Source organism: Rhizobium vallis (genome assembly GCF_003985155.1).
In the GTDB taxonomy this organism is placed as follows: Bacteria; Pseudomonadota; Alphaproteobacteria; order Rhizobiales; family Rhizobiaceae; genus Rhizobium; species Rhizobium vallis.
Genome location: NZ_ML133687.1, coordinates 897,919 through 953,222 on the forward strand (window position 1 = coordinate 897,919; position 55,304 = coordinate 953,222).

The window sequence follows — 55,304 nt, forward strand, 5'->3', positions numbered from 1 at the left end:
ATTGATGTTCATCTGCCCCGGTCCCGGATGTGCTTGAAAAGGTAAGGGGCGCAATAAGCGCCCCTGATAGGAAAGTCAAAGTGGAAGCGGCTCAGCCGTTGCTGGCAAGCATGGAAATCTTGTTGCCCATGGACTCGCCGTTTTTGTCGAGCAGGCGGGTCGGATAGTCACCGGTGAAATAGTGGTCGGTGAACTGCGGACGGGCCGGATTGCGGTCCTCGCCGCCGACGGCGCGGTAGAGGCCGTTGATCGATAGGAACGCCAGCGAATCCGCGCCGATATATTTGGCCATGGCTTCGACATCGGCATACTGATTTGCGAGCAGCTTGTCGGCATCGGGCGTATCGATGCCGTAGAAGTCAGGGAAGAAGATCATTGGGCTGGCGACACGGATGTGTACTTCCTTGGCACCGGCCTCGCGGATCATCTGCACAATCTTGAGAGAGGTCGTGCCGCGCACGATGGAATCGTCGACCAGCACCACGCGTTTGCCTTCGATCATCGCCCGGTTGGCGGAGTGCTTCAACTTCACGCCGAAGGCGCGGATCTGCTGCGTCGGCTCGATGAAGGTGCGGCCGACATAGTGGTTGCGGATGATGCCGTACTCGAAGGGAATGCCGCTTTCCTGTGCGTAGCCGAGAGCCGCGGGCGTGCCGCCATCCGGCACCGGCACGACCACGTCGGCGTCGACGGGCGATTCCTTGGCAAGGTTCATGCCCATGCTCTTGCGCGTCGTATAGACGTTGCGGCCGCCGACGACCGAATCCGGCCGGGCGAAATAGACATATTCGAACAGGCAGAGGCGCTCCGGCTGCGGCTTGCTCGGCTTGCGCGCGTCGATGCTGATCGAGCCGTCGGGCTGGATTTCGCAGATGACGACTTCGCCGTTTTCCACATCGCGGATGAACTTGGCGCCGATGATATCGAGCGCGCAAGTTTCCGAGCAGAAGATCGGCTTGCCGTCGAGTTCGCCCATGACGAGCGGGCGGATGCCTGTGGGGTCACGCGCGGCAATCAGCTTGGTGCGCGTCATCGCGAGCATCGAATAGCCGCCTTCCATCTGGCGGATGGCGTCGATGAAGCGATCGGAGGTAGAAGCATGGCGGGAACGGGCGATGAGGTGGAGGACCACTTCGGTATCGGAGGTCGACTGACAGATGGCGCCGGTCGCGATGATCTGGCGGCGCAGCGTCAGGCCGTTGGTGAAGTTGCCGTTGTGGGCAATGGCGATGCCGCCTTCCTCAAGTTCGGCAAAGAGCGGCTGAACGTTGCGCATCGCCACTTCGCCTGTCGTCGAGTAGCGCGTATGGCCGATCGACATGCTGCCGGGCAGGCGGGCGAGGGTCATCGGATTGGTATAGTGGTCGCCGACAAGGCCCATATGGCGCTCTTGATAGAAGCGCTTACCGTCGAAGGAGACAATGCCCGCCGCTTCCTGCCCGCGATGCTGCAGGGCATGCAGGCCAAGCGCCGTCAGGGCCGCGGCATCAGGGTGTCCCAGAATTCCGAAAACACCGCATTCTTCATGCAGCGTATCTCCGTCGAGCGGATCGTCGGTCGGGATGGCATGGGACTGGTTCATTTCTGCGGGCCTCTGCTCTCACAAGAATGGATCGGCATTTCCAGAAATAACTGAAGCCCGGCAGAGCTGGAATGCCCGGCCGGACCCCTCATTTCACGTCCCGCTCAAATGGCAATTGCCTCAAGGCGGGTCAAGCTCTTGAACACTGTGTCAATTCGCCGGCTGCTGTGCAGGCGCAGTCGGTGCGTCTTCCGCCGGAGCCTGGTCGCCCGTCGGCGGATTGGTACCTTCAGCGCCCTGTGCCGGCGGCTGAAGCTTATCACGGATGCTCGCCGGTATCATCTGGGCAAATTGTTCCGGCAGAACCGATTTCAGCTTCACGACCATCGAATCCAGGAAGGGTTTCGACTTCGCGTTGTTGACCCAGGCGGGACGGTGGTCGACATCGACCAGCCAGTTCCAGAAGGCGACGGCAACGACCAGCAGCAGCACGCCGCGCGCTGCCCCGAACAGGAAGCCGAGCGTGCGATCGAGCGCGCCAACGCGGCTGTCGATGATGAAATCGGCGATCTTCATGGTGATGAAGGAGATGACGATGAGCGCGATCAGGAAGACGACCGCTGCCGAACCGACGATCGCGATGCGGTCGTCATCGGTGTATTTCTTCGCGTAGGGCAGCAGGTACGGATAGAGGTAATAGGCAGCCGCCGCCGAACCGCCCCAGCTTGCGATCGAGAGGATCTCGCGCGAGAAGCCGCGGACCATCGCCAGCACGGCGGAGAAGAGCACGACGCCGATGACAATACCGTCGAAAATCGTAATGGGCATGTAATTTCAACTCCAGGACTGCCGCTTGGCGGCCGTGTCGTGCCTTATCGTGTGCCTCCTATATCATCACCAATCTTGGCAATGAAAGGATCAAACCTCGTCTTCCACACGCAGCGCTCCCTTCGACCCGGCGATGCGCGCGACCAGATCCGGCAGGCTTTCGACCTCGCTCCAGCGTCCGCCTGAGCCCTTCGGCAGTTCGGCGGAGGCAGATGGAAGCAGCGCTGCCGAAAACCCCAGCTTCTCGGCTTCCTTGAGGCGCTGGGCGGTGTGCGCAACCGGCCGGATGGCGCCCGACAGGCTGACTTCGCCGAAATAGACGCAATCGGCAGGAAGGGCAATACCGGCAAGCGAGGAAACGAGCGCTGAAGCGACGGCGAGATCGGCCGCCGGTTCGGAGATGCGATAACCGCCGGCGATATTGAGATAGACGTCGTGCTGGCCGAGCCTGACGCCGCAATGGGCTTCCAGCACCGCCAGGATCATCGACAACCGGGCAGAATCCCAACCGACCACGGCGCGCCGCGGTGTGCCGAGCGAGGTCGGCGCCACCAGCGCCTGTACTTCGACGAGCACGGGACGCGTACCCTCCATGCCGGCAAAGACCGCGGCACCCGGCGATTTCTCGTTGCGCTCGCCGAGGAAGAGTTCCGAGGGGTTGGCGACTTCGCGCAAGCCCTTGTCGGACATTTCGAAGACGCCGATCTCGTCGGTCGGGCCGAAACGGTTCTTGACGGTGCGCAGGATGCGGTAGTGATGGCCGCGATCACCCTCGAAATAGAGCACGGCGTCGACCATGTGCTCGACGACGCGCGGGCCGGCAATCTGCCCGTCCTTGGTCACGTGGCCAACGAGAACCATGGCGGCGCCGGTCTGCTTGGCGAAACGGATCATCGACTGCACGCCGGTGCGCACTTGCGTCACCGTTCCCGGCGCGGATTCGGCAAGTTCGCTCCATAAGGTCTGAATGGAATCGATGATGACGAGGTCCGGCCGCTTGCCTTCAGCGAGCGTCGCCAGAATATCCTCGACATTGGTTTCGGCCGCCAGCATCACGTCGGTATCGGCCGCGGCAAGGCGCTGCGCCCGCAGCCGAACCTGGGCAACGGCTTCTTCGCCGGAGACGTAGATGATCTTATGGCCGCGCCGCGCAAGGGCGGCGGCAGCCTGCATCAGCAGCGTTGATTTGCCGATGCCGGGATCGCCGCCGATCAGCACTGCCGATCCACGCACGAAGCCGCCGCCGAGCGCCCGGTCGAGTTCCGACATGGCGGTGTGGATGCGCGGCGCCTCCTCGATTTCGCCCGACAGCGCCGTCAGCGCCACCGGCCGGCCCTTCTTCGGCGTCTTGCCTGGGCCGGAGCCGATCCCACCCATCGGGTCTTCCTCGACGATGGTGTTCCATTCGCCGCAGTTCTCGCATTTTCCGGCCCAGCGGTTATGAACCGTGCCGCAATTCTGGCAGATGAATTGTGTCCTCGCCTTCGCCATCAATTACTCTTTCAGTCCGGGTTCCCGAGGCAAGCAGATACCCCGCTTCATCGAATCATTGTCGTGCTTGAGATAATGGCTATCGCGACGGATCAAAACTAATGATTTCCCCATCAGCGCGCCCGTGCCTATCTTTTGCCTCTGCACATCCGGAACGGTGGAAGATGTTCGATTATTCGCTCGCGCACTGGCTTGCATTTCTGTCTGCGGCGGTTTTGCTTAACCTCTCGCCCGGCCCCGATATCGCGTTCATCCTCGGTCACACGATGAAAAGCGGAAAACGTGCCGGTTTTTCCGCACTGTTCGGCGTCTGGTCCGGCGCGTGCCTGCATGTGCTGATGGCGGCACTCGGCCTTTCCGCCGTGCTTGCCGCTTCTGCCGTCGCCTTCTCCACGGTCAAATGGATCGGCGCCGCCTATCTCGTCTGGCTCGGCATCCAGGCATTGCGCGCCAGCGGCGGGAATGGCCTGATAAAGGCTGCGGGTGAAGAAATGCCGGTCGTAAGGATCTACCGGCAAGGAATTCTGGTGTCGCTACTCAATCCGAAGGTGGCGATATTCTTCCTGGCCTTCCTGCCGCAATTCGTCGTCGAAAGAGCAGGGCCGGCATGGGGCCAGCTGATGCTGCATGGCGGGCTCATCATCGTTGTCGCCGCCTTCATCGAACCGCCGCTCGTCCTTCTCGGAGGGCGCCTTGCCGATGCACTCAGGCACAATCAAAAAGTCGGGTTATGGCTCGACCGCGGCCTCGGCGCGCTTTTCGTCGCGCTCGGTATCCGGCTTGCACTCAGCAGCCGCTGAGAAGCGCGCTTATTCCTCAGCGACATAGCGTCGCTCATGACGAAGCCCCATGCTGGTCAGGATCTCGTATCCGATCGTGCCCGCTGCCCGCGCCACGTCGTCCACGGGCACGTTCTTTCCGAACAGCTCGACATAATCCCCGGCGCGCACCGCATTCTCAGGCAGGTCGGTGATATCGAAAATCGTCAGGTCCATGGTGATCCGGCCCGCGATCGGCACTTTTTGCCCGGCGATGAAGCCTTGCCCGCCTTGCGGCACTGCCTGGCGCAGCGGCACGCCGCCGCTCGACTGGCTGCGCATGTAACCGTCGGCATACCCGGCAGAGGCGATCGCCAGCCGGCTCTCACGGCGAAGCTGCAGCGCCCGCCCGTAGCCGACCGTCTCGCCGGCCTGGACGGTGCGCACCTGGATGATGCGTGCTTCGGCGGTTGCGACCGGCCGCATCGGGTTCGCTAGGTCATTGACCGCCTCGCCGCCATAAAGCGCGATGCCGGGACGGGTCAGGTCGAAGTGATAATCCTCGCCGAGAAAGATGCCGGCCGAGGCGGCAAGACTTGCATCGATGCCTTCATAGGCGGCGCTAACCCTGCGGAATGATTCGAGCTGCCGCTTGTTCATCGTATGAGCAGGATCGTCGCCGCAGGCGAGGTGGCTCATGACGAGCACAGGCGCAAAACTCGCCGGCCGCGAGACGTCGTCGGCAAGCGCGATCGCATCGTTCATGCCGAGCCCCAGCCGGTTGAAGCCGGTATCGACATGCAGCGCGCAAGGGTAATCACCATAATCGGCAAGCACTGCCATCCAGAAGGCGAGCTGTTCGTCAGAGGAAATCACCGGCACCAGGTCGTTCTCGAAGAAGCGCCGCTCGGTGCCGGGCCATATGCCTGAGAGCACGAAGATACGCGCTTCGGGCGCGTAGAGGCGAAGTGTTACACCCTCGTCGACTGTCGCGACGAAGAAATCGCGGGCACCTGCCATATAAAGCGCTTCGCCGGCATCCTCGATTCCCATGCCGTAAGCATCCGCCTTGACGACTGCCGAGGCGCGCGCAGCACCGGAGCGGCGCGCCATGTCGCGCCAGTTCTCGGTCAGTGCCGTCAGGTCGACGGTCAGCCGCAGACCTGCGGAAGCGAAAAGGTCGTCGTCTTCGAAGGGGATGGGAAAATCTGTCATGAATCGCCATGCATAAAGAGAAGCCAAGTCACTTCAGACACTTTAGAGAGCATTATGGCAAAGAGAAAGTGCAGTACGTTCTTCCCCTTGGCGGTGATCACTTTTGTTCAAGACGCGAGCTGGCTGTCGCGCTAATCTGGACGGATGCAAAATGTTTCGCAAAAAGAAGCGGCGGAAGCCATGCCGCTTGCCAAGGTGGAATCGGCCCGCTTCTGGCGCGACAGCCGCTTCCTCGGCATGGAGTGCCTGAGCGCCAGCTTCCTGACGCATGAATATGCGCCACATGCCCACGACACATTCAGCATCGGCGCGATCGAAAGCGGCACCCAGATCGCCACGCTGGGCGGCAGGCGGGAGGAGACCGGCCCGGGCGACCTTTACCTGATCGATCCCGGCGTCATTCACGACGGCGCTCCCGGCGGTGAGGGCTATCGCTACCGCATGATCTATCCGGATACGCAGCTGTTCATCGACATTCTGGAGGATGTAACGGGCAAGGCCTTCCACGCGACGCCCTCTTTCTCCAAGGCGCTTCCGCGCGATCCGCAGCTCGCGAAAGCCTTTCATGCCGCGCACCGCGTGCTCGAAAGCGGTGCGGGCGCGCTGGAATCGGATGAAAACATGTTCTCGGTGCTTGCCGCGATTTTCGCGCGTTACGGCAGCACGATCGTCCTGCCGGTCGATACGCAGGAACGCAACGCCGTTGCCCGAGCCCGCGAATATCTCATCGAGAATTTTGCCAGCGATGTCGGCTTGGAGGAACTGGCGGGCGTGGCGAGGCTGAGCCGCGCGCATCTGATCCGTGCTTTCCGAAGAGAATATCACATCACGCCGCACGCCTTCCTGACGGACCGGCGAATCCAGATGGCCCGCCGGTTGTTGCGGGAAGGCCGCATGTCGGCCGATGTCGCCCTCGAATGCGGTTTTGCCGATCAGGCGCATTTCACCCGCCACTTCAAGGCACGCACCGGCGTCACCCCCGGCCAGTTCCGCAACGGCTGATCACTTTCGTTCAATACAGCCCTTGCAGGCTCGGCTACCTCTCAGCGATCTTGATGAGGAGGTTGCCATGTTGCAGCAAAGCCGGCCGGCCGGCGAATTTTTTGCCGGAATGCGCGCCATTTTTCCGCTGATCGTCGCCGTTTTCCCGATCGGCCTCGTCTTCGGTGCCGTCTCGGCCACGAAGGGGCTATCGGCTCTGGAAACGACGCTGATGAGTGCGCTTGTCTTTGCCGGCGGCTCGCAGTTCGTGGCGATGGATATCTGGACGCATCCGACAAGCTGGATCGGCATCGGCTTTGCCGCATTGCTCGTCAATATCCGCCACGTGCTGATGAGCGCCTCGATCGGCACGAAGATGCAGTCCTTTTCCTGCATCAAACGCTATGTCGCTATGCTGTTCCTTGCCGACGAGCTCTGGGCGATGGCGGAATTTCGTGCCGGCAGCACACGGCTCACACCCGCTTGGTATGCCGGCATCGTCGCGCCTTTCTATCTCACCTGGGTCGGATCGTCGCTCGCCGGTGCGCTGCTCGGCGCCTTTCTTGGCGATCCCTCGCTGATCGGGCTCGATTTCGCTTTTCCGGCCGTCTTCGTCGTGCTGGTCATGGGTTTCTGGAAAGGCCCGGAAACCGGCGCCGTGCTTGCCGCAAGCGCAATTGCGGCCGTCGCGGTTCACCACTTCGTACCTGGGGTCTGGTATATCGCTGCTGGCGCACTGGCCGGGCTGGCGACGGCGCTCTGGAAAGTCAGGACGAAGGAGCAGGCGGCATGACGCTTGATATCAATACCCTGCTCGCCATCCTCGCGATGACCGTTGCAACGGTTTTCACCCGCATCAGCGGCCTCGCGCTGATCCGCTATATCGACATGGACGAGCGCCGCAGAACGGCGATCGAGGCCATTCCGCCGGCCGTGCTAATGGCCGTCATTGCGCCCACCGCTTTTGCGACCGGCTGGGCCGAGGCGCTGGCATGTGCGGCAACGGCGGTGGCCGCACGCCACTTGCCGATGCTGGCCAGCATCGTCGTCGGCGTTGCAACGGTGGCTTTGCTCCGGGCCGCGGGCCTCTGACGGAAGTTGACGCGGAAGCCCGCGTCAATGTTCCTCATACTGCGTAAAGGAGGGATCGGCGAGATCGGCAAACCGCGTGAATTCCGCCTGGAAGGCGAGCTTCACCGTGCCTGTCGGTCCGTGGCGCTGCTTGGCGATGATGACGTCCGCCGTGCCCTTCACTTTGTCGAACAGCGCTTCCCATTCCGGATATTTCGGATCGTGAGGATCGCGCGGCTCCTGGTTCTTGATGTAATATTCCTCGCGGAACACGAAGAGCACGACGTCGGCGTCCTGTTCGATCGAACCGGATTCGCGAAGGTCGGAAAGCTGCGGCCGCTTGTCGTCACGGCTTTCGACCTGACGCGACAGCTGCGACAGTGCGATGATCGGAACGTTGAGCTCCTTGCCTAGCGCCTTCAGGCCGGTGGTGATCTGGGTGATTTCCTGGACGCGGTTGTCGCTTGACTTGCCTGAGCCGGTCATCAGCTGCACGTAGTCGACGACAAGCACGTCGAGGCCGCGCTGGCGCTTGAGGCGGCGCGCGCGTGCCGAAAGCTGGGCGATCGAGATGCCGCCCGTCTGGTCGATATAAAGCGGTACCTTCTGCATCATCATCGAGCAGGCGACGAGCTTTTCGAAATCGGCATCGTTGATGTCACCGCGGCGGATCTTCGAGGAGGAGACTTCCGTCTGCTCGGAGATGATACGGGTCGCGAGCTGTTCGGACGACATTTCGAGTGAGTAGAAGCCGACGACGCCGCCGTTCTTCGCCTTCATGCTGCCGTCAGACTGGACTTCGCCTTCATAGGCGGCGGCGATATTATAGGCGATGTTTGTGGCAAGCGAGGTCTTGCCCATGCCGGGGCGTCCTGCCAGCACGATCAAGTCCGAACGCTGCAACCCGCCCATCTTGGAATCCAGCGAATGGATGCCGGTGGAGATGCCGGAAAGGCCGCCGTCACGTTCCTTGGCGACGGCTGCCATGTCGATCGCCAGTGCGACGGCATCGTTGAAGGACTGGAAGCCGCCGTCGTAACGGCCGTTTTCAGCGAGTTCGAAGAGGCGACGTTCAGTATCCTCGATCTGCGACTGCGGCGGCATGTCGAGCGGCGCGTCATAAGCGATGTTGACGACATCCTCGCCGATTGTGATTAGCGCGCGGCGCAGCGCCAGGTCGTAGATCGCCCGGCCGTAATCCTCGGCATTGATGACGGTGACGGCATTGCTGACGAGGCTCGCCAGATATTGCGAAACGGTCATGTCGCCGACCTTCTCGTCGGCCTTCAGGAAGGTCTTGATCGTCACCGGATTGGCGATCTTGCCCATGCGGATGATATCGCCGGCGACCTCGAAGATCTTCCGATGCAGCGGTTCGTAGAGATGGATGGGCTTCAGGAAGTCCGACACCCGGTAATAGGCGTCGTTGTTCATGAGGATGGCACCCAGAAGCGCCTGCTCGGCTTCGATATTGTTGGGTGCTTCGCGATAGTGCTGCTCCGACGGAGCAACGGCTGCAATCTTTCGAGCGGCGTCGTTCATTATCATCCGTTCTGTCTTTTTCCAAATCCGGATTTGCAATTCCGGATGGAGAAAATCAAGGGCCTGTGAAAGCAGCGACGGTTCGCTTTGCCTAAATCCTGAACGCTGTGCCCATTGTTCGACTTCTCCACAGTCCAAAGCGAGACAAAGGAGAAATACCCGGAGTGTCACCCACAGGACACGGTACGGAGCCGACTCAGCTCATTCGTTCCGGAGTAGATCATGTTACCGCGATGACATCGGGCACGCAGCAAAAACATCCGGACAATCCCCCGTTAAAAGGTGACCCGTTCGCTGCATGAACACCGGGCGGAAAAAGAAAAAGCCCGGCGCGATGGCCGGGCTTTCCTGTCGCGGATGACTCCAGCGAGAATTATGCTTCGTCTTCGTCGATGCCGTCGGCTTCCGGATCGAAGAAATCTTCCGGACGCAGTGCGTCTTCGTCGACGCCGTAGATCGCGTCGACCGAGGTGAGCTCTTCGCCCTTGGCCTGGCGCTCTGCTTCTTCGGCGGAACGGGCAACGTTCAGCTCGACGTTGATTTCGACTTCGGCATGCAGCTGCAGCTCGACCTTGTGCAGGCCGATCGACTTGATCGGCGTGTTGAGGTGAACCTGGTTGCGGCCGATGTTGAAGCCTTCGGCGGCCAGAATCTCGACGACGTCACGGGCAGCGACCGAGCCGTAGAGCTGGCCGGTTTCGCCGGCGGAACGCACGACGATGAAGGACTTGCCGTCGAGAACGTCGGCGACCTTCTGGGCTTCCGACTTGCGCTCGAGGTTGCGGGCTTCGAGCGTCGCGCGCTCGGCTTCGAAGCGGGTCTTGTTGGCGGCGTTGGCGCGCAGCGCCTTGCCGAGCGGCAGCAGGTAGTTACGGGCAAAGCCGTCGCGAACCTTTACGGTTTCGCCCATCTGGCCGAGCTTGGAGATGCGTTCGAGAAGGATGACTTCCATTTTCTTTTCCTTTCTTGTGTCTCAGATTTTCGTATCGGATTGTTTGGGGGCATCAGCATCTTTCGTCGGGGTCAGCGCGATCGCCTTGCGCGTATCGCTGAGCCCCAGGACGAGGATGAGGAGAACTGGCAAGAGCATGAGCATCGAGGCCAGGTAGCAGAGGATAAGGGCCGGTATGCGCCAATCCTTCCCGCGCGTGCGGAAATGCAGCGAGGCGAAGCCGGAGAGCATGAAACCGGCGCCGAAGGTGCCGATCACGGTGGCGCCGACCAGTGCCGGAACGCCGCCGAAGAAGCAGGCGGCGAGCCCGGCCAGAAAGATGAAGATCGAATTGCGGTTCATGCGCAGCGACGAAGGAATATCCTCGCGCGGGCGCAGGCCCCGGCCGGATGCTGCGACGATGCGCACGGCGAAATAATAGGCGGCAAACAGCATGCTGACCCACATGCCGCCCTGCACGGCGGGCAGCATCAGCAGGATCAGCGACTTGGTCTGCGCGGTCGCCGCCGGATCGGGCATGAATTCCGGCTGCTGCTGTTTGACCGAGGCGATCAGCAGATCGACGATCGGGTCGGTGATCTCCGGCCCGTAGCCGATGATGACACCGATGACGATGACCGCGATCGTCACGAGACCACAGAGATGCAGCAGGATATCGGAGAGCGGATACCAGGCAAGCAGATGGTCGGGACCGCCGAGTTCGGAGGCGGGACGCGCGAGATTGGCGAGATGGCTGAGCCAGCCGGCCGGCAGCAGCGTCACCAGCGTCATGATCAGCGCGAAGGAGGGCGAGATCAAGATCGCACCCAGCGTCGCGGCGGTGACGACGGCCGAAACCGCGGCGGCATTGCCCCATCCGAGTCCGACGATCAGGATCGGCAGGGCCGAAGCCGTATAGAGAAGCGCGCTGAAAAACGACGGCTGCACGCTCGCGCCCAGCACCAGCAGGGCGGCGGTCAATCCGGCGAGTGCGCCGATCAGCAGCGTTCTAAGGTTCGGTCGTTTCAAGGTCGCTGTCCTGCTTCATCAAGCAGTTAGAGGATGTTGCTGAATCGAATTCAGAAACGTCTCAACATGGGTTTTAAGAGTTCCGATCCACGCCCATCGCGGAAGGGAGAAGGGAAGGCACGAATGCCTTCCCTCAAGTCTGGTCTCGTCCGCCGATTAGGCGACGACGTAGGGCAGCAGGCCGAGGAAACGGGCGCGCTTGATCGCCTGGGCGAGTTCGCGCTGCTTCTTCTGGGAAACGGCCGTGATGCGAGACGGAACGATCTTGCCGCGCTCGGAAATGTAGCGCTGCAGCAGACGTACGTCCTTGTAGTCGATCCGCGGTGCGTTTGCGCCGGAGAACGGGCAGGTCTTGCGGCGGCGATGGAACGGGCGGCGGACCGGAGCGGAGGAAGTTTCAGCCATATCTCAGATCTCCCTTATACACGGTCTTCGCGCGGACGGCGCGGACGGTCTTCACGGTCGCCGAAGCCGCCTTCGCGCGGCGGACGCGGGCCGCGGTCGCCGAAGTCGCGGCGCGGGCCGCGGTCGCCACCTTCGCGCGGGCCGCGGTCGTCGCGGTCGCGCTTCTGCATCATGGCAGACGGGCCTTCTTCATGCTTCTCGACGGCGATCGTCATGTAGCGAAGAACGTCTTCGCTGATGCGCATCTGGCGTTCCATTTCCTGGATCGCAGCAGCCGGTGCATCGATGTCCATCAGGGCGTAGTGTGCCTTGCGGTTCTTCTTGATGCGGTAGGTGAGGGACTTGAGGCCCCAGTTCTCGATACGCCCGACCTTACCGCCGTTAGCTTCGATCACACCCTTGTACTGTTCTACGAGGGCATCGACCTGCTGAGCGGAAATATCCTGCCGGGCAAGGAATACATGTTCATAAAGAGCCATGACAGCTTTGCCTTTCTTGCGTTTGGTTCAACCCGATATTCGGCGGCTAAGCCTCAACGACTGCTCCTGATTGGGTTGACCCAGGCAAGAAAAGCGTTTCCGAGACGGTCGAGAGCGGAGACACGGGAGGCTGGAACGCTTCCGTTCCGAACGATTTCCGAGAGGAAACCGGCCCTCCGTTCAGCCACCAGCCAGAAGACCGGGTTAACGAACAGCGCGGCTTATACGGATTTTTGCGCGAAAGGCAAGTGCAATCGGACTTTCGAGCCCGACGCAGGCCGACGGCCGGCATCGGGCAGGTGCAAAGGGAGTGTGATCAAAGCGGAAGCGGATACTGCCGATGGACCTTGGCGACCTCAGCCAGGACCTCATCCGAAAGCGTCAGGTCGGCCGCGCCGATATCGACCTTCAGCTGCTCCATCGAGGTCGCGCCAATGATCACTGACGCCATGAAGGGCCGCGACAGGCAGAAGGCGAGCGCCATCGCCGCTGGGGCGAGGCCATATCTGGCTGCGATCTCCAGATAGGCTTTGGTGGCCGGCTCCTGCAGCGGCTGCAGGCGCCCGCCGATGTCGTGGTTGATCGAACCGCGCGACCCCTTCGGCCTGACGCCATCGACATATTTACCAGTCAGGATGCCGCCGGCGAGCGGCGAATAGGCAAGCAGTCCGACATCCTCGTGATGCGAGAGCTCGGCAAGGTCGAGGTCGAAGTGGCGGTAGAGCAGATTGTATTCGTTCTGGACGCTGGCAACGCGTGGCAAACCCGTCTGTTCGGAGAGCGTCAGATATTTCTGGATGCCCCAGGTGGTTTCGTTGGAAAGGCCGATCGCGCGGATCTTGCCTTCCTTCACCAGCGCGCCGAGTGTTTCCAGGATGTCGAGCATGTTGGCGACGGCTTTGTCGCGATCCTGGGTGAAGGGGTTGTAGCTCCAGTTCTGGCGGAAGTGAAAATGGCCGCGGTTCGGCCAGTGGACCTGATAGAGGTCGACATAATCCGTCTTTAGCCGCGTCAGGCTGGCCTCCAGCGCCAGGCGGATGTTCTTTGCGTCAGCCCCTTCGCCGCCGCGCAGATAATCACGGCCGCGGCCGGCGACCTTGGTGGCGAGCACGATATCCCCACGCTTGCCTGATTTGTTGAACCAACTGCCGATATAGTCTTCGGTCCAGCCCTGCGTTTCGGCCGAAACCGGCGTGGTGGGATAAATTTCGGCGGTATCGAAGAAATTGACGCCCTTTTCGACGGCGTAATCCATCTGCGCATGGGCGTCGGTTTCGCTATTCTGCGAACCCCAGGTCATGGTGCCAAGGCAGATTTCTGAAACGGAAATTTCGGTGCGGCCTAGTCGGTTATACTTCATAAATTCAATCCGTGATGAAGAATGTGGGAGGTGAAGGGCAGTCGCCTGCCCGGGGCGGCTTCGTCATTCCGGTGTATTATAAGGCATGACCAGATTGGTCCCGCCAGTATCGAGGAAGCCCCAGTAAGACCCGTTCGCATGGCGCAAACGATCCGGCTTGAAGGGGACAGGGTTGCCGTTGTGCCAGGTGCTTTCAAGCTCCGGGCGGAGGATATCGGCCCAGAAGTCGACGCTGAGAAATGCGTGATAGACGCCGGTATAGACCAGGGCTTCCCGGCTTGTCTCAGGCGCGTCCGTCGCTTCAGGAAGATAGCGGAAATGCTCAGGAATAAGCCTCGTTACGGGTAGCCCGAAGAAAGACGCTTCATCGAGGGTTCCCGAACTCAGGCCGACGACATGCTGGAGGGTTTCGTCGCATAGAAGCGCGTACATATCGATATTGCTGCCGACGCGTGCGATATCATGACGATCGAGAAGCGCCACCAGCGACGGGCCTATGTGAGGTGAGAAAGGATGCGGGCGAAAGGCGATGGAACCTGCCTTGGCAAGCGCCGCTATGCTATCCTCGTAATCCTGCAATGTAACAATGCGCCCGTCATCGATGAGCGAGGCGTCGAAGGGGGTCTGGCCGACGATCAGCGTGTTGTAGGATGGCCCTTTTTCTCCGAAAGCGCTCCGCCGGATCGCCGTTGCCCTGTGCAATCCGACATGGAAATCCACCTCTTGGCTCGATAGGGCGTATGAACTTATCGCTGCGGATATCTCGCTCCGGTTGGATGAAAAGCCGAAGAAAATATCATCGAGAAAACGCAGGGGATGCCAGCGCAGGTCAACAAACGGTATGTCCAGCCGGCTGAGGATTTTCTGCAGCAGAGGGGCGATCTCGAAACCGATCACCAATGCATTTTCGACATGGGGAAGGAAGAAAGCGCAAAGCTCGTCCGTCGCGTCGGCATGGAAAATCGCCGCCCAGCCCGCCCCGTTGGCTTCCAGCCTGCACATATCATAGACCGCTTTGCCGTCGAATGATGAAGTGTCGTCCCATTCCAATATGCTGACCGGCAGACGGGTCGCCGCTGATACCTGCGGCTTCAGCAGTGCAGCGAAGAAAGCGGTGTTGGTCGCGAACCCCTTGCGTGATGTTTCCTTTCCCGTGACGCGCAACAGGTCCGAGGTTACGAGGATACGCTTGGGTTTCATTTGACTTTCAAGCTCTTTGTGCTAACCCGAGCGCCGAAATTTCGGCCTGCGGGCGTGCGCCTTCATGCGGAGGCGCACCATAGCAAGGCATTTAAATATTTCCAGATGGCCGAAACGATAATCGCTTTTGAAAGACCACCGGAAAGCCGTCGCCCACGGGGATGACGAATGACAGCGATGGAGTTGATATGAGCATAGCTTTCACGTTTCCCGGTCAGGGCAGTCAGGCCGTCGGCATGGGCAAGGATCTCGCCGAGAATTTCGCGGAAGCTCGCGCGGTTTTCGAAGAGGTTGACGAGGCACTCGGTGAAAAGCTCTCGGATGTCATGTTCAACGGTCCCGAGGACACGCTGACCCTGACGGCAAACGCTCAGCCGGCGCTGATGGCCGTCTCGCTCGCCGTTATCCGCGTTCTTGAGGCCAAGGGACTGGATCTGAAGTCCAAGGTCGCCTATGTCGCCGGCCATTCGCTCGGCGAATATTCCGCACTTTGCGCCGCCGGCACCTTTTCGCTCGCCGATACCGCGCGGCTGCTGCGCATTCGCGGCAATGCCATGCAGGCGGCCGTTCCCGTCGGCGTCGGCGCCATGGCCGCGATCATCGGCCTCGAACATGCCGATGTCGTCGCCGTCTGCGAGGAGGCGGCCACCACAGGCGCCTGCCAGATCGCCAACGACAATGGCGGTGGCCAGATCGTGATTTCAGGCGAGAAGGCGGCCGTCGAAAAGGCTGCCGGTCTTGCGACCGACAAGGGCGCCAAGCGCGCCATTCTGCTGCCGGTTTCCGCTCCCTTCCATTCCAAGCTGATGGCCCCTGCCGCCGACGCGATGCGCGAGGCGCTGGCCGGCGTAAAGAAGGCCGATCCGGTCGTGCCTGTCATCGCCAACGTCCGTGCGGCCCCGGTCACCAATGCCGAGGAGATCGCTGCGCTTCTCGTCGAGCAGGTCACCGGTCAGGTCCGCTGGCGTGAGACGGTGGAATGGTTTGCCGGAAATGGCGTTGCGACGCTTTATGAACTCGGCTCCGGCAAGGTCCTGACCGGCCTAGCCCGCCGCATCGACAAGACAATCAACGGCATCTCCGTCAACGGTCCGGCGGATATCGACGCGGCCATCGCCGCCCTCATGGCTTGATTGACATCACCAGACAATAAGGAACGTTTCCATGTTCGATCTTTCCGGCCGCAAGGCACTCGTGACAGGCGCATCGGGCGGCATCGGCGAGGAAATCGCCCGCCTTCTCCATAAGCAGGGCGCCATCGTCGGCCTGCACGGCACTCGCGTCGAGAAGCTGGAAGCGCTGGCGGCCGAACTTGGCGAGCGCGTGAAGATCTTCCCGGCGAACCTCTCCGACCGTGATGAGGTCAAGGCTCTCGGCCAGAAGGCCGAAGCCGATCTCGAAGGCGTCGACATCCTCGTCAACAATGCTGGCATCACCAAGGACGGCCTCTTCGTGCGCATGAGCGACGAGGACTGGGACGCCGTCCTCGAAGTGAACCTGACGGCGACCTTCCGCCTGACGCGCGAGTTGACGCATCCGATGATGCGCCGCCGCTATGGCCGCATCATCAACATCACCTCCGTCGTCGGCGTCACCGGCAATCCGGGTCAGGCCAATTATTGCGCTTCCAAAGCCGGCATGATCGGCTTCACGAAGTCGCTTGCGCAGGAGATCGCCACCCGCAACGTGACGGTCAATTGCGTGGCGCCGGGTTTCATCGAAAGCGCCATGACCGGCAAGCTGAACGACAAGCAGAAGGAAGCGATCATGGGGGCGATCCCGATGAGGCGCATGGGCACGGGCGGCGAGGTCGCTTCGGCCGTCGCCTATCTTGCGTCCTCCGAGGCTGCCTATATGACCGGCCAGACGCTGCACGTAAACGGTGGCATGGCGATGATCTGAAACGACAAACTGTTGGCATGGGAATAATTTCCGTCAATAGCATGTTGAGCAATCACGAACCGTTGATTTTCTGGCTTTGCGGCAGACATAAAGCATGTTAAGCGGGCCATGACTGTGAACAGTCATCCCGAGAAAGCAGACGGACCGGCGGGCTTTTCGCAAGCCTGGGACATCTCTGAAGCCGGGTAAACGAGTTTGCCGAGGATGTCTGAAAACATCGCAGGCTGAAACAGGGTAGGGGTGCCGTAGCGGCATTCTGATCAGGACATAAGGTCGAGGAAACCGACATGAGCGATATCGCAGAACGCGTAAAGAAAATTGTTATTGATCATCTTGGCGTCGATGCCGACAAGGTCGTCGAGAGCGCCAGCTTTATCGACGATCTGGGCGCTGACTCGCTCGACACGGTCGAACTTGTCATGGCTTTCGAAGAAGAATTCGGCGTTGAAATTCCTGACGACGCTGCCGACTCGATCCTGACGGTCGGCGATGCAGTGAAGTTTATTGAGAAGGCCCAGGCCTGATCCAATGCATTTGAGAAAGGGCGGGCCTAGAGTCCGCCCTTTTCTTATTGGCATATTTCTCCATAGAACATAAGAGACGGGGGAAAGCACGCGATGAGACGTGTCGTCATCACCGGTACCGGCATGGTATCACCCTTGGGATGCGGAACAGAGGTGACGTGGTCCCGGTTGCTTGCCGGCCAGAACGGCGCTCGTCTGGTCACCGAATTCGAGGTTGACGACCTTCCCGCCAAGATCGCCTGCCGTATCCCCATCGGCGACGGTGCCGAGGGCACTTTCAACGTCGATGATTGGATGGAGCCGAAGGAGCAGCGCAAGGTCGACCCCTTCATCATCTACGGAATGGCCGCCGCCGACATGGCCCTTGCCGATGCCGGCTGGCATCCCGAAACCGATGAGGACCAGATCGCCACCGGCGTACTGATCGGCTCCGGCATCGGCGGCATCGAAGGCATCGTCGAGGCAGGGTACACCCTGCGCGACAAGGGCCCGCGCCGCATCTCCCCCTTCTTCATTCCCGGCCGCCTGATCAACCTCGTTTCCGGCCAGGTCTCGATCCGCCACAAGTTGCGCGGACCCAATCATTCGGTCGTCACCGCCTGTTCGACGGGCGCGCATGCGATCGGCGATGCCGCGCGGCTGATCGCGCTTGGTGACGCCGACGTCATGGTCGCCGGCGGTACGGAATCCCCGGTCAGCCGCATTTCGCTGGCAGGCTTTGCTGCTTGCAAGGCGCTGTCGACCCAGCACAACGACGACCCGCAGAAGGCTTCACGCCCCTATGACCGCGACCGCGACGGCTTCGTCATGGGCGAGGGTGCCGGCATCGTCGTGCTCGAGGAGCTCGAACATGCCAAGGCGCGCGGCGCCAGGATCTATGCCGAAATCGTCGGCTACGGCCTGTCGGGCGATGCCTATCACATCACTGCGCCGTCCGAAGACGGCGAAGGCGCCGGCCGCTGCATGGCGATGGCGCTGAAGCGCGCCGGGCTGACGCCGGCCGATATCGACTACATCAATGCCCACGGCACCTCGACCATGGCCGACACGATCGAACTCGGCGCCGTCGAGCGGTTGGTCGGCAACGCGGCGTCGAAAATCTCCATGTCCTCGACCAAATCGGCGACGGGTCACCTTCTCGGCGCCGCCGGCGCCATCGAGGCGATCTTCGCCACGCTCGCCATCCGCGACAACATCGCGCCGCCGACGCTCAATCTCGACAATCCCGAACGCGAGACGGCGATCGATCTTGTTCCGCACAAGGCTCGTGAACGAGAAATCAATGTGGCGCTGTCCAACTCGTTCGGATTCGGCGGCACGAACGCATCGCTCGTGCTGCGCCGCTACGCGTAACAGAACCCTGCACGCGGCGTAACAGAACCTGTATGCGGCATGGCAGGGCAGGCGTGCGAAAGCGCGGTGGGCGACCGGCGTTATTGAACGGCGGCAGACCTGCTTTTGCCGCATTGCTTCGCGAAATAGCGAAGTGAGGGCCAAGTTTTAGAGGATTGCCGGTGAGCGATACGACGAACCAGAGCAACGATGCGCAAGGGCAGAAGGGACCGATCATCCCGAAGTCGCCGAGCGAGGCCCTGCGTCCGGAGCGCGTTCCGGAGCCGCCGAAGCGGTCCAAGAAGGCCCGCAGCCAGGTCATTCTCTTCCTGAACTTCATCATGACGATGGCGGTCGCGGTCTGCATCGTCGCCATCATCGCCTTCTACTACGCCACATCGACCTATAAGAGCCCGGGTCCGCTGCAGACCAATACCAATTTCATCGTTCGCAATGGCGCTGGCCTGGCGGAGATCGCCTCGAATCTCGAGCGCAACGCCATCATCAGCGATGGCCGCATCTTCCGCTACCTCACGGCGACGCATCTTTCGGCTGGCGAGAGCCTGAAGGCCGGCGAATACGAGATCAAGGCGAGAGCCTCCATGAACGACATCATGGAGCTTCTGAAGTCGGGCAAATCAATTCTCTACTCCGTTTCCTTTCCCGAGGGACTGACTGTCCGCCAGATGTTCAACCGCATGCTCGAGGATCCGGTCCTGGAAGGCGATCTGCCGGCTGCACTCCCGGCCGAGGGCAGCCTGCGCCCCGATACCTACAAATTCTCGCGCGGCACCAAGCGCTCCGAGATCATCGAGCAGATGGCTGCGGCACAGCAGAAACTCGTCGATCAGATCTGGGACAAGCGCGACTCCTCGCTGCCACTGCGATCCAAGGAAGATTTCGTCGCACTTGCCTCGATCGTCGAAAAGGAAACCGGCGTTGCCGATGAGCGCGCCCATGTCGCCTCCGTCTTCCTCAACCGGCTCGGCAAAGGCATGCGCCTGCAGTCCGACCCGACGATTATCTACGGTCTCTTCGGCGGCGACGGCAAACCGGCCGACCGGCCAATCTACCAGTCCGACCTGAAGCGGGATACGCCTTACAACACCTACGTCATCAAGGGCCTGCCGCCGACGCCGATCGCCAATCCCGGCAAGGATGCGCTGGAAGCGGTCGCCAATCCCTGGAAGACGCAGGATCTCTATTTCGTCGCCGACGGCACGGGTGGCCATGTTTTCGCCGCCACGCTCGAGGAGCACAACGCCAACGTCAAGCGCTGGCGCAAGCTCGAGGCGGACAAGGGCTCGGATCCGAACATCGCGGTCGACGGCCAGCCTGAAGAACAGCCGGCGGATAATGGCGCGACTGCCGTGCCGCCGAAGAAAAAGAAGATCAACTGATATATTGCGGGAGGCTCGCATGGCTTTGCAGTCCATGACCGGTTTTGCACGGCGCGAGGGAACGAGTGGCCGCTGGCGCTGGGCATGGGAATTGCGATCGGTCAACGGCAAGGGTCTCGATCTGCGCCTACGCCTGCCGCCAGGCCTCGAACGCATGGAGGCGGAGGTCCGCCGCCTTGCGGGCGAAAGCTTCAGCCGCGGCAACCTGCAGGCATCGCTCTCCGTCACCGCCGATGAGAACCGCTTCGAAGCGGTGCTGAACAGGCAGGCGCTCGCCGCAGTGCTTGCCATGCGCGAGCAATTGGACGGGGTGATCGATCCGGCGCCGTTGAAGCTCGATACGCTGCTTCTGGTGCGCGGCATCGTGGAATTTCGCGAAGGCGAGGATAGCGAAGAGGCGCTCGCCGGGCGTGATGCTGATATCGCCGTCGGTCTGCTGGCCGCCCTTTCCGATCTCAAGGCGATGCGCGAACAGGAGGGGGCAGCACTTTCCCGCATTCTTCTCGATCATGTCACGACGATCGAAGGGCTGACGCGGACGATCGACATCGATCCTTCACGTTCCCTGCAGGAGATCGCCGCGCGTCTTGCCGCACAAGTCGCCTTGCTGATGGACGGCATGGCCGCGCTCGACCGCGACAGGCTGCACGCCGAAGCCGCGCTGCTGGCGACCAAGGCGGATCTGCGCGAGGAAATCGATCGTCTGAAGGCGCATATCGCCGCAGCGCGTGATCTCTTGGTGAAAGGTGGTCCAGCCGGCCGCCGGTTGGACTTCCTTGCACAGGAATTTAACCGCGAATCGAATACCATCTGCTCGAAGTCGAATGCCTCCGCGGTCACTGCCGCCGGCATCGAGTTGAAAGTCGTCATCGACCAGTTCCGCGAGCAGGTCCAGAATTTGGAGTAGGACATGAAACCGGCGAAAACTTCGCCCGTGCAGATCGCCCGCCGCGGTCTGATGCTTGTCATTTCGTCGCCGTCAGGCGCCGGCAAGTCCACCATCGCACGCACGCTTCTGGAGACCGACAAGCATATCGGCCTTTCCGTCAGCGTCACCACGCGCCAGCGCCGCCCGAGCGAGGTCGAAGCTGTGCACTACCACTTCAAGAGTGTGCGCGAGTTCGAGCGGCTGCGCGATAGCGACGCGCTGCTCGAATGGGCCGAGGTGCATGGCAATTTCTACGGCACGCCGCGCGAGCCGGTCGAGCAGGCCATGGCCGAGGGCCGCGACATGCTCTTCGATATCGATTGGCAGGGCGCCCAGCAACTGCAGGAGAAGATGTCGGCCGATGTGGTCTCGATCTTCGTGCTGCCGCCGACCATGACCGAGCTCCAGTCGCGGCTTCATCGCCGTGCCGAGGATTCCGAAGAGGTCATCCAGACGCGTCTCGCCAACAGCCGCGCCGAGATCGCCCACTGGCGCGAATACGACTATGTCATCGTAAACGACGATCTCAACACTGCCTTCGACGCGGTTCAGTCGATCGTCAAGGCCGAACGCCTGCGGCGCGACCGCCGCCATGGCATGTTCGATTTCGTCCGCGAACTGCTGGAAGAGACGCCGAACCTTTAAAGGCTGTTTGCGAGAAGGCAGAATTCCTCGACCGACAGGGTCTCCGCCCGGCGCGCCGGATCAATCCCGGCTTTGACGAGCAGGTTTTCGCCGCCGAGCGGCTTCAGGCTCTGGCGCAGCATCTTGCGACGCTGGCCAAAGGCGGCCTGCGTTACCCTCTCCAGATTGGCGACAGAGCAGGGGATGGGATTTTCGCGAGGTGTTAAATGCACGACCGTGGAGGTCACCTTCGGCGGCGGCGTAAACGCTTGCGGCGGCACGTCGAAGGCCATGCGTGCCTGCGTCCGCCAGCCGCACAGTACGCCGAGACGGCCATAGTGGTCGTCGTTTTCGCCAGCGACGATACGCTCGCCGACTTCCTTCTGGAACATCAGCGTCAGCGACTGCCAGAACGGTGGCCAGGCCTTCGGCAGAAGCCAGTTGACCAGCAGCTGCGTGCCGACATTGTAGGGCAGGTTGGCGATGATCTTGACCGGGCCTTCCGGCGCCAGTGCCTCGAAATCGGTCTTTAGCGCATCGCCTTCGATTACTTCCAATCGGCCCGGATAGTGATCGGCGATTTCGGCTAGCGCCGGCAGGCAGCGCGTATCCCGCTCGATGGCGATGACCTTCCTGGCGCCGAGCGCCAGGATTGCACGCGTCAACCCGCCGGGGCCGGGGCCGACCTCGATGACGGTCGCCTCTTCGAGCGATCCGGCCGTGCGGGCGATCTTCTGCGTGAGGTTGAGGTCGAGCAGGAAGTTCTGGCCGAGCGCCTTGCGCGCGTCGAGGCCGTGACGTTGGATGACGTCGCGAAGCGGTGGCAGGCCATCGAGTGCTGCCATCAGCGGCGGCTTTCCATGCTGCGGCCGAGCTGGGCTGCAAGCTTCAGCGCCGCAACGAGGCTCTGCTCGCGCGCCAGTCCCTTGCCGGCAATGCCGAAAGCGGTGCCGTGATCCGGCGAGGTGCGCACGAAGGGAAGCCCAAGCGTGACGTTGACGCTATCGTCGAAACCGAGGGTCTTGGCCGGGATCAGCGCCTGATCGTGATACATGCAGATGGCGACGTCATAGCGCGCCCGCGCCTCGTCATGAAACATCGTGTCGGCGGGCAGGGGGCCGATCGCATCGATGCCCTCGTCGCGCAGGCGCTCGATCGCCGGGCGGATGATGGCCTCATCCTCCTTGCCCATGGCCCCGCCTTCGCCGGCATGCGGGTTGAGGCCGGCAACGGCGAGCCGCGGCGCCTCGATGCCGAAACGGCGCCTCAGGTCTTCGTGGGCGATCCGGCAGGTTTCCATGATCAGTCCGCCCGTCAGCGCCTGCGGCACATCCCGGACGGGAATGTGGATGGTGACCGGGATGGCCCTGAGCTTCGGGCCCGCCAGCATCATCACAGGCGTAACTGGCTTGCCGGTCGCCCTGGTGGCGAGATCGGCGAGAAATTCAGTATGGCCGGGAAAGCGGAAACCGGCATCGTAGAGCACGGCCTTGGAGATCGGATTGGTAACGACCGCGAGCACCTCGCCGCCGATCACCAGCGACACGGCTCGTTCGATCGCCGCGATCGTGCCTTTCGCCGTCGCCTCGTGCGGCTCGCCGGCCACCACCTCGATGCCTGCGGGCACCGGCATGACGGGCAGGGCGTCCGCAAACAAGCCGGCCGCCTCGCTGGCTCTGTCCGTTTCGCGGATCGAAACAGCGAGATTGAGCTGGCGGGCTCTCAACGCCAGCACATTGGGATCACCGATCAGGAAGAAAGGCGGCAGCCCGAGTTCGCGCCGCCGCAGCCAGGCCATCAAGGTAATATCCGGCCCGATGCCGGCGGGGTCGCCCTGGCTCAGTGCAAGCGGTCGCAAAAAGGGTATCGCCATTGTCGGTCAGCGGTAGGCGATCTGCGCCTTCTTGCGCAGTTCATCCAGGTATTTCTTGGCGTTTTCGTTTTCCGGCTTTGCTTCCTTGTCGCCCTTGGACTTGTCGAGATCCTCTTGGCGGAAGACCATCTCCGCGGCCTGATCGTCGGAAACCTGGCGCTGACTGCAGATTGCCAGATATTCGACACCCTTGTCGGTGACGCGGGTACCTGTCGTGTTGCCCTTGGCCTGCTCGACCAGTGGCTTCCAATCCTGCGGGATCTCAGGGGCGAGCATGCGGCCGAGATCGCGCACGGAAACATCGCGCATCGTCGCGGCAAAAACCTTCGCCTGGTCGCAGCCTGGGAATTTCGAACGCGACGCCTCGGCCTCGCTCTTGCGCTTGCCGGTGATGGCGGCGCGCTTGGCTTCAGGAACGACGAAAATGATCTGCTGCAGCATATATTCCGTCGTCACCGGCTTTTCTTTGTTGTTCTGCATCATGCGTGAGACCAGATCGTAGTTCGACATATGCGACGCCGAACCGTAGCGCGCGTTGACGAGACGCGGCCAGCTCATCTGCACGGCGATGAAAGCTTTGAAATGATCGACGCCGACGCCGGCGCGATCGAGGATCTGCGACATTTGCTCGACGGAAAGTTTATTGCCGCTCGAAAAGCGCGCGAAAGACGCATCGACGTCCTGCTGCGAAACCGACATACGGACCCGAGCGATTTCCTGCCGCTTGAGCGTCTCGTCGATCAACTGCTCCTCCGCAGTCTTGGCGTCGGCCTTCGTATGCTGCAGGCGCAAGAAGGCCTGGCGCTTGGCGACATCGCCGCTGGTGATGGCGGTGCCGTTCACCACGGCTTTGACTTCGCTTACCGCAAACGCCGGACCGGCAAAGCCTGCAAGCAGGCTCAGCACTGCTCCGGCGATGAAGGTTCTTACGGCTTTCTTCGCGTCAATCATCTGTTGACCTCCCGATGGCGCCGCGAGACGGGTTCGCGGCGTTCTTACCACAGTGCGAGACACGCGGAATTCGCTTCCATCATGGCGCGAAACCCCTATGCCTCAGATATCGACTGGCAGCAATGTCCTGCACAGGCATACGGCGAAAGAATGACCTGAGACATCTTTCGCCGTCCGCTATTCGAGGCTGTCGGAGCCGATCTTGATGTCGCCGAGCGTGCGGAATGTCAGCCGCGCGCCGATCGTCCAGTCGCTTGCCGACTCGTTGCTGGGGTCCCTGGTGTCGGTATAGGCGATCGTAAAGATCGTGCATTCGTCATCATAGGAGAGGCCGATCGTCCGGCGGCTGATGACATCATTGTTCAAATCCCAGGCGATGCCGCCAAAGATAGACCAGTAATCCTTGAACTTGACGCTGCTGTTGGTCTGGATCTCGTCGTTGTCTTTGTCGAAGCCATATGCCGGCTGGGCGCTGACGTGAGTGTAGGTCAGTTGCGTGGCAAAGGTGTCGTTGCTGTAGGCCGTGGTCAGGTCGCCGCGACGGAAATCGAAATCCTTTTCGTCGAGGCGGTAGGAGTACGTCGTTGAAACGCCGAAAGGTGTCTCGATGCCACCGAGGCCGACATAGTCGGAGCGCGCGGTTTCGAGGCCCGAATCCGCACCGACATTGACGAGGTCGTCGGTCGCGAACGAGTTCTGGCCGGCGATCTGATACGACTGGCCGAAGATGCCGTGCAGCTTGTAGCCGCTGTCGAACGTGCCCGTATACTGGATGCCGATATTGGCGCGCGTGCCGCCTTCGACACGGTCGTAGCCCGAGAATTTGTCGCGGTCGAACAGCGAGGTGGCGTCGAAGACGAAGCTCTGCGCATCCTCGTTCGGGAGCCTGCCGGCAAGCTGCTCGTCCGGACGGGCGTAGATCTGCGCGATCGGCTCGAGAATATGGGTGCTGTTATCCGTTGTCATCAGGATCGGATAACGCATCTCCAGCCCGGCCGTGAACATCGAGCGGGTTGCGGAATTGTTGTCGTCGTAGCCGCCGGTGTATCCGGTAGGGTTGTCCATGTTCAGCGCGAAGGCATCGCCGCGCGCGGCCAGAAGCGGCGTGATGACAAGGCCAGTCGGTGTGACGTAGGTGCGCTTCCACTGCAGTTCGGCCGTCAGGCGCGACGTCTGCCCCCTTAGGCCGCGGAAACGGTCGAAGCCGTCAACGGTATAGAAGTCGTCGTGGGTGCGCGAAATGTTCGTAAGGTTGACGTCCGCCGAAACTTCGCCGCCGGCAAGTGGCTGCGGCGCCACATAGTGATAGTCGAGCGAGGGATAGACGATCGCCTGCTGCTTTTCGGCCGTGTTCTTTCGGTCGGCATCCTGGATGTCGAAATAGAACGCCCGCATGTCGAAATAATTGCGCTTCCCGAGGCCTGTCAGGTAGATCTGGTTGGTGCGATCCGTGGCACTCAGGCCGCGGAGTTTGTAGGTTTTCGAGAAATTATTGTCGCTCTGCATCATGACGTCCCAGCCGAACGTCCAGCGCGGATTGATGCGGAATTCGGCCTTCGAAGCCACCATGCCGCGCTGCCCGGCTTCGGCATCGCTGGTGCCGGAGGTGAAATTATCGGGCTTGGCCTGGTCTATGCCGGCGACGCGCAGGATATGCGTGCCGTTTTCGAAGCGTTGACGGAATTCACCTTCTACGAGAAAGCCCTGCGCGGTGTAGCCGGTGGCGGTGACCGTCGCATCCATGCTCGGCGAGATCACGTAATAATATGGAACGGAAAGACCGAAGCCGAGATTCTGCGACAGGCTCATCGTCGGGAAGAGAAAGCCTGACTTGCGTTTCACCGTGTTATCGGGAACCTCGATGAACGGCAAGAAAGCAATCGGATGGCCGAGCAGCTCGAAGCGAGCCCGTTCCAGACGAATCGTGTGAGTCACGCCGTTCTGAATCACCCGCTTGGCCTTGACTTGCCAGAAGGGCGCCCGCTTCGGATCCTCAGCGCAGGGAAGGCAGGCCGTGTAGACGCCCTTGTTGAGGATCATCATCGTGCCGCCGACGCGCTCGCCGCTTTCGGCTGCGATACGCGTATTGTCGGATGTCTCGATGCGCAACGCGTTCAAAAACCCGTCGGCGAAGTTGTCAGTCACGTCTAGGTTGTCGGCATAGATCCGGTTGCCGTCGGGGCTGACCAGCTCGATATTGCCGATGGCCATCATCCGGCCCGTCTTCTGGTTGTACTCGACCTTCTGCGCGACCATCTTGTAGCCGCCATAGTTGATCTGCACGCCGCCGACCGCCGACACCAGCTGGGAGTCACGATTATAGAGGAGTTCGTTGGCGGAAAGCATAAGCTTGGCGCCTTCGGGAATCTTCTTTTCGATGTTTTGTTCAGGGGCAGTGGCCTGGCCGTAGGAAGCCGGGACGCTGCCGAAATAGGAACATAGAGTCGCGCCGACAAGCAGGGCAACCAACTGTTTACTAAAATACTTGCGGTCGCCTGCCGCCACTAGCCGTCCTCCTGATGAAGCAGAATAGTCGCGCCCAACGCCAACGCGACGACCACCGGTATCCACGTCGCCACGAAGGGAGGCACGACTCCACTGCTTCCGAATGCTTTTACAAGCACGGTGATGACATAAAGCATGAAGCCCGAGAGGATTCCACCCAGAATCACGGAGCGGGATTGGTTGAACCGGCTAAATTTTAGGGACACTGTTGCAGCAATGAGAGTCATGGCCACCAGCAGCAACGGCTGGGACAACAGGGAGTTGAATTGCGTCTCCAGTGCCTTGGTTGAGATACCGAAGGATTTGGCTGCCGCAATGCGGTTGGAAAGATCAAAGAAACCAATTGTTTCCGGCGCCGTCAGCCGCTCCTGGACGAAATCCTGTTTCAGATTGGTGCGAAGTTGAACCGAAGCTTTACGCACGGGGATTTCGCCAGGCTTGCGCTCGACGACGTTGTTAAGTTGCCAGTAACCATCTTCCAATTTTGCAGTGGAAGCGTCCTGTCTCAGAATGACTTGGCCGCCTGAATCGAAATGGATCAGCACGGCGTCGACCAGCTTGGTTCCGTTCTCCTGGACCATCTGGGCGCCGATGATGACATCGTCCCGGCCGCTGATCTGGCGCAGCCACGGAATCTGAGGCGCCTTGCGCAGGACGGCATTTTCGCCGCGCCAGTCGGATTCGACGAGCAGCGCCTGGCGCTGTCCCCAGGCGGCAAGCGGATTGAGCGCCGTCATGGTGAGCACGCCGAGCGCCAGCGAGCCGGCGATGAAGGGGAACATGAACTGCCAGACCGAAACGCCGGCTGCGCGTGTGACGACAAGTTCGTATTTGCGATTGAGCCCGATCAGCACCGTTATGCCGACGAAGAGCGCGACGAAGGGTATTGTCTGCTGCAGGATGAGCGGCAGGCGCACGGCAGTCATCAGGACGCCGCCGCCGATCGTGTAGCCGGGCAGGCCGGACATGCGGCCGGCCGTCTCGCTGAAATCGAGGAGGAAGGCAATCGCCGAGACGCCAATCAGGAACCAGCCTGTCGTCACCAGGTAGCGGCGAAAGAAATAACGCGACAATGTCCCGAACATCATTAGGCAGTGCCCCCGTCAGTCCCGCTGGTGGCGGAAAGCAGTCTTTCCTGAGTGCGTCTCCAGAAAGATGACATCCGATCCCTGAGGAACGAAGGCATGACCAGACGTTTGTGCAGGCCGAGGAAGACGATTGAGACGACGCTGCTTACGATCGGAATTGCGTAAAGCACGGCTATATATTCGGGGTCTGTATCGATCTGATTGGCCGCGTAGAAGGCCGCCCAGCGCAGAGCGAACGCATAGGCGAGCGCGCTGACCATCGGGTGCAGCCGCGCCTCCCGGTGCGAGCGCGCGTCACCGGCGATCGCCAGCGAGAACAGCGCAAAGACGACAGGCAGGATCCAGTCCGTCAGCCGGCGATGCAGTTCTGCACGGTAGCTCTGCGGCCGGATCGTATAGTCCTTGTCGTTCGGATCGGGATTGAACAGGAACCACAGGTCGCGGTCGCTGGCTTTCAGCGTCGCCTGACCACGATTCTCCGTCATGTCCGAGAGGTCGAAGGAATAGGAATCGAAATTGATGACCGAGACATTGCCGTCAGGCGTTTTGCGGTGCACCTCGCCATCATGCATGATCAAGGTCGTGCCTGTGTCGTCGACCGCACCTTCCTTCGCATAATAGATCAGCTCATAGTTCGGATCGCGCTCGTCGGCGACGAACAGCCCCTTCAGCATGCGCCCGGCCATCCGCTGCGAGATCTGCACATAGAGGCCTTCATCAAGCTTGCGGAAGTTCTTCTCTTCGATCACCGAAGAAAGGAGGTCGGCATAGGTTTCGGCGATCATCTGCCGCACGACGGTCTTCGCGCGCGGCTCGACGACATTGTCGACGAAGAAGGAAAAAACGCTGATGGCGGCGGCAAGCAGCAGGATCGGACGGACCAGAATGCTGCGTCGTGCCCCAGCCGCGTCGATGACGGTCAGCTCGGAATCGTTGTTCATCGTCGTCAGCGTCTGGGTGATCGCGATAACGAGGGCAAAGGGCAGAACGACGGGAATGATCGACGGCAGGATCATCGTCGCGAGCTGGGCGAACGTGCCGATCGACTGGCCGCTGTCGGTGACGAGGTTGATACGCTGCAGAACCTGCGTCGTCCATATGATCGCCAGCACGGGCAGGAGCGCCACGAGAAACATCTGGCCGACGCGCCGCAATATGTATGTCTCGAGTAGTTTCATGCCGGCCCTTGAAAGCACCTGCACGCCCAAACGGCTTGCAGGAAAATCCCTCTACGCTCTTTGTCGCGCTTTTGCGACAAGCTGGTGTCAAAAATTCATTCAAATTTCAGAATTTTTTTGGCTCTGTTGCGACTCAGTTAACGCCAGCAGCGCGGCGAAGATGACAAGTGAGGAAAGCCACCCGAGTACGACGTCGGAAAGATAGTGCGCGCCGAAGGATAGCCGCATTGCCGGCGTGAGGATCGAGATGGCGGCCACGGGCGGAAACAGCGCATAGCGCAGCGATTTCGGAATGAAGAGTAGAAGGCAGAAGAGCCAGCCCGCGCTCGCTGCCTCGCCGGAGACGAAAGAGCAGTTCGAAACGCATTTGCCGGCAAGCGATCCTGCCTCGGCGAAATGCAGCGCGCCGCCGAAAATATCCGTCTGCACCGGCCGCGGCCGGCCCCAATGTTCCTTCAGGATGACATTGACCAGCAGCACCGGCCCGATCAGCAGCGTTCCCAAGGCGACCTTGAGCTTGCGGGCGCGCTCGGCGTTGAAGGTCGCGCCGTGCTGCTGGTAGCATTCGATGAGTTTCCACGCCATCCAGATCGCCACGATATAGGGAAGACGAAAGAAGGCGGTGCGCAACAGGTCGAAGATATCAGAGTCGCGATAGGGAAAGCCGCCGCAGATGCTGCCGGCGGCGGAGGTCGCATCGCAATTGGCGGCCACGAAAAAAAGCTGGGAAAAATAGATATCTATTCCGGGGAAAGCTCGGAACACAGCAAGCAAGGCCCACCATGTCCAGAACAGCCACATGAATGCACCGAAAGTCGTTTTCGGCAGGTGGATTGCCGGACCCCGCCATCGATTTTTCGAAAAAATTGTCAACGCGAATATCTACGAAACTGACGAAAACATGAGGGCCTTGATGGCCGCCGGCGACCATAACAATTGTCGCAAGCCATTGACAGACCCGCCAAACGCGAAATTATCCGCGGGGGACGGATTTCAAAGAATCCCAGCGGAGAAGACATGTCAGCAAAGTTCGAAATTTCATTCGCAAAGTCGGCAAAGCTCAATGGCGGCCTGGCGATTCTGTTGAAGACGGCCGATGCAGAGAGTGCGGCGGGCGTCGAAGTGGTCGACCCGGCAGGCGTGGTTGCGAAAGCTGCGAAGATCGCCCGATTCTCCGCGAAATCCATGGCCGCGCTCGATATCGTCGCCCCGGAAGGCTCGCCCGTCGAGCGCATCGTCGCCGTCGGGCTCGGCAAGGCGGCCGAACTCACCCCCCATGACTGGCTGAAGGCCGGCGGTGTTGCGGCATCGAAGATCAAGAACACCGACAAGGCTGCCGTCTTTATCGAGGTGCCGGGGCTGGAGGTGAGCGCGCGGGCGGCGGCCGATTTTGCGCTCGGCATGCTGCTGCGCGCCTACAGCTTCGACACCTACAAGACGAAGAAGAACGACGAGGAAGACAAGCCGGCAAAATCCGTCAAGGTGACGGTCGTTACCGCCGATCCTGGCGCCGCCAAGAAGGCGTTTTCCGAGTCCGAAGCGATCGCCGGCGGCGTCAATCTTGCCCGTGATCTCGTCAACGAACCGCCGAACGTGCTCGGCCCCGTCGAGTTCGCCGCCAAGGCGAAGGACTTGGAAAAGCTCGGAATCGAAGTGGAAATCCTGACCGAGCGGGAGATGCGTCGTCTCGGCATGGGCGCCCTTCTCGGCGTCGCCCAAGGCTCCGTGCGCCCGCCGCGGCTGGCGGTCATGCAGTGGAAGGGCGGCAAGGGCAAGGATCGCCCCATCGCCTTCATCGGCAAGGGCGTTGTCTTCGATACCGGCGGCATTTCGATCAAGCCGGCGGCCGGCATGGAAGACATGAAGGGCGATATGGGCGGTGCTGCAGCCGTCATCGGTCTCATGCATCTGCTCGCCTCCCGCAAGGCTGCCGTGAACGCCATCGGGATCATCGGCCTTGTTGAAAACATGCCCGACGGTAACGCCCAGCGCCCGGGTGATATCGTCACGTCGATGTCCGGCCAGACGATCGAGGTGATCAATACCGATGCCGAGGGCCGCCTCGTGCTCTGCGACGCCCTCTGGTACTGCAACGACCGCTTCAAGCCGCAATTCATGGTCAATCTCGCCACGCTGACCGGCGCGATCGTCGTGGCGCTCGGCAATGTGCATGCCGGCCTGTTCTCCAACGACGATCAGCTCTCTGCTCAACTGACGGCGGCCGGTCTCGCGACCAACGAAAAGCTCTGGCGCATGCCGCTCGGCAAGGACTACGACAAGCTGATTGACAGCAAGTTCGCCGACATGAAGAACACCGGCGGCCGGCAGGCCGGCTCGATCACGGCGGCGCATTTCCTCAAGCGTTTCGTGCAAGACACGCCCTGGGCGCATCTCGATATCGCCGGCACGGCAATGGGCTCGCCACAGGACGAGATCAACCAGTCCTGGGGTTCCGGTTTCGGCGTGCGCTTGCTCGACGAGCTCGTTCGCGCACACTATGAATCCTGATGACCGAGGTTCTCTTCTATCATCTGACCGAAACCAGGCTGGAGGACGCGCTGCCGCCGCTCATCGACAAAAGCGCCGAGCGCGGCTGGCGCGTCGCCGTTCAGACGCGGGAGCCGGCGCGGCGTGATGCGCTCGATACGCATCTTTGGACGTTCCGTGAGGAAAGTTTTCTGCCGCACGGCACCGATGAAGGTGATTTCGCCGAAAGCCAGCCGGTGCTTTTGACGGTGACGCCGGATAATGGCAACGCAGCGACCGTGCGTTTCATCGTCGATGGCGCCGAACCGCCGCCGGCCGGCGCCTATGAGCGAATCGTCTTCATGTTCGACGGTCACGACCAGGAGCAACTGGAAGCAGCCCGTGCGCATTGGAAGAGGCTGAAAGGCGAGGGGCACAACCTCACCTACTGGCAGCAGACACCGGAAGGGCGATGGGAAAAGAAGGCCTGACATCGATTGTCAGGCCAATCCGGCCTCGGCCAGAACCTTGTCGATGAAATCCTTTTTTGCGCCGGTATAGGCCGCGCGGCTCTCGGCAAATTTCTGCGCAAGGTCGATCTTCAGTTCTTCATAGGCGAAGGCGAGGGCGGGATCGTTTTGCAGCCTGTCACGGAAGAAAATGTTCCGCCTCCAGTTGAAGCCCTGATACTCGACCACATGGGCGAGATGCGTGCGCGTCTCGCCCGTGATGCCACGGCCGAAGAGGTGGTCGTCCGGCACGATATCCGCGCCGGCATAATCATAGCCGATCTTTTCCATCGGGACGATACAGGCAAGCCCATCCTCGAGCCGCGGGACGCCCACGAGGATGTCGATGATCGGCTTTGCCTTGATGCCTGGAATGGCGGTGCTGCCGAAATGCTGGATATCGAGCGCCAGAGGGCCAAGCGCGTTGCGGACCCTGGTCTCCTCCAGCAGATACGCCTCGCGCCATTTCGCATTGGGGTCAGAAAGCCTGACCGTCAGATGCCGGACGCCCAATCCAAACGCTTCATCCTGCTCCTGATGCATGGAGGCGGCCTTCAAGTGTTAGACCACTACTTTAGCATTTAGCCGGAGCCATGGCATCTGCCGGCGGAGGCCAATCAGTCGTGGAACGCTTCGACGAATTTCCGCTTGCCGAGCATGAAGGCGTCGGCGACGTGGCGCAGCGGCGCGAGATCGACATCGGATGTGCCGGCCTTGATGATCTCGGCAAAGCGCCGGTAAAGCGAGGGATATTCCTGCTCCGGCTCGGCGAATGTCAGCGTGCCGTTGATGGAAAGCTTGGCGCCGCCTTCGGAGAGAACCATCTGGCCGGCCGCCGTTTCCGCAACGATATCCCAGCTCTGCTTGCCGGTCTGGCGCCAGTCGAATTCGGCATGCACAGGCAGGCCGCCGGCATCGCGGAAGTGAATGTCGGCAGCGATTGGCGCATCGCGATTCTCAGGAAATTCGAGCACGGCCTCGGTGATGAAGGCCGGCCGCGGCAGGATGTGGGTGACGATCGACAGCGCATTGATGCCGGGATCGAAAACGCCGAGGCCGCCGGCCTGCCAGATCCATTCCTGGTTCGGATGCCAGTGGCGGACATCTTCCTTCCAGATCACATGCACGCTGTTGATCGTCGTTGCGGCAAGAAAGGCCTTGGCGGCTTCGACAGCCGGCGCATAGCGCGAATGCCAGCTGGCAAAAAGCGATGCACCCTGCTTTGCCGCAAGCGCCTCGAGATCGGCAACTTCGCTGAGCGTCGCGCCGGGCGGCTTTTCGAGGAAGACGTGCTTGCCGGCAACGAGCGCCTTATAGGCCGCCTCGTAGCGATATTGCGGCGGCATGCAAAGCGAAACGGCATCGATCGACGGCTCGGCGTCGAGCATGGCATCGATGGTCGTATAGCTCTTGACGCCTTCGACCGTGCCGTGGCGGCTTGCCGTAGCGACAAGCTCGAAATCCGGGTTCTTGGCGATGGAGGGAAGGTGCTGGTCGCGGACGATCTTGCCGACGCCGACGATGGCGAGGTTGATAGGGGACATGGTGTTTCGCTCGAGCCTGTTTAAAAAGTATGATTTATTGGGCCTGTTTGTAGCAGAAAGAGGCGCGCGGACAAGCTCTCCTCCTCCAATTCTATTTCATCCTACCGCATGATGGTCGCTCTACCTCATGATAGTTTGGCGAAGGAAGCTGTAACCCATCGCCGCGCGGGCGGCGCGTTCTTCGGAATTTCCGTCGCCGCCATGTCCGCCCGAGCCGAATTCATGGAAAAGCGGCCGATGTCCTGCCTCTTCCAGGCGGGCGGCAAAGCGGCGCGCATGCGATGGATGCACGCGGTCGTCATTGGCGGAGCTTTCGATATAGACCGGCGGGTAGGTAACGTCGGTCGATGGCCTGACATTGTGAAGCGGCGAATAGCCGAGCATGAAGTCCCGGTCCTCTGGCATATCAGGGTCACCGTATTCGTCCATCCAGGCTTGCCCGGCGCTGAACAGGTGGAATCGGATCATGTCGAGCACTGGGACCTGGCACCAGATGGCGCCGAAATCCTGCGGATAACGCGTCAGCATCACACCTGTCAGCAGGCCGCCATTGCTGCCACCCTGGCACGCGATTCGTGATGGCACGGTGTAGCCGCGAGCGACGAGATCGCGGGCGATGGCGACGAAATCGGCAAACGCCCTGTCTCGTCCTTGCCGCTTGGCGCTGCGATACCAGTCGGGTCCGAATTCGCCGCCGCCGCGGATATAGGCCTGCACATAGGCGCCGCCTTGCTCCAGCCAGCGTCCTATGACGCCGGAATAGTTCGGTGACAGAGAGACATCGAAGCCGCCGTAGCCGTAAAGCAGCACCGGCAGCGCTCCCTTGGTCCATTGTTTCGGCAGGACAAGCCGGTAGGGAACCTTCGTTCCGTCTTCGGAAACAGCCTCCAGCAGTTCGGACGACATTCCGCTCGCATCGAAATAGCTCGGTGCCGCCGCGACGAAAATCGGCTCAGCCTCTCTGCTGCGATCCGATAGCTCGAGGCGATAGCAGGCTGGTGGCTGCAGGAATCCCTGGCCGACGACGTAAAGCGTATCGTCGCCAAGATGCAGATCGGCATGCAGTGGCCTGAAATGAACCGTCTGCATGTCGGCCGGCAGCGCGATCTCCCGCTGTTCGGCATCGGGCTTCGTCAGATCCAGCACCAGGAGGCGCGGACGCAGCCGATCGGAGATGATGAAGACGCACCATTCGCGCAACAGCAGCATCTGCGACACGGACTGGCCTTCGGCAGGCCGAAGCAGGATCCGCTCCGGCCCGAGCAGCGACGTCTCGGAGGTGGGATCGAAGCGTTGCAGCACGAGACTGCCGGCTGGAACGCGCTCGTCGGTCTTCGCCCGCCAAAGGCAATGGTCATGATTGAACTGAAAATCGATCTCCTCGGGAAGGTCGATGCGCTGCCGAGTGCCGTCATCTGCGATGAGGAACGCGCTCGCAACACCGATCTCATGGGCGGCGCCGAAAATGCTGATCAAGCCGCTGGCCGTCGAAGCACCGAACAGGGCTGGATCGATGACGAGGTTGAAGCCGTAGACGTCCTCGTCCGCAGCCTCGAAGATAATGTCGGCATCTTCCGGCCGCTGCCCGCGCTTCAGTCGCCGCCCGACGCGTGGCCATCCCGAACGGGTCGCCGAGAAACGATCGATGGAGCCGAAATAGCAGATCTCGTCTCGGCTCAGCCAATTGGCGTGCGATCGTACGGCGGGCAGATCGAAGCCGCCCTCTACGATCTGCTTGCTCTCGGCATCGAATTCGAGTTGGCGGACAAGATCCGAGCCACCGTCCGAAAGGCTGAGCAGCACCCGTGTCGGCTCCCAGGCGCAAGTGACGACGCCGCGCCAGCTCCAGCGCTTGCCTTCGCTTGCGCAGAACGCGTCGAGATCGAACACCGGCTCCCAATCGGCATCCGGCAAGGGGTCCTGCTCGGCCGGCAGGCGGAACCAGACGCCGAGCGGGTTGTCCTTGCTCTGCCGGAAATCGAACAGCCAGCCGCCCCGGCGCGCCGGGACGATCAACCTGTCCTGCCGCTCGATCAGTGCCTTGATCGCATCGCGATCCCCAGCGAATTCGGGTGTTCTGAGCGCCGCGTCGGAGCGTGCGTTGTGTTCTTCGATGAACTGACGGGTGCTGGGATGGTCATCCGTTTCGAGGTGAAGGTTCATCAATGACCTGTCGGTTTCCGTTGACGTAGGACTGATCTAGGAAGCTGATGCCTCCTTGGCAACCTTCCCCTAGCGGGTCGCCACGAAATCTGCGGAGGCGACGAGATTGCTCGGCGCCTGCGTCTTCCTGAATTTCAGCGTCACGACCTTGTAGCCTTCGCCTTCGAGCTTCGAAAGCAGGGTCGGCAGCATCGTCGCAGTGCGTTTGTGGATGTCGTGCATCAGGATGATGCCATGGCCGCGCTTCTGCAGCAGGTTCAAGGTCCGCTGCGTCACGGAAGCTGGCGTCGTGGTGAAATAATCCTTGCTGTCGATGTCGACATCCATGACCACCATGTCGCGCATGGCGATTGCGGCACGCAGCCTGTGGCTCTCGGCGAGATAGGGGAACCGGAAGAAGGCGACATCCGTTCCAGTCGCCTTGGTCACCGCCATTTCGCCCTTCGTCACTTCAGCCATCGCCGCGTCGAAACTCAGTGCATTCAGATTGGCGTGCCGGTAGGTGTGGCTGCCGATCGTGTTGCCGTCCATCGCTACCTTGCGGGCGAGCGCCGGATGCATCTCTGCCATCTGGCCGACCATCATGAAGGCGCCCTTGACGCCGAACTGGTCGAGGATCGCCAGCACCTTGTCCGTCCGGCCGGGGATCGGACCGTCGTCGAAGCTCAGGATCACTTCCTTGTCATTTAGCTTGAGATCGGCGAGCGAGGAGATCTCGAGCGTCCGCCCGGCCAGGTGATGCGGGCCGGCAAGGAGCGGCGCTGATGCATCGCCATCGTCCTTGGTGACAGACTTCCGCCCCTCAGGCGCAATCACCGAGGAGGTCTTGATTGATGTATCGGGGGCCTGCCTTGTGGTGCTGCAGGCGGTGAGGGCGGCTGTCACGGCGATGCAGGACAGAATGAGAAAACGGTGCATTGAAAGGGCTCAACAAATCAGCAATGAATGTTGAGATAACCTTTCGAATTATGGTTAACGATCGGTTGATAGCGGTGGGAATTGTGCCGAGGCGCGGCACTTCGCCACGGCTTTCGCTTAGGCCTGTGACTATCCTGCCATCGCCTCTTCGTATTCGGCCGATAGCATCAGCCAATCTTCCTCGGCGGTGGCGAGTTTTGCCGCGGCCTCGCCGCGCTGCTTTGCCTTTTCGGCGGCTTTCGCGGGCGTCTTCTCGTAGAGAGCAGGGTCCGCAAGTTCCTTATCAAGCGCCTGAATCTGTTTCTCGAGCTTCGCCGTCAAGGATTCGATTTCTTTGATCTTTTTCTTGAGTGGCGTCAGCGAGGCGCGGCGCTCGGCATTGAGCTTGCGCTGGTCGGCCTTCGAGGTCGCATCTTCAGCCAGCTGCGGCTTTTCTTCTTTTTTTTTGCCCGAAGTGACGATGAGGTCGCGATACTCGTCCATATCGCCTTCGAAGGTGGTGACGGTGCCGCCGTTGACGAGCCAAAGCCGGTCGACCGTCGCCTCGATCAGGTGGCGGTCGTGTGAGATGAGGATGACGGCGCCTTCATAGTCGTTCAGCGCCTCGATCAGCGCGCGGCGGCTGTCGATGTCGAGGTGGTTGGTCGGCTCGTCGAGGATCAGCAGGTTCGGCGCATTGAAGGCGGCAAGTCCCATCAGCAGTCGGGCTTTCTCGCCACCGGAAAGATCCTTGGCGGCCGTCGCCATTTTCTCGGTCGCAAGCCCCATCTGCGCGACGCGGGCGCGAACCTTCGCCTCCGGCGCGCCGGGCATCAGCCGGCGCACATGCTCCACCGGCGATTGCTCGGGAATGAGGTCGTCCAGCTGGTGCTGCGCGAAGAAGCCAATCTTCAGGCTCGGCGCCAGCTTCACTTCGCCGCTTTCCGGCGCCAGCCGGCCGGAAATGAATTTGGCGAAGGTCGATTTGCCGTTGCCGTTCGAGCCGAGCAGGGCGATCCGGTCGTCGTTGTCGATGCGCAGGTTGAGGCTCTTCAGGATCGGCTTGCCGGGCTCATAGCCGACAGCGCCGCCCTGGATCGCGACGATCGGCGAGGCCGGCTGCTTCTCCGGCTCGGGGAAGGTGATCGGCTGCACGTGATCCTCGATCACCGCGGCGACCGTTCCCATGCGCTCGAGCGCCTTGACGCGGGACTGCGCCTGCCGGGCCTTGGAAGCCTTGGCCTTGAAGCGGTCGATGAAGCTCTGCAGATGCTTGCGCGCCGCCTCGTTCTTCGCCTTGGCCTTGGTCTGCAATTCGTCGGCTTCCGCCTTCTGCCGCTCGAACTGATCGTAATTGCCGCGGTAGAAAGTGAGCTTCTTCTGGTCGAGATGCACGATGGAGTTGACCGCGTTGTTCAACAGGTCGCGGTCGTGGCTGATGATGATGACCGTGTGCGGATAGCGGCGGATATAGTCCTCCAACCACATCGTGCCTTCGAGGTCGAGATAATTGGTCGGCTCGTCGAGCAGAAGCAGGTCCGGCTCGGCGAAAAGCACGGCGGCAAGCGCCACGCGCATCCGCCAGCCGCCGGAGAAGGACGAGGCAGGGCGGGCTTGCGCCGCCTGGTCGAAGCCGAGGCCGGCAAGAATGCTGGCCGCGCGCGCTTCGGCCGAATGCGCATCGATATCGACGAGCCGCATCTGGATTTCGGCGATGCGGTGCGGGTCGGTCGCCGTTTCCGCTTCGGTAATCAGGGCCGTGCGTTCCCTATCCGCGGCAAGCACGATCTCGATCAGCGCGTCCTCGGTCGCCGGTGCTTCCTGCGCCACCTGACCGATGCGAGCGGCCTTGGGGATCGACACCGACCCAGTCTCCGAGCCGAGATCGCCGGTGATGACGCGAAAAAGCGTAGACTTGCCGGCGCCGTTGCGCCCGACGAGCCCAGCCTTCGTGCCCGAGGGCAGCGACACACTGGCGTTGTCAAGGAGCAGGCGTCCGGCGATGCGGGCGGAAATGTCGGTAATCGTGATCATGGTCGGCGTTTTGGCCGAAAGCGCCCCTCAAGGCAAGAGCAGGCTTGCACGCCTTCAGTGGCCGAAAGCCTGTACCGGCTGGCGCCGGTTCGACTGCGCGGCGAAAAGCGCCACGCGTGCGTTGGCTTGCAACTGTCCCGGCGTTGCCGCATCGGCGCTCAGCGCTACGCCGACCGAGATGGTGAGACTGCCAGGATTGACCTTGTCTGATGTCGCGAAGATGAGATTGTCCTCGACCGATGCGCGCAGGCGCTCGGCGATCGCCATTGCATCCTGCATGCCGACATTGGAAAACAGGAAGGCGAATTCATCGGCTTCCGCGCGGGCGACGAAGTCGTTCTTCTTGATCGATTTGCGAAAGAGGCCTGCGAGCTTCTTCAGAAGCTTGTTGCCGGCCTGGGTGCCGTATCTGTCGGTGAGCTCGGCGAAGTTGTCGATGCCGACCATGATCAGCGCGTTGCCGGCCGCACCTTCCTCGCGCTCGTAGAGGTCCGATATCACCCGGTTCAGCGCGATGCGGTTCGCAAGGCCGGTGATCTTGTCGGCCGTCGTGGCCGATTGCATCGCCGAAATCCCGCGTTCCAGCACTTCCAGCGCCTTTATGTCTTCCTCAAGCCTGGCGCCGATGTCCATTTCAGCCGACAGCACCGCTGTCAGCGAGGCGGAGAGATAGTCCACCTCGCCGATGAAGGCTGCAAGGCTCTGGTCGTCGTGGCCGGAGACGGATTTCAGGATCGTGCTGCAGGCGCGCGCAAAAGCGTTCTTGTGCCTGAGACCTTCGGCAAGCCGCTCGGCAACGTCGCGCAGCATTCGGCTCGCCTCGCTCCGTGATATCTCGCCCGCCAGTCCACAATGGCCGACGAGGCGGTATTTCAGTCCGAGTTCGTCGAGCATCGCCTGTTGTGGCTGAGATCCGAGTGCTGCGATATCCTGCGCAAGCCCCGCATTGAGCCCGACGATCGCCTCATGGAAGAGCTCGTAATTGCGCGGCAGCGCGGCAACGTTGAGGCGCGCCATGTGCTGGGCGATCCTTAGAATGTCGGCCATCGGCGCCGAGCGCGCGGCCTCGCGCGGCACCAGTGCGTTTGCGCTTGCATTCTGCATGACGATCCCTCGTGGTCCGGCCTCTTTCTCATCTTCCGCTATGCGCGCAAGCTTTTAAAAGAGGCTGAATTTGTGAAGGTTGGCGCCGAATTGATGACGGGAACCGATAAAGGCAGTTAATTCAGTCTTGATGGAAGCGATCCTCACATCCACTCGCGGCCCTCGGTGCGCAGAAAGTAGATGAGATCCAGCTGGAGGCTCGGCTTGCCGAGTGCTGTCAGCGTCATGTGGCATTGGCCGCGATGATGGGTCTGGTGGTTGAAGAGATGCGCGAGCGCGGGCGAGAGGGGCTGAGTGATCTCGACCGGCTGTGTTACCGGCGAATAACTGAAGTTGGCTGCCAGGGTTGCCTCATCAAGCTGGCTCGTCCACGCAATGATACGCTCGTCCTCGGCTCTGCGCGCCGCGGCAAGCACATCCAGATCCTCGTAGAGAACGGCATCAAGTGTCGCCGGCGCTTCGCCGGTGCCGGTGAAGCGTTTCATCCAGATGCGGTCGGCGACGAGTAGATGATTGAGCGTGCGATGCAGCGAGCCGAAGAAGGCGCCATGGTCGCTGCGGAATTCCGCGTCGCTGAGTTCGGCCGCGGCCGCATAAACCTGGGCGTTGGCCCAGCGGTTATAGGCGGCGAACATCCTGTAATGTCTGAGCATCCGGTCCCCCTGGTCGTCGTGGCAGTCTAGCTCGATTTCCCCGCAAATCGCAGTGATGTGCCGATGAAATTTCCTGATTTGATCACCGACACATTCTGTCGTCGAATAGATGAAGCTTCGATCCCGAAAGGACTGTCATGACCAGAGCCCTCTATTCCCTGTGCGGCGCGGACGAGCGGCGCTTCTTTTCACCGCATTGCTGGAAGGCCGTGATGGCGCTGGCGCATAAGGGTCTCGATTTCGAGGAGATTCCGACGACCTACGCCCGCATTAAAGCGATCGGCGGCGGCGCCTCGCCGACCGTACCGGTGCTCGATGACAATGGCCGGCTGATCTCTGACAGTTTCGCCATCGCCCTCTATCTCGAAGAGGCCTATCCCGAGCGGCCGTCGCTGTTTGGCGGCGAAGGCGGCAAGGCGCTGTCGCGCATGGTGGAAGGCTATTCGCAGATGATCATTCATCCAGCGATCATGCGGATCGCCCTTCTCGACATCCATGCAATCCTTGATGAGGGGGACAAGACTTACTTTCGCGAAAGCCGCGAGACCCGCCTCGGCAAGCCGCTGGAAGTTTTCGCTGCCGACGGCGAAGCGGAGAAGGCCGCCTTCGGCGCCAAGCTGGAGCCGCTCCGGCATATGCTGAAGTTCCAACCCTTCATCGGCGGGCAGACACCGCTCTTTGCCGACTATATCGTCTTCGGCGCGCTGCAATGGCTACGCGTATCCGCCGGCCTCGCCATGCTTGCGGCCGACGATCCCGTCATGGCCTGGTTCGAACGCTGCCTCGATCTTCACCAAAGCCGCGGCAGGACTGTGACAGCGGCGTGAAATTGCCGCCGGCCTCTTGTTTTCGGGCGTTGGGGCGGGTAAAGACCGCCCACTTTTCCCGAGAAAACAGAGGATTTGACTATGGCGATTGAACGCACCTTCTCGATGATCAAGCCTGATGCAACCAAGCGCAACCTGACGGGCGCCATCACCAAGATGCTCGAAGATGCCGGCCTGCGCGTCGTCGCCTCGAAGCGCGTCTGGATGAGCCGCCGCGAAGCCGAAGGCTTCTACGCCGTACACAAGGATCGTCCCTTCTTCGGCGAACTCGTCGAAGGCATGACCTCCGGCCCGACCGTCGTCCAGGTCCTGGAAGGCGAAGGCGCGATCCTCAAGAACCGCGAGATCATGGGCGCGACCAACCCGGCAAACGCTGACGAAGGCACGATCCGCAAGGTTCACGCCCTTTCGATCGGCGAAAATTCCGTTCACGGCTCGGACGCTCCTGAAACGGCTGCCCAGGAAATCAAGTACTGGTTCTCCGATACAGAAGTTGTCGGCTGAGGCCACGCTTCGGCATTCGCTTGCAATGCCTTGAATTGACTCTTGAAAGCCGGGGCTTCACCCCGGCTTTTCTATTGCGCGCCTTTTTCTATGCCGGGCATTTATCGGTGTTCGAAAAATCGACGCTACCGTCAGGCTTGAAGACCTCCGGGTTCTTGTCATAAAACGCGCCAACGACGAGCGGCTTGCTCGGCAAGACGGTCTGGTCGAGGTCGGAGCGAAACTGCGTCTTCAGCTCCTGAAGCACCTTGCCATCCCTATCCACCAGCCGGACATTCACCGAATAGGGACGGTCTTTGCGCACGCAGTGCAGATTTTCGCTCTGCAGGGCGATCTTGTCGTCGATCGGGTAGATCTTCTGGTTCAGCACCAGCGGATCGCCACCCTGCGGGTTTTCGAATTCGGCGATGATGACGGACCCATCGGGGATGGGGCCGGTCTTCTTCAGCGTCAGCAGATAGGTCGCGCTCGCCACACGATAGTTGAAAACGAAGAGATGGCCAGTAACCTCGACCAGGTTTTCGGCCTGGCGCTGGCAGGCGGTAAGCAGAAGGCCCATTGCTGCCGTCGCTGCGATCAGATATTTCCTCATGGCGTCTCCTCCTTCTTGCGGCGATAATGGCGGTTCGCCTTGGCGCGGTTGCCGCAGACCGCCATGTCGCACCAGGCGCGGCTCCTGTTCTTGCTGCGATCGATGAACAGCCAGCCGCAATTGCCGCAGATCTTCATGCGCTCCGGGTCGGGCATGGCAATCAGCCGAAGCACCGAATGGGCCGTCGCCTCGGCCAGGCCGCCGGAGCTTGCGTCACGGAACGTCTTTGCCAGCGCCTCCAGCAGGCCGGCCAGCAATTGGTCATCGCCGCCATCAAGTATACGCTTGCGGAAATAGAGGTCGATCGCTTCCCGCAACGCGATGAAATCCGTCTCGTTTTCCGCCGTCACCGGCGTGATGTCGCCGAAGAGGGCGCGTTCGGCGCAGAATTCGGCAGCGGCGCTGGGAAAGCTGCGCATCTGGTCCCTGACCGCGAAGCGGTCGATCCGCCGCGTTGCATCGTGGCGAAGCACGACGCTGTTGGCGACATCGAGCGCCAATGCGCCACCGGCAAAGCGGTGAGGGGTCCAGGAAAAATTCATGCCGAAATTATAACTGGCGAAATAGGTTTTACCAGTTATAATTTTAGTGACGCGGAGTGTCTGGAATGGCTTATCTTCTGCAGCAGTTGGCGAATGCGGTCCCGCTCGCTGCTCTCTACGCCGCGCTCGCCTTCGGTTATGCCGTCGCCTTCGGCGTGACGAAGCGGGCCGACATCACCTATGGGGCGATCTTCGCCTTCGCCGGCCAGATCCTGCTGCTCTTCACCGAGCTCGCCTATGTCAGGTTCTGGTTGGTGCTGCCGGCAGCTCTTGCCATCGGCGCCTGCGCCTCGATCGTCTATTCGCTGGGGGCGGGCATCTGGATCGGCCGCGCGATCATGATGCCGCTGGTCAAGAAGTCGCCGAACACGGTCATCGTCGCCGCCCTCGGCATGATGATCGTGCTGATGGAGACCGCTCGGCTAGCCGCCGACACAAGGGCGATCTGGCTGCCGCCGTTCCTGAACGACGTGGTCGTCTTCTGGAGCGACGGCCCGTTCAAGGTGACGCTCACTTATATCCAGTTGATCGATACGGTGCTGATGTGCGCCATCGTCGCGATCGGCACGCTAATCCTCCGCCGCACCGCGTGGGGCCGCTTCTGGCGCGCCGTCACCGACGATCCGCTCGCCGCCGAGCTCTGCGGCACCAGCGCCAACCGCGTCTTTCTCGTCGCTTATGCGGCAGCCAGCCTCGTCGCTACGATCTGCGGGATCCTGGCGACGTTCTATTACGGCTCGATGGATTTCGGCGCCGGCCTGATGTTCGGGCTGAAGGTGCTGCTGATCGCGGCTGTCGGGGGCTACTCCGACCCGCTGCGTTCGGCGGGCGGGGCTGCCGGGCTTGCCGTGGCCGAGACCCTATGGGGCGCTTACGGCCCCTTCGTCTGGCGCGATCTGGTCATCTTCTCGCTGCTGGTGCTGCTGCTGGTGATGAGCCGTCGGGAGCGCGTGGTTCTCTGATTATTTCCACTTGTCGCGCGCCGCATCGTCGGCGTCCTTCGCCGCGACCCAGTCGCCGGCCTCGCCATCCGCACTGTGCTCCTTCTTCCAGAAGGGCGCTGCTGTTTTCAGGAAGTCCATGACGAAATTGGCGCCGTCGAACGCCGCCTGCCGATGCGGCGCGGCCGCGACGACCAGCACGATATTCTCGCCGGGGGCGACCTTGCCATAGCGATGAATGGCGGTCAGCCCGAGAAGTCCGAAACGCGCGATGGCGAGTTCGCTAATCCGGGTCATCTCGGCTTCGGCCATGCCGGGATAATGCTCGAGTTCGAGGGCCGCCAGCGCCCCGCCGTCATCGCGGCAGAGGCCGGAAAAGGTGACAACCGCGCCGATGCCGGGTTTGCCCTTGGAAAGCAGATCGACCTCGGTCTGCAGATCGAAGTCTTCGCGCTGGACGCGGATGGTTGGGGTGACGGTCACTTCACAGACCTCCGTCGATTTGGAAGGTCATCGCTAACCCCACGCTCCCTCATTCCTGTGCTTGTCACAGAAATCCAGCCACCGCGCGTCCGCGCGGTGAATGACACTTTCTTCCGACGATTGCTTCTTTCGCGCCCAAGGGCTTGGGCGGACTGGATTCCTGTGACAAGCACAGGAATGAGGGAGAGAAAGGAAGACGCAGTCCTATCCATTGTTAGTTTTCCCGAGCCTAAGCGGACCAGGCCTTATCCCCCCGTCATCGGCGGAAATATCCCGATCTCCCGTGCGGCGCCGATCGGCTCGTCATGCTCGACATGCTCCATGTCGAGCGCCACGCGGATCACCTCGGGATATTGAAGCGCCGTCTCATATTCTTCGCCCAGCGTCTTCAAATGATTCAGGAGATCGGCGACGGTGACGACGGAGGAGGGGAGGTCGATCTCCTCCTCGCCCTTGCCGATGCGCTCCCGCACCCATGCGAAATAGACAAGCCGGGTCATTCCTCGTCATCCACGATATGTTTCACCCCGGCGCGGAAATAGTCGTAGCCGGTATAGATGGTCAGCAGCGCCGCGATCCACAGCAGGGCAATGCCGGTCTGCGTCGTATAAGGGAAAATCTCGTCGCCGGCCGGGCCGGCAAGCAGGAAGGCGATGGCGACGAGCTGCAGTGTCGTCTTCCACTTGGCGATCCGCGTCACCGGCACGCTGACCTTCAGCGCCGCCAGATATTCGCGCAGTCCCGACACCAGGATTTCGCGGCAGAGAATGGTGATCGCCGCCCAGATCGACCAGCCGGCAATAGTCTGGTCGGCTGCGACAAGAAGAAGGATCGAGGCGACCAGCAGCTTGTCGGCGATCGGATCGAGCATGCGGCCGATATTCGAGGTCTGGTTCCAGATGCGCGCGAGATAGCCGTCGAGGAAATCGGTGATTGAGGCGATGATGAAGATCCACAGCGCCACCCAGCGCGCCGTATTGCTGATCGACAGCCTGCCCTCGACGAAGAAGCAGAGGACGATCATCGGCACGGCGAGGATACGGCCGTAGGTCAGTAGGTTGGGAATGCTGTACGCACGCGATGCCATGGGATCGTTCTCTGAATTGATGCGTGGGTAGATGACGGCTTTGGCTGCGGACCGTCAACATTCTTTCTGTCTTTTCACGGCCTTTGCGTGGAATTTACGACGGACGCCGGTTATTTCGCGGCGTCGTCGTGGAAATGGTTATAGACCTGCCTGGCGACCGCTTCCGATATGCCTTCCACTGTCATCAAATCGGAGAGGGCCGCCCGCGAAACCGCCTTCGCGGTACCGAAATGCTGGAGCAGGGCGCGTTTGCGCGACGGACCGATACCGCCGATTTCGTCGAGCGGGTTCTTAACCATTTCCTTCTTGCGCCGCGCCCGGTGCGAGCCGATCGCGAAACGGTGCGCCTCGTCGCGCATGCGCTGGATGAAATAGAGCACTGGATCGCGCGGCGGCAACGTGAAGCTCTCGCGTCCCGGCGGGAAGAAGCGCTCGCGCCCGGCATCACGGTCCACGCCCTTGGCGATACCGATCGCGGTCACGCTATCGGTGATGCCGAGTTCGGCGAGAATGGCGCGCACCGCCGTCATCTGCCCCTGTCCGCCATCGATGAGGATCACGTCGGGCCAGGCCGGGAAGGGCATGTCGGCCGCGTCGGCAGCAGCTGCCTGCGCCGTCCGGTCAGGAATGCCTTCCTCCTTGATCAGCCGCGAGAACCGCCGCGTCATGACTTCCTTCATCATGCCGAAGTCGTCGCCAGGGGTGATGTCGGTCGATTTGATGTTGAACTTGCGGTACTGGTTCTTCACGAAGCCTTCCGGCCCCGCCACCACCATGCCGCCGACGGCATTGGTGCCCATAATATGCGAGTTGTCATAGATCTCGATGCGCTGGGGCGCATAGGTAAGCCCGAACGTCTCCTTGAAACCTTCGAGCAGCCGCGACTGCGACGCCGTCTCGGCAAGCTTTCGCCCATGCGCCTCGCGCGCATTGCCGACGACGTGGTCGACCAGATCGCGCTTCTCTCCGCGCTGCGGCACGAGGATAGAAACCTTGTGGCCGGCCTTTTCGCCCAGAGCCGCCGCGAGAAGCTCCAACTCCTCGACCGTCTCCGACAGCATGATCTGCTTCGGCACCGGCTTGTCGTCGTAGAACTGCGCGAGGAAGGAATTCAGCACTTCGGCGCTCGAAAGCTGCGGATCGGCCTTCGGGAAATAGGCGCGGTTGCCCCAGTTCTGACCGGTGCGGAAGAAGAAGACCTGGATGCAGGAGACGCCGCCTTCGTGATGGATGGCGAAAACGTCAGCCTCCTCGACACCGGCCGGATTGATGCCCTGGTGGCTCTGCACGTGCGAAAGTGCGGCCAGGCGATCACGGTAGATCGCCGCCCGCTCGAAATCGAGGTCCTCTGCCGCCTGGTTCATGGCTTCGGCCATATGCGACTTCACCTTCTGGCTCTTACCGGACAGGAAGTCCTTCGCCTCCTGCACCAGTTCGCCGTAACCCTCGTCGCTGACCTCGTGCGTGCAAGGCCCGGAACAGCGCTTGATCTGGTAAAGCAGGCAAGGTCTCGTGCGCGTTTCGAAGACGCTGTCGGTGCAGGTGCGGATCAGGAAGGCGCGCTGCAACGAATTGATCGTCCGCCCGACCGCGCCGGCCGAGGCGAAAGGCCCGAAATAATCACCCTTCCGCGCCCTTGCGCCGCGATGCTTGAAAATCGCAGGCGCCCGGTGATCCCCGGTGATGAGGATATAGGGAAACGACTTGTCGTCCCGCAGCAGCACGTTAAAGCGCGGCCGCAAGCGCTTGATCAGATTCGCTTCCAGCAGCAGCGCTTCGGTTTCCGTGCGCGTTGTCACGAATTCCATGTTCGCCGTCTGGCGCACCATCTGGGCTATGCGGTTGGAATGCACGCGGCCGACGGCGTAGTTGCCCACACGCTTTTTCAAGCTGCGCGCCTTGCCGACATAGAGCACGTCGCCATCGGCATTGAACATGCGGTAGACGCCGGGGCTGTTCGGCAGCCGCTTGACGAATTCGCCGATCAGTTCGGCGCCGATCAGGCCGGTCTCGTTGAGGCTCCCAGCGTTCCAGTCGACCGCAGCCGCAATCGGGCTGACGGCGGAAACGTCGCCTTCCACCTCGATATCGTCTTCGCTCTCGTCCGTATCGTCGTAGAGAACGCCGCCATCCGGCAGCTTTCGTCCGTTCATTCCGTAATCTCCGCCACATCAGGCGTCTGCCAGGCAAGGTGCTGGCCGCCGTCGAGGGCAATCATCTGGCCGGTGATCGAGGGCGTGTCGAAGAGGAAGCGAATCGTCCGTCCGAACTCGCCGAATCCCGGCCCCGCCCTCATGATAAGCCCGTCGATCTGAGCCTGGAAGTCCTCTTCCGATTGCCGCGCGCTGCGCACCGTCGGGCCGGGGCCGATGGCGTTGACCCGCAGCTTCGGCGCAAAGGTCTGCGCCATCGTCTGCGTCGCCGTCCAGAGTGCCGCCTTTGAAAGCGTGTAGGAATAGAAGCCTGGATTGAGCGCCCAGACACGCTGGTCGATGATGTTGACGATCAGCCCGCTCGCGTCGTGAGGCAGCTGTCCGGCCAGTGCAGCGGCAAGTATGGAAGGCGCCCGTACGTGAATGTCGAAATGCTGCGCCCACGCTTCCGCATCGAAGCTGCGGGCTGAATCCTGGCGGAAGATCGAGGCGTTGTTGACGAGCAGATCGAGGGGGCCGATCGCCTCCGACGCTTTTTTGATAAGCTCGCTTGTTTCGCCGATATCGGTGAGGTCGGCCCGTATGGCGATCGCCCTATTTCCCTTTCGCCGCAATTCCGCCGCCACTTCTTCAGCTTCCCCGATGGAGCCGTTGGCGTGGATCGCGACGGAGAATCCATTTGCAGCAAGGTCTTCGGCGATTGCTCGGCCTATTCTTTTTGCGGCCCCTGTTATGAGGGCCGAGCGAAGTCCTTTGTGGTCCAAAATCTTGCTTTCTGATGCCGCGAGTCTGTCTGCAGACTATATAGGGGCGGGCGGAGATTATATAAATAGGCCGCGGCCGTTGCGTCTGTGAGCGAGATATTCTATGTATTATTTAAGAATGTGATTTCCTAAAATAAGTATTTTCAGTTTAACTCTTCAGTATGGTTAATGAAACGTATGTTGCCAACAAGCAACATCGAATTTCGGCCATGCGCCAGCCACAATGATATCACAATTTGGCTCTTTCAAATCCGCATTTCAGTTCCAATTTCAGTCTCGATCCGGAAGGGACATCTGGCAATTTTCCCGCCAATGCTTCGCTGAGAGACAGATGACAAGCGGCGCGGGACTGAAAGGAGAAAAGTATGCGTGTACTCATTGCTGGCCTCATGGCCTCCGCTTTTGCGATTGCGGGCGTTTCGGTAGCTCAGGCTGCAGACGCCGTCGACCAGGTTCCGGAAGCACCGGTTGCCCAGGACGCGCCGGTCAAGCCGGCTGGCAACTGGGAGGGCTTCTACCTTGGCGGCGCCGGCACCTACAACATGGGTAACTTTGGTTCCGACCGCCACACCTACGGTTTCGGCGGCCAGGTCTTCACCGGCTACAACTGGCAGCAGGGCCAGATCGTTTACGGTGTTGAATCGGACCTCGGCTACAGCGGCGACGACGTCTCCTCGGGCGGCGTTAAGAACAAGTACGGCTGGAACGGCTCCGTCCGTGGCCGCGTCGGCTACGACATGAACCCCTTCCTGCTTTACGGCACGGCTGGTCTTGCCCTGGGCAACGTCAAGGTTTCCGACGACACCTCGTCCGAAAGCAAGACGGCCTACGGCTATACGGTCGGCGCCGGTGTCGAAGCCTTCGTGACCAACAACATCACGACGCGCCTGGAATATCGCTATACCGACTACCAGAGCAAGGACTACAACCTCGACTCCGGCAGCTTCTCGCGCGGTTACGACGAGAACAGCGTCAAGCTCGGTATCGGCGTCAAGTTCTAAGCCGACTGAATATACAAATACAAAGAAGCCGGGCACGTCGCCCGGCTTTTTGCTGTCTGCTGCGGCGGATAGTGCTTCCTGAAAAGTGATTCTGGATTTGACTACGCGCTGGCTTTGAGCTCGCCGTGCGCAGGGAATTTCTTTTCGAATTGTGCCAGCCAGTCGATCAGCGGCGCATGATCGGCTTCCCACTGGCCTTTGAAGCGCAGGTCGAGATAGTCCAGCGTAGCGGCGAGTGCGAAATGTCCGCCGTTCAGTCTCTTGCCTGTTTTCGGCGGTTTGGCGCTGAGATGGGCGAGCCCGGCCGTCGCCTTCTTCCATTGCCGGTCTATCCAGGGCTGGTGAACCTTCTCCTCGTCGCGGAAGCGGCGCTCGTAGACGATCGCCAGCAGGCAGTCGCAAATGCCGTCGCAGAGCGCTTCGAGGACCTCCGCATCCGTGCGCTTGCCCTTCTTGGAAGGGTAGAGCCCGCCCTTCGTCAGCCGGTCGAAATAATGCATGATCGCCACGCTGTCGAAAATCGAGGCCCCGTCATCGGTCAGAAGCGTCGGGATCTTGCCGAGCGGATTGTTGTCCACGAGGATCGCCGGTCCGGTATTGGTATCGACCCGGATGGCATTCAACTCGAGATCGAGAAAATGCCCGGCCATCCGCACCTTGCTGGAATAGGGCGAGGCGGGTGAGCAGAGGAGCTTCATGGGACACCTGGGGGATTGGGGATTGCTGCAAGGACTATTCCCGAAGCTAGCGCATAACCCCTAAAATCGAAATCGATTTTCGGAAAGGATTGTGCGCATATTCAAAGTGCTACAGCGTCCTTTGCGCGTCTGACACGACGCGCGGCGCTGTCGCTGCCCGGTCAATCGTCCTTGACTGCCTTGTTCTCGCCGCGCAGCCAGAAGGCGCGGTGCGAGGCGAAACGGTCCTGCGCCAGATGATCCTTCAGCGCCGGCAGCATTTGGTGCAGCTCGTCTTTCAGCGTGAAGGGCGGGTTGACGATGACGAGGCCGGAGCCCGTCAGTCCCGTAATGCCGCGGTCGCTGCGTACAGTCAGTTCGGCGCAGAGCATCTTTGGGATGTCGAACGCCTGCAGCATTTCGTGGAATTCCTTGATCGGCGCGCCTTTCTTCAGCGGATACCACAGGCAATAGGTGCCGCCGGGAAAACGGCGATAGGCCTTTTCCAATCCCTTGGCCAGGCGCTCATATTCGTCCTCTTCCTCGAAGGGCGGATCGACGAGCACGATGCCGCGCTTCTCCTTCGGCGGCAGATGCGCGCCGAGCGCCAGCCAGCCGTCGAGCTCGGTGATGCGGGCGTGGTGATCGCCCTCGAACAGCCGGTGCAGTCGCACATAATCTTCCGGATGAAGTTCCATCGCCGACAGCCGGTCCTGCGGCCGGAACAGCATGCGGGCGAGCTTCGGCGATCCGGGATAAAAGCGGATGCCGCCCTCAGGATTGAGTTCGCGGATTGCTGAAAGGTAGGGCTCCAGCAATTCGGAAACCTGCGGCCCGAGTTCCGCCTCCATCAGCTTGCCGATGCCCTCGAGCCATTCGCCGGTTTTCTGCGCCTCTTCCGAGGAAAGGTCGTAGAGCCCGATGCCGGCATGCGTGTCGAGCATGCGGAATGCTCCGTCCTTCTTCTGCATGTAGCGGATCAGCCGCGCCAGCACGGCATGTTTCAGCACATCGGCAAAATTGCCCGCATGGTAGATATGGCGGTAGTTCATTTTCGCTGATGCCCGTATGAATTCGCGTTATCCGGAGTTTTTGTGGCTTTTGGCCGTAGATGCCTTGCAATATACAAAGGCCATGAACATTGCGACCCCCATCCACGCCAAATCCCCGAAGTCGGACACCAGGATCGGCCACACAGCCTGTCCGCATGACTGTCCCTCCACCTGCGCACTCGAGGTCGAGATCGCGGAGGATGGCCGCATCGGCCGCGTGCGCGGCGCCAACGATCATTCCTATACCTCGGGCGTCATCTGCGCCAAGGTTGCCCGCTATGCCGAGCGGCTCTACCATCCCGACCGCCTGATGCATCCCTTGCGCCGCGCCGGCGCCAAAGGGGCAGGGCAGTGGCAGCAGATATCCTGGGACGACGCGCTGGATGAGATCGCCGAAGCCTTCGTGAAGGCCGAGGCAAGGGATGGCAGCGAGGCCATCTGGCCCTATTTCTATGCCGGCACTATGGGTTGGGTGCAGCGCGATTCCATCGATCGCCTGCGTCATGCCAAGCGCTACTCCGGCTTTTTCTCGTCGATCTGCACCAACCCCGCCTGGACCGGCTTCACCATGGCGACCGGCGTGTTGCGCGGGCCCGATCCGCGCGAGATGGGTCGGACCGATTGCGTCGTCATCTGGGGCACCAATGCGGTCTCGACCCAGGTCAACGTGATGACCCACGCCATCAAGTCCCGCAAGGAGCGCGGCGCCAAGATCGTCGTCGTCGACATCTACGACAATCCGACGATGAAGCAGGCCGACATGGCGTTGATCGTCAGACCCGGCACCGACGCAGCCCTTGCCTGCGCGGTCATGCACATTGCTTTCCGCGACGGCTATGCCGATCGCGACTATATGGCTGGATATGCCGACGATCCCGGTGGTCTCGAAGCGCATCTGAAAACGAAGACGCCGCAATGGGCTGCTGCGATCACCGGTCTTTCGGTCGAAGAGATCGAAGCCTTCGCCCGCCTCGTCGGCACGACGAAGAAGACCTTCTTCCGTCTAGGCTACGGTTTCACCCGCCAGCGCAACGGCGCGGTCGCCATGCACGCGGCGGCCTCGATCGCCACCGTCCTCGGTTCCTGGCAATATGAGGGCGGCGGCGCCTTCCATTCGAACAGCGATATCTTCCGCATGAACAATGCGGAACTGACCGGCCGTCCGATGAAGGATGCCGATATCCGCATGCTCGATCAGTCGCAGATCGGCCGGGTGTTGACCGGCGATCCTGTGGCGCTGCGCCATCGTGGCCCGGTGACGGCGATGCTGATCCAGAACACCAATCCCGCCAACATCGCTCCCGAGCAGCGCCTTGTTAAGCGTGGTTTCGCCCGCGACGATCTGTTCGTCGCCGTCCACGAGCAATTCATGACCGAGACGGCCGATATCGCCGATATCGTCATTCCCGCGACGATGTTCGTCGAGCACGACGACATCTATCGCGCCGGCGGCCAGAACCATATCCTGCTCGGGCCGAAGCTCGTGGAGCCGCCGCCAACCGTGCGCACCAATCTTTTCGTCATCGAGGAACTGGCAAAACGCCTCGGCGTCGCCGATCGCCCCGGCTTCGGCTTCACCGCCCGCGAGATGATCGACCGCGTCTTGAAGTCGAGCGATCTGCCGGATTATGACCATTTCCTCGAACACAAATGGTTCGACCGCCAGCCGGCTTTCGAGGACGCCCATTTCCTGAACGGCTTTGCCCATCCCGACGGCAAGTTCCACTTCCGCCCGGACTGGATCAACCAACCGGCGCCGAACAAGCCGCCGGCTGCCGTCGGGTTGCTCGGGCCGCATGCCGAGCTGCCGGCCTTTCCCGATCAGGTCGACGTCATCGAAGTCGCCGATCCCGAGCATCCGTTCCGTCTCGCAACGTCGCCCGCCCGCAACTTCCTGAATTCGAGCTTTTCCGAGACCAAGACCTCTCGTCAGAAGGAGGGGCGCCCCGAAGTGATGATCAATCCTGTTGATGCCGAAGCCAACGGCATCGCCCATGGCGATCTCGTCCGCATCGGCAATAGCCGCGGCGATCTGCGCATCCATGCCCGCGTCACCAATGAGGTAAAGCCCGGCGTGCTGATTGCCGAGGGGCTCTGGCCGAACAAGGCGCATGTCGACGGTGAGGGCATCAACGTGCTGACCGGCGCCGATCCGGTCGCGCCCTATGGCGGGGCGGCCGTACACGACAACAAGGTCTGGCTTCGCAGGGACACAGCATGATGCAGCCGAAATCACGGGTGAAGATCGTCAGCGAGGAAACGCTGTCGAATGGGTGGACGCGCCTGAGCAGCTATTTGCTCGACTACATCGACCGCAAGGGGGCGACCCAGCGGTTGAAGCGGGAGATCTACCACCGCACCCCTGCCGCCTGCATCCTGCTCTATGATCCCAAGCGCGACCTCGTCGTTCTCGTCCGCCAGTTCCGTCTCGCCGTTCATCTCAACGGCGATCCCGCGTGGATGATCGAGGTGCCCGCCGGCCTTCTCGACGACGATCATCCCGAGGCGGCCATCCGCCGCGAGGCGATGGAGGAGACCGGTTATCGCCTGCGCGACGCGCGCTTCCTCTTCAAAACCTATACGACCCCGGGCGCCGTCACCGAAGTCATCCATTTCTTCGCGGCCTTAATCGATACCGCCGATCGCGTCGCCGAAGGCGGCGGTCTGGACGAGGAACACGAGGATATCGAAGTCCTCGAAATCCCGCTCGACGAGGCCTCCCGGATGATCGAAACCGGCGAAATCTTCGACGTCAAGACGATTGTGCTGCTGCAATGGGCGCTGTTGAACAAGAGCAAACTTCAATAGCGGGTAAGGCGATCGAGACCTGTGGTCCAGTTGCCTCCCGGGCGGATCGACTTGATCCGCGACCGGTTTAGTTTTCCCCGCGAACGCGCATCATCTGCCGAAAGGCGCGCCGCTTTAGTGCAGGTATTGCGTTGATGGTGCGCATGGCGCCGCGCGTCACAGCGAGCTGAACTCGACCGACAACAGGCCGATGGGCGAGATCGCTGGCATCCATCTGCCTTTTCGATTCCTGGACTGCTTCGGCGCTATAGCGAAGCATCTCGACTTCATAGGCATGAATGGCTTCGATGATCGGCCTTCGTCCTTGCTCCGCTTCAACAAGCATGCGTCCAAGCAGAGCGGCATCGCGAAGCGCGGTATTGGCGCCCGCGCCTCGTCCGGGTGTCATCGTATGGACGGCGTCACCGAGCAGAGTGACATTCGAACTCGTCCAGGGTTTCAGCGGGACGGAGGTCCTCATCTTGACGTCGTGGATCGTCGAGGGCTCCGTCGCACGAATGAGTGCGCGCAGATGCGGGTGCCAGTCGCGGGTGATCTCCAGGCCAAGCTCTCGCAATTGTTCGCCGCTGAGGCCGGACGGGTCGCGCGGGAAATTCTGCCGCGCGCCCCATATGCCCCAACCGATGCTGTCCTCGTCGAGTGCTTCGACGAAATCCGGCCATCGGGCAGCAAAACCGGGGTCGCTTCTGGTCTCAGTGAACTCGAGCGAGTGAATGATTGCGCCGAAGCCCATCGGCGCCATGATCAGCGACATGCCTTGGAACATTTTGTCCGACAGCAGCGCTTTCGTCTCGACCGTTATCGGAATTTTGCCTCCGAGCGACACCATCCCCGTGTCTTCCAGACGCGCATCAGGCAGACGTTGCCTGCGTACGGTCGAACTCGTGCCGTCTGCGCCGACCAGCACATCGCCTGTCGCGAGGCTTCCATCCTGAAAGCAGGCGGTGACCGACCCGTCGTCATTGGTTGTGTAACTTTGAAGCGCCTTCCCGAAGAAGACGTCGTCCTCCAGTCCCCTGAGCAGAACCCGCCTCAGCGTCTTTCGAATGACGTTCCTTTCACCGTCGAGCGCGTTCGGGCCTGCATCATCGATATCGAAGCTCAGCACTTCGCCTAGCTGTTCAGTGAGCATGTTGAAATAACGCGGCGACCTGGCGCAGGTGGCGACATAGAGATCGTAGAGCTCGCCGGGGATACAGGCTTTCAGCGCTCGGCTTCCAGCCGGGCTGATGCCGACGCGATAACCACCGGTGTTGGCGTTCGGCGCGAGGTCGCGCTCATAGACGGCAATGCCAACGCCGGCCTGTTTGAGCAGATGAGCGAGCGCCAAACCGCCAGTCCCGGCGCCGATAATCAAAACCTTCATGGTATTAGCCCTGGTCGAGT

At 61.2% G+C, this 55,304-nt stretch carries 56 protein-coding genes (2 of these 56 only partly in view); 19 read left to right on the plus strand and 37 right to left on the minus strand.

Annotated features, from left to right (window positions below):
* The 4 genes from EFQ99_RS09545 to radA all read right to left on the minus strand — a co-directional run.
* Positions 1-12: the 5' end (the start) of an SDR family NAD(P)-dependent oxidoreductase gene (locus EFQ99_RS09545; RefSeq protein ID WP_126920776.1), read on the minus strand. It extends 729 nt beyond the left edge of the window; the window shows 12 of its 741 coding nt (coding positions 1-12); its start codon is at positions 10-12; its stop codon lies off the left edge, out of view.
* A gap of 79 nt (positions 13-91) precedes the next feature.
* Positions 92-1,582 (minus strand): amidophosphoribosyltransferase, encoded by a 1,491-nt coding sequence (gene purF, locus EFQ99_RS09550; protein WP_126920777.1) that lies wholly within the window; start codon positions 1,580-1,582, stop codon positions 92-94.
* A 150-nt stretch (positions 1,583-1,732) separates the two neighbouring features.
* Positions 1,733-2,350, minus strand: coding sequence for a CvpA family protein (locus EFQ99_RS09555; protein WP_126920778.1), 618 nt, complete (start codon positions 2,348-2,350; stop codon positions 1,733-1,735).
* A gap of 90 nt (positions 2,351-2,440) precedes the next feature.
* Complete coding sequence (gene radA / locus EFQ99_RS09560) at positions 2,441-3,841, minus strand: DNA repair protein RadA (protein WP_126920779.1); 1,401 nt, start codon at positions 3,839-3,841, stop codon at positions 2,441-2,443.
* A gap of 164 nt (positions 3,842-4,005) precedes the next feature.
* On the opposite strand from radA, the gene EFQ99_RS09565 reads away from it, so the two are divergent.
* A complete protein-coding gene (locus tag EFQ99_RS09565) occupies positions 4,006-4,641 on the plus strand; it encodes a LysE family translocator (protein WP_126920780.1) in 636 nt (211 codons plus the stop codon).
* A 9-nt stretch (positions 4,642-4,650) separates the two neighbouring features.
* On the opposite strand, the gene alr is transcribed toward EFQ99_RS09565, so the two are convergent.
* Positions 4,651-5,814 (minus strand): alanine racemase, encoded by a 1,164-nt coding sequence (alr, locus tag EFQ99_RS09570; RefSeq protein ID WP_126920781.1) that lies wholly within the window; start codon positions 5,812-5,814, stop codon positions 4,651-4,653.
* Between the two features lie 180 nt (positions 5,815-5,994).
* On the opposite strand from alr, the gene EFQ99_RS09575 reads away from it, so the two are divergent.
* The 3 genes from EFQ99_RS09575 to EFQ99_RS09585 all read left to right on the plus strand — a co-directional run bounded on the left by EFQ99_RS09575 (position 5,995) and on the right by EFQ99_RS09585 (position 7,887).
* Complete coding sequence (locus tag EFQ99_RS09575; RefSeq protein ID WP_126920782.1) at positions 5,995-6,816, plus strand: AraC family transcriptional regulator; 822 nt, start codon at positions 5,995-5,997, stop codon at positions 6,814-6,816.
* A 67-nt stretch (positions 6,817-6,883) separates the two neighbouring features.
* The gene (locus EFQ99_RS09580) at positions 6,884-7,588 is read left to right on the plus strand and encodes an AzlC family ABC transporter permease (RefSeq protein ID WP_126920783.1); all 705 of its coding nucleotides are present in this window, start codon (positions 6,884-6,886) and stop codon (positions 7,586-7,588) included.
* A complete protein-coding gene (locus tag EFQ99_RS09585) occupies positions 7,585-7,887 on the plus strand; it encodes an AzlD family protein (protein ID WP_126920784.1) in 303 nt (100 codons plus the stop codon). Before EFQ99_RS09580 ends, EFQ99_RS09585 begins: the two co-directional genes overlap by 4 nt.
* A gap of 24 nt (positions 7,888-7,911) precedes the next feature.
* On the opposite strand, the gene EFQ99_RS09590 is transcribed toward EFQ99_RS09585, so the two are convergent.
* From EFQ99_RS09590 to EFQ99_RS09620, 7 genes are all read right to left on the minus strand, one after another.
* Entirely contained in the window at positions 7,912-9,408 is a 1,497-nt protein-coding gene (locus EFQ99_RS09590) for a replicative DNA helicase (protein ID WP_126920785.1), read from the minus strand.
* A 373-nt stretch (positions 9,409-9,781) separates the two neighbouring features.
* The gene (gene rplI, locus EFQ99_RS09595; protein ID WP_126920786.1) at positions 9,782-10,360 is read right to left on the minus strand and encodes a 50S ribosomal protein L9; all 579 of its coding nucleotides are present in this window, start codon (positions 10,358-10,360) and stop codon (positions 9,782-9,784) included.
* Positions 10,361-10,381: 21 nt separating this feature from the next.
* Positions 10,382-11,368 carry a DUF2232 domain-containing protein gene (locus EFQ99_RS09600; protein WP_126920787.1) on the minus strand — a complete coding sequence of 329 codons (987 nt, stop codon included), beginning with the start codon at positions 11,366-11,368 and terminating at the stop codon, positions 10,382-10,384.
* Positions 11,369-11,524: 156 nt separating this feature from the next.
* Positions 11,525-11,773, minus strand: a complete 249-nt coding sequence (gene rpsR, locus EFQ99_RS09605) for a 30S ribosomal protein S18 (RefSeq protein ID WP_125846826.1) — start codon at positions 11,771-11,773, stop codon at positions 11,525-11,527.
* Between the two features lie 14 nt (positions 11,774-11,787).
* Complete coding sequence (gene rpsF, locus EFQ99_RS09610; RefSeq protein WP_126920788.1) at positions 11,788-12,252, minus strand: 30S ribosomal protein S6; 465 nt, start codon at positions 12,250-12,252, stop codon at positions 11,788-11,790.
* Positions 12,253-12,568: 316 nt separating this feature from the next.
* Positions 12,569-13,612 carry an aldo/keto reductase gene (locus EFQ99_RS09615; RefSeq protein WP_126920789.1) on the minus strand — a complete coding sequence of 348 codons (1,044 nt, stop codon included), beginning with the start codon at positions 13,610-13,612 and terminating at the stop codon, positions 12,569-12,571.
* Positions 13,613-13,675: 63 nt separating this feature from the next.
* The gene (locus EFQ99_RS09620; RefSeq protein WP_126920790.1) at positions 13,676-14,812 is read right to left on the minus strand and encodes a hypothetical protein; all 1,137 of its coding nucleotides are present in this window, start codon (positions 14,810-14,812) and stop codon (positions 13,676-13,678) included.
* A 188-nt stretch (positions 14,813-15,000) separates the two neighbouring features.
* On the opposite strand from EFQ99_RS09620, the gene fabD reads away from it, so the two are divergent.
* The 7 genes from fabD (at position 15,001) to gmk (ending at position 21,543) form a co-directional block, all read left to right on the plus strand.
* Complete coding sequence (fabD, locus tag EFQ99_RS09625; protein WP_126920791.1) at positions 15,001-15,945, plus strand: ACP S-malonyltransferase; 945 nt, start codon at positions 15,001-15,003, stop codon at positions 15,943-15,945.
* 31 nt (positions 15,946-15,976) lie between these two features.
* A complete protein-coding gene (gene fabG, locus EFQ99_RS09630) occupies positions 15,977-16,714 on the plus strand; it encodes a 3-oxoacyl-[acyl-carrier-protein] reductase (RefSeq protein ID WP_008522356.1) in 738 nt (245 codons plus the stop codon).
* Between the two features lie 287 nt (positions 16,715-17,001).
* Positions 17,002-17,238 carry an acyl carrier protein gene (locus EFQ99_RS09635; protein WP_003547058.1) on the plus strand — a complete coding sequence of 79 codons (237 nt, stop codon included), beginning with the start codon at positions 17,002-17,004 and terminating at the stop codon, positions 17,236-17,238.
* Positions 17,239-17,331: 93 nt separating this feature from the next.
* Positions 17,332-18,591: a beta-ketoacyl-ACP synthase II gene (fabF, locus tag EFQ99_RS09640; RefSeq protein WP_126920792.1), complete on the plus strand. Its 1,260-nt coding sequence runs from the start codon at positions 17,332-17,334 to the stop codon at positions 18,589-18,591.
* 161 nt (positions 18,592-18,752) lie between these two features.
* A complete protein-coding gene (mltG, locus tag EFQ99_RS09645) occupies positions 18,753-19,970 on the plus strand; it encodes an endolytic transglycosylase MltG (protein ID WP_126920793.1) in 1,218 nt (405 codons plus the stop codon).
* A gap of 19 nt (positions 19,971-19,989) precedes the next feature.
* Positions 19,990-20,877, plus strand: coding sequence for a YicC/YloC family endoribonuclease (locus EFQ99_RS09650; protein ID WP_126920794.1), 888 nt, complete (start codon positions 19,990-19,992; stop codon positions 20,875-20,877).
* Between the two features lie 3 nt (positions 20,878-20,880).
* Positions 20,881-21,543, plus strand: coding sequence for a guanylate kinase (gene gmk, locus EFQ99_RS09655; protein WP_126920795.1), 663 nt, complete (start codon positions 20,881-20,883; stop codon positions 21,541-21,543).
* On the opposite strand, the gene rsmA is transcribed toward gmk, so the two are convergent.
* The 7 genes from rsmA to EFQ99_RS09690 form a co-directional block, all read right to left on the minus strand.
* Entirely contained in the window at positions 21,540-22,367 is an 828-nt protein-coding gene (rsmA, locus tag EFQ99_RS09660; RefSeq protein WP_126920796.1) for a 16S rRNA (adenine(1518)-N(6)/adenine(1519)-N(6))-dimethyltransferase RsmA, read from the minus strand. The two genes, gmk and rsmA, sit on opposite strands and share 4 nt — an antisense overlap.
* A complete protein-coding gene (gene pdxA / locus EFQ99_RS09665) occupies positions 22,367-23,395 on the minus strand; it encodes a 4-hydroxythreonine-4-phosphate dehydrogenase PdxA (protein ID WP_126920797.1) in 1,029 nt (342 codons plus the stop codon). Before pdxA ends, rsmA begins: the two co-directional genes overlap by 1 nt.
* Before the next feature lie 6 nt (positions 23,396-23,401).
* Entirely contained in the window at positions 23,402-24,346 is a 945-nt protein-coding gene (locus EFQ99_RS09670) for a SurA N-terminal domain-containing protein (protein WP_126920798.1), read from the minus strand.
* A gap of 177 nt (positions 24,347-24,523) precedes the next feature.
* Positions 24,524-26,851, minus strand: coding sequence for an LPS-assembly protein LptD (locus EFQ99_RS09675; protein ID WP_126920799.1), 2,328 nt, complete (start codon positions 26,849-26,851; stop codon positions 24,524-24,526).
* Positions 26,851-27,939 carry an LPS export ABC transporter permease LptG gene (gene lptG, locus EFQ99_RS09680; RefSeq protein WP_126920800.1) on the minus strand — a complete coding sequence of 363 codons (1,089 nt, stop codon included), beginning with the start codon at positions 27,937-27,939 and terminating at the stop codon, positions 26,851-26,853. The genes EFQ99_RS09675 and lptG overlap by 1 nt, the downstream gene beginning before the upstream one ends.
* A complete protein-coding gene (gene lptF, locus EFQ99_RS09685) occupies positions 27,939-29,117 on the minus strand; it encodes an LPS export ABC transporter permease LptF (protein WP_126920801.1) in 1,179 nt (392 codons plus the stop codon). Before lptF ends, lptG begins: the two co-directional genes overlap by 1 nt.
* A 99-nt stretch (positions 29,118-29,216) precedes the next feature.
* Positions 29,217-29,990, minus strand: a complete 774-nt coding sequence (locus EFQ99_RS09690; protein ID WP_126920802.1) for a phosphatase PAP2 family protein — start codon at positions 29,988-29,990, stop codon at positions 29,217-29,219.
* 144 nt (positions 29,991-30,134) lie between these two features.
* Between EFQ99_RS09690 and EFQ99_RS09695 the strand changes: the two genes are divergently transcribed.
* Both EFQ99_RS09695 and EFQ99_RS09700 read left to right on the plus strand, forming a co-directional pair.
* Entirely contained in the window at positions 30,135-31,625 is a 1,491-nt protein-coding gene (locus EFQ99_RS09695; RefSeq protein WP_126920803.1) for a leucyl aminopeptidase, read from the plus strand.
* Positions 31,625-32,074, plus strand: a complete 450-nt coding sequence (locus tag EFQ99_RS09700; protein WP_126920804.1) for a DNA polymerase III subunit chi — start codon at positions 31,625-31,627, stop codon at positions 32,072-32,074. Before EFQ99_RS09695 ends, EFQ99_RS09700 begins: the two co-directional genes overlap by 1 nt.
* 9 nt (positions 32,075-32,083) lie before the next feature.
* Here the strand turns inward: EFQ99_RS09700 and EFQ99_RS09705 are convergent, their stop codons facing one another.
* The 7 genes from EFQ99_RS09705 to EFQ99_RS09735 form a co-directional block, all read right to left on the minus strand.
* The gene (locus EFQ99_RS09705; protein ID WP_126920805.1) at positions 32,084-32,635 is read right to left on the minus strand and encodes a GrpB family protein; all 552 of its coding nucleotides are present in this window, start codon (positions 32,633-32,635) and stop codon (positions 32,084-32,086) included.
* 74 nt (positions 32,636-32,709) lie between these two features.
* Positions 32,710-33,636: a Gfo/Idh/MocA family protein gene (locus EFQ99_RS09710; protein ID WP_126920806.1), complete on the minus strand. Its 927-nt coding sequence runs from the start codon at positions 33,634-33,636 to the stop codon at positions 32,710-32,712.
* Between the two features lie 120 nt (positions 33,637-33,756).
* Positions 33,757-35,799, minus strand: coding sequence for a prolyl oligopeptidase family serine peptidase (locus EFQ99_RS09715; protein ID WP_126920807.1), 2,043 nt, complete (start codon positions 35,797-35,799; stop codon positions 33,757-33,759).
* 69 nt (positions 35,800-35,868) lie between these two features.
* Positions 35,869-36,717, minus strand: a complete 849-nt coding sequence (locus tag EFQ99_RS09720) for a polysaccharide deacetylase family protein (protein ID WP_126920808.1) — start codon at positions 36,715-36,717, stop codon at positions 35,869-35,871.
* Positions 36,718-36,846: 129 nt separating this feature from the next.
* A complete protein-coding gene (locus EFQ99_RS09725; RefSeq protein ID WP_126920809.1) occupies positions 36,847-38,730 on the minus strand; it encodes an ABC-F family ATP-binding cassette domain-containing protein in 1,884 nt (627 codons plus the stop codon).
* Positions 38,731-38,784: 54 nt separating this feature from the next.
* Positions 38,785-39,834 carry a GGDEF domain-containing protein gene (locus tag EFQ99_RS09730; protein ID WP_126920810.1) on the minus strand — a complete coding sequence of 350 codons (1,050 nt, stop codon included), beginning with the start codon at positions 39,832-39,834 and terminating at the stop codon, positions 38,785-38,787.
* Positions 39,835-39,977: 143 nt separating this feature from the next.
* Positions 39,978-40,487 (minus strand): DinB family protein, encoded by a 510-nt coding sequence (locus tag EFQ99_RS09735; RefSeq protein WP_126920811.1) that lies wholly within the window; start codon positions 40,485-40,487, stop codon positions 39,978-39,980.
* A gap of 137 nt (positions 40,488-40,624) precedes the next feature.
* Here EFQ99_RS09735 and EFQ99_RS09740 point away from each other — a divergent pair, with 137 nt between their 5' ends.
* Positions 40,625-41,314: a glutathione S-transferase family protein gene (locus tag EFQ99_RS09740; RefSeq protein ID WP_126920812.1), complete on the plus strand. Its 690-nt coding sequence runs from the start codon at positions 40,625-40,627 to the stop codon at positions 41,312-41,314.
* 81 nt (positions 41,315-41,395) lie between these two features.
* A complete protein-coding gene (gene ndk / locus EFQ99_RS09745) occupies positions 41,396-41,818 on the plus strand; it encodes a nucleoside-diphosphate kinase (protein WP_003574140.1) in 423 nt (140 codons plus the stop codon).
* A gap of 88 nt (positions 41,819-41,906) precedes the next feature.
* On the opposite strand, the gene EFQ99_RS09750 is transcribed toward ndk, so the two are convergent.
* Both EFQ99_RS09750 and EFQ99_RS09755 read right to left on the minus strand, forming a co-directional pair.
* On the minus strand, positions 41,907-42,410 hold the full coding sequence (locus tag EFQ99_RS09750; RefSeq protein ID WP_126920813.1) for a hypothetical protein: 504 nt from the start codon (positions 42,408-42,410) through the stop codon (positions 41,907-41,909).
* On the minus strand, positions 42,407-42,952 hold the full coding sequence (locus EFQ99_RS09755) for a CGNR zinc finger domain-containing protein (RefSeq protein WP_126920814.1): 546 nt from the start codon (positions 42,950-42,952) through the stop codon (positions 42,407-42,409). The genes EFQ99_RS09750 and EFQ99_RS09755 overlap by 4 nt, the downstream gene beginning before the upstream one ends.
* A gap of 65 nt (positions 42,953-43,017) precedes the next feature.
* On the opposite strand from EFQ99_RS09755, the gene EFQ99_RS09760 reads away from it, so the two are divergent.
* The gene (locus EFQ99_RS09760) at positions 43,018-43,914 is read left to right on the plus strand and encodes a branched-chain amino acid ABC transporter permease (RefSeq protein ID WP_126920815.1); all 897 of its coding nucleotides are present in this window, start codon (positions 43,018-43,020) and stop codon (positions 43,912-43,914) included.
* Here EFQ99_RS09760 and EFQ99_RS09765 read toward each other — a convergent pair whose 3' ends face one another.
* From EFQ99_RS09765 to EFQ99_RS09785, 5 genes are all read right to left on the minus strand, one after another.
* Positions 43,915-44,376 (minus strand): molybdenum cofactor biosynthesis protein MoaE, encoded by a 462-nt coding sequence (locus EFQ99_RS09765; protein ID WP_126920816.1) that lies wholly within the window; start codon positions 44,374-44,376, stop codon positions 43,915-43,917.
* 245 nt (positions 44,377-44,621) lie between these two features.
* A complete protein-coding gene (gene moaD, locus EFQ99_RS09770) occupies positions 44,622-44,876 on the minus strand; it encodes a molybdopterin converting factor subunit 1 (RefSeq protein ID WP_025570203.1) in 255 nt (84 codons plus the stop codon).
* A complete protein-coding gene (pgsA, locus tag EFQ99_RS09775; protein ID WP_126920817.1) occupies positions 44,873-45,463 on the minus strand; it encodes a CDP-diacylglycerol--glycerol-3-phosphate 3-phosphatidyltransferase in 591 nt (196 codons plus the stop codon). Before pgsA ends, moaD begins: the two co-directional genes overlap by 4 nt.
* A 110-nt stretch (positions 45,464-45,573) precedes the next feature.
* A complete protein-coding gene (gene uvrC / locus EFQ99_RS09780) occupies positions 45,574-47,616 on the minus strand; it encodes an excinuclease ABC subunit UvrC (RefSeq protein ID WP_126920818.1) in 2,043 nt (680 codons plus the stop codon).
* Positions 47,613-48,380 carry an SDR family oxidoreductase gene (locus EFQ99_RS09785; RefSeq protein WP_126920819.1) on the minus strand — a complete coding sequence of 256 codons (768 nt, stop codon included), beginning with the start codon at positions 48,378-48,380 and terminating at the stop codon, positions 47,613-47,615. Before EFQ99_RS09785 ends, uvrC begins: the two co-directional genes overlap by 4 nt.
* Positions 48,381-48,745: 365 nt before the next feature.
* On the opposite strand from EFQ99_RS09785, the gene EFQ99_RS09790 reads away from it, so the two are divergent.
* Positions 48,746-49,381 carry an outer membrane protein gene (locus EFQ99_RS09790; RefSeq protein WP_126920820.1) on the plus strand — a complete coding sequence of 212 codons (636 nt, stop codon included), beginning with the start codon at positions 48,746-48,748 and terminating at the stop codon, positions 49,379-49,381.
* Between the two features lie 101 nt (positions 49,382-49,482).
* Here the strand turns inward: EFQ99_RS09790 and EFQ99_RS09795 are convergent, their stop codons facing one another.
* A complete protein-coding gene (locus EFQ99_RS09795; RefSeq protein WP_126920821.1) occupies positions 49,483-50,079 on the minus strand; it encodes a glutathione S-transferase family protein in 597 nt (198 codons plus the stop codon).
* Between the two features lie 161 nt (positions 50,080-50,240).
* Entirely contained in the window at positions 50,241-51,110 is an 870-nt protein-coding gene (locus tag EFQ99_RS09800; protein WP_126920822.1) for a 23S rRNA (adenine(2030)-N(6))-methyltransferase RlmJ, read from the minus strand.
* A 16-nt stretch (positions 51,111-51,126) separates the two neighbouring features.
* On the opposite strand from EFQ99_RS09800, the gene EFQ99_RS09805 reads away from it, so the two are divergent.
* Both EFQ99_RS09805 and EFQ99_RS09810 read left to right on the plus strand, forming a co-directional pair.
* Complete coding sequence (locus EFQ99_RS09805; RefSeq protein ID WP_126920823.1) at positions 51,127-53,331, plus strand: molybdopterin-containing oxidoreductase family protein; 2,205 nt, start codon at positions 51,127-51,129, stop codon at positions 53,329-53,331.
* Positions 53,328-53,918, plus strand: a complete 591-nt coding sequence (locus tag EFQ99_RS09810) for an NUDIX domain-containing protein (RefSeq protein ID WP_126920824.1) — start codon at positions 53,328-53,330, stop codon at positions 53,916-53,918. The genes EFQ99_RS09805 and EFQ99_RS09810 overlap by 4 nt, the downstream gene beginning before the upstream one ends.
* Before the next feature lie 67 nt (positions 53,919-53,985).
* Here the strand turns inward: EFQ99_RS09810 and EFQ99_RS09815 are convergent, their stop codons facing one another.
* Both EFQ99_RS09815 and EFQ99_RS09820 read right to left on the minus strand, forming a co-directional pair.
* Positions 53,986-55,284: an FAD-dependent oxidoreductase gene (locus tag EFQ99_RS09815; protein WP_126920825.1), complete on the minus strand. Its 1,299-nt coding sequence runs from the start codon at positions 55,282-55,284 to the stop codon at positions 53,986-53,988.
* A 4-nt stretch (positions 55,285-55,288) separates the two neighbouring features.
* On the minus strand, positions 55,289-55,304 hold the final stretch of the coding sequence (locus EFQ99_RS09820; protein ID WP_281024223.1) for a PadR family transcriptional regulator. 605 nt of this gene lie beyond the right edge of the window; 16 of the gene's 621 nt are visible here — the last part of the coding sequence; its start codon lies beyond the right edge, outside the window; the stop codon is at positions 55,289-55,291.

Bases quoted from the DNA above. Each gene is read 5' to 3' on its own strand.
- purF (WP_126920777.1), bottom strand. From the start codon at position 1,582: ATGAACCAGTCCCATGCCATCCCGACCGACGATCCGCTCGACGGAGAT.
- EFQ99_RS09555 (WP_126920778.1), bottom strand. From the start codon at position 2,350: ATGCCCATTACGATTTTCGACGGTATTGTCATCGGCGTCGTGCTCTTC.
- radA (WP_126920779.1), bottom strand. From the start codon at position 3,841: ATGGCGAAGGCGAGGACACAATTCATCTGCCAGAATTGCGGCACGGTT.
- EFQ99_RS09565 (WP_126920780.1), top strand. From the start codon at position 4,006: ATGTTCGATTATTCGCTCGCGCACTGGCTTGCATTTCTGTCTGCGGCG.
- alr (WP_126920781.1), bottom strand. From the start codon at position 5,814: ATGACAGATTTTCCCATCCCCTTCGAAGACGACGACCTTTTCGCTTCC.
- EFQ99_RS09575 (WP_126920782.1), top strand. From the start codon at position 5,995: ATGCCGCTTGCCAAGGTGGAATCGGCCCGCTTCTGGCGCGACAGCCGC.
- EFQ99_RS09580 (WP_126920783.1), top strand. From the start codon at position 6,884: ATGTTGCAGCAAAGCCGGCCGGCCGGCGAATTTTTTGCCGGAATGCGC.
- EFQ99_RS09585 (WP_126920784.1), top strand. From the start codon at position 7,585: ATGACGCTTGATATCAATACCCTGCTCGCCATCCTCGCGATGACCGTT.
- EFQ99_RS09590 (WP_126920785.1), bottom strand. From the start codon at position 9,408: ATGAACGACGCCGCTCGAAAGATTGCAGCCGTTGCTCCGTCGGAGCAG.
- rplI (WP_126920786.1), bottom strand. From the start codon at position 10,360: ATGGAAGTCATCCTTCTCGAACGCATCTCCAAGCTCGGCCAGATGGGC.
- rpsR (WP_125846826.1), bottom strand. From the start codon at position 11,773: ATGGCTGAAACTTCCTCCGCTCCGGTCCGCCGCCCGTTCCATCGCCGC.
- rpsF (WP_126920788.1), bottom strand. From the start codon at position 12,252: ATGGCTCTTTATGAACATGTATTCCTTGCCCGGCAGGATATTTCCGCT.
- EFQ99_RS09615 (WP_126920789.1), bottom strand. From the start codon at position 13,612: ATGAAGTATAACCGACTAGGCCGCACCGAAATTTCCGTTTCAGAAATC.
- EFQ99_RS09620 (WP_126920790.1), bottom strand. From the start codon at position 14,812: ATGAAACCCAAGCGTATCCTCGTAACCTCGGACCTGTTGCGCGTCACG.
- fabD (WP_126920791.1), top strand. From the start codon at position 15,001: ATGAGCATAGCTTTCACGTTTCCCGGTCAGGGCAGTCAGGCCGTCGGC.
- fabG (WP_008522356.1), top strand. From the start codon at position 15,977: ATGTTCGATCTTTCCGGCCGCAAGGCACTCGTGACAGGCGCATCGGGC.
- EFQ99_RS09635 (WP_003547058.1), top strand. From the start codon at position 17,002: ATGAGCGATATCGCAGAACGCGTAAAGAAAATTGTTATTGATCATCTT.
- fabF (WP_126920792.1), top strand. From the start codon at position 17,332: ATGAGACGTGTCGTCATCACCGGTACCGGCATGGTATCACCCTTGGGA.
- EFQ99_RS09650 (WP_126920794.1), top strand. From the start codon at position 19,990: ATGGCTTTGCAGTCCATGACCGGTTTTGCACGGCGCGAGGGAACGAGT.
- gmk (WP_126920795.1), top strand. From the start codon at position 20,881: ATGAAACCGGCGAAAACTTCGCCCGTGCAGATCGCCCGCCGCGGTCTG.
- rsmA (WP_126920796.1), bottom strand. From the start codon at position 22,367: ATGGCAGCACTCGATGGCCTGCCACCGCTTCGCGACGTCATCCAACGT.
- pdxA (WP_126920797.1), bottom strand. From the start codon at position 23,395: ATGGCGATACCCTTTTTGCGACCGCTTGCACTGAGCCAGGGCGACCCC.
- EFQ99_RS09670 (WP_126920798.1), bottom strand. From the start codon at position 24,346: ATGATTGACGCGAAGAAAGCCGTAAGAACCTTCATCGCCGGAGCAGTG.
- lptG (WP_126920800.1), bottom strand. From the start codon at position 27,939: ATGATGTTCGGGACATTGTCGCGTTATTTCTTTCGCCGCTACCTGGTG.
- lptF (WP_126920801.1), bottom strand. From the start codon at position 29,117: ATGAAACTACTCGAGACATACATATTGCGGCGCGTCGGCCAGATGTTT.
- EFQ99_RS09695 (WP_126920803.1), top strand. From the start codon at position 30,135: ATGTCAGCAAAGTTCGAAATTTCATTCGCAAAGTCGGCAAAGCTCAAT.
- EFQ99_RS09700 (WP_126920804.1), top strand. From the start codon at position 31,625: ATGACCGAGGTTCTCTTCTATCATCTGACCGAAACCAGGCTGGAGGAC.
- EFQ99_RS09705 (WP_126920805.1), bottom strand. From the start codon at position 32,635: ATGCATCAGGAGCAGGATGAAGCGTTTGGATTGGGCGTCCGGCATCTG.
- EFQ99_RS09710 (WP_126920806.1), bottom strand. From the start codon at position 33,636: ATGTCCCCTATCAACCTCGCCATCGTCGGCGTCGGCAAGATCGTCCGC.
- EFQ99_RS09715 (WP_126920807.1), bottom strand. From the start codon at position 35,799: ATGAACCTTCACCTCGAAACGGATGACCATCCCAGCACCCGTCAGTTC.
- EFQ99_RS09720 (WP_126920808.1), bottom strand. From the start codon at position 36,717: ATGCACCGTTTTCTCATTCTGTCCTGCATCGCCGTGACAGCCGCCCTC.
- EFQ99_RS09725 (WP_126920809.1), bottom strand. From the start codon at position 38,730: ATGATCACGATTACCGACATTTCCGCCCGCATCGCCGGACGCCTGCTC.
- EFQ99_RS09730 (WP_126920810.1), bottom strand. From the start codon at position 39,834: ATGCAGAATGCAAGCGCAAACGCACTGGTGCCGCGCGAGGCCGCGCGC.
- EFQ99_RS09735 (WP_126920811.1), bottom strand. From the start codon at position 40,487: ATGCTCAGACATTACAGGATGTTCGCCGCCTATAACCGCTGGGCCAAC.
- EFQ99_RS09740 (WP_126920812.1), top strand. From the start codon at position 40,625: ATGACCAGAGCCCTCTATTCCCTGTGCGGCGCGGACGAGCGGCGCTTC.
- ndk (WP_003574140.1), top strand. From the start codon at position 41,396: ATGGCGATTGAACGCACCTTCTCGATGATCAAGCCTGATGCAACCAAG.
- EFQ99_RS09750 (WP_126920813.1), bottom strand. From the start codon at position 42,410: ATGAGGAAATATCTGATCGCAGCGACGGCAGCAATGGGCCTTCTGCTT.
- EFQ99_RS09755 (WP_126920814.1), bottom strand. From the start codon at position 42,952: ATGAATTTTTCCTGGACCCCTCACCGCTTTGCCGGTGGCGCATTGGCG.
- EFQ99_RS09760 (WP_126920815.1), top strand. From the start codon at position 43,018: ATGGCTTATCTTCTGCAGCAGTTGGCGAATGCGGTCCCGCTCGCTGCT.
- moaD (WP_025570203.1), bottom strand. From the start codon at position 44,876: ATGACCCGGCTTGTCTATTTCGCATGGGTGCGGGAGCGCATCGGCAAG.
- pgsA (WP_126920817.1), bottom strand. From the start codon at position 45,463: ATGGCATCGCGTGCGTACAGCATTCCCAACCTACTGACCTACGGCCGT.
- uvrC (WP_126920818.1), bottom strand. From the start codon at position 47,616: ATGAACGGACGAAAGCTGCCGGATGGCGGCGTTCTCTACGACGATACG.
- EFQ99_RS09790 (WP_126920820.1), top strand. From the start codon at position 48,746: ATGCGTGTACTCATTGCTGGCCTCATGGCCTCCGCTTTTGCGATTGCG.
- EFQ99_RS09795 (WP_126920821.1), bottom strand. From the start codon at position 50,079: ATGAAGCTCCTCTGCTCACCCGCCTCGCCCTATTCCAGCAAGGTGCGG.
- EFQ99_RS09800 (WP_126920822.1), bottom strand. From the start codon at position 51,110: ATGAACTACCGCCATATCTACCATGCGGGCAATTTTGCCGATGTGCTG.
- EFQ99_RS09805 (WP_126920823.1), top strand. From the start codon at position 51,127: ATGAATTCGCGTTATCCGGAGTTTTTGTGGCTTTTGGCCGTAGATGCC.
- EFQ99_RS09810 (WP_126920824.1), top strand. From the start codon at position 53,328: ATGATGCAGCCGAAATCACGGGTGAAGATCGTCAGCGAGGAAACGCTG.
- EFQ99_RS09815 (WP_126920825.1), bottom strand. From the start codon at position 55,284: ATGAAGGTTTTGATTATCGGCGCCGGGACTGGCGGTTTGGCGCTCGCT.